The 56,697-nt window shown below is 55.8% G+C and carries 56 protein-coding genes (2 of these 56 running past the window's edge); 17 read left to right on the top strand and 39 right to left on the bottom strand.

The genetic code is table 11. The features are described from left to right. The 9 genes from ABWV47_RS08295 to ABWV47_RS08255 form a co-directional block, all read right to left on the bottom strand. A protein-coding gene (locus ABWV47_RS08295) for an ANTAR domain-containing response regulator (RefSeq protein ID WP_353310638.1) crosses the window boundary here: on the bottom strand, positions 1-87 show its beginning. The gene continues 498 nt to the left of window position 1, outside the view; the window shows 87 of its 585 coding nt (coding positions 1-87); it begins with the start codon at positions 85-87; its stop codon lies off the left edge, out of view. 152 nt (positions 88-239) lie between these two features. Beyond that, entirely contained in the window at positions 240-983 is a 744-nt protein-coding gene (locus ABWV47_RS08290) for an SDR family oxidoreductase (protein WP_353310636.1), read from the bottom strand. Positions 984-1,000: 17 nt separating this feature from the next. Beyond that, complete coding sequence (locus tag ABWV47_RS08285) at positions 1,001-2,449, bottom strand: aldehyde dehydrogenase family protein (RefSeq protein ID WP_353310634.1); 1,449 nt, start codon at positions 2,447-2,449, stop codon at positions 1,001-1,003. Next, entirely contained in the window at positions 2,436-4,040 is a 1,605-nt protein-coding gene (locus ABWV47_RS08280) for an ABC transporter ATP-binding protein (protein WP_353310632.1), read from the bottom strand. Before ABWV47_RS08280 ends, ABWV47_RS08285 begins: the two co-directional genes overlap by 14 nt. After that, positions 4,037-4,858 (bottom strand): ABC transporter permease, encoded by an 822-nt coding sequence (locus ABWV47_RS08275; RefSeq protein ID WP_353310630.1) that lies wholly within the window; start codon positions 4,856-4,858, stop codon positions 4,037-4,039. The genes ABWV47_RS08280 and ABWV47_RS08275 overlap by 4 nt, the downstream gene beginning before the upstream one ends. Continuing rightward, the gene (locus tag ABWV47_RS08270; protein ID WP_353310628.1) at positions 4,855-5,802 is read right to left on the bottom strand and encodes an ABC transporter permease; all 948 of its coding nucleotides are present in this window, start codon (positions 5,800-5,802) and stop codon (positions 4,855-4,857) included. The genes ABWV47_RS08275 and ABWV47_RS08270 overlap by 4 nt, the downstream gene beginning before the upstream one ends. A 6-nt stretch (positions 5,803-5,808) precedes the next feature. Then, the gene (locus ABWV47_RS08265) at positions 5,809-6,216 is read right to left on the bottom strand and encodes a (R)-mandelonitrile lyase (protein ID WP_353310626.1); all 408 of its coding nucleotides are present in this window, start codon (positions 6,214-6,216) and stop codon (positions 5,809-5,811) included. Between the two features lie 58 nt (positions 6,217-6,274). Beyond that, entirely contained in the window at positions 6,275-7,762 is a 1,488-nt protein-coding gene (locus ABWV47_RS08260; RefSeq protein WP_353310624.1) for an ABC transporter substrate-binding protein, read from the bottom strand. Between the two features lie 64 nt (positions 7,763-7,826). After that, positions 7,827-9,122: an acetylornithine deacetylase/succinyl-diaminopimelate desuccinylase family protein gene (locus tag ABWV47_RS08255; protein ID WP_353310622.1), complete on the bottom strand. Its 1,296-nt coding sequence runs from the start codon at positions 9,120-9,122 to the stop codon at positions 7,827-7,829. A 151-nt stretch (positions 9,123-9,273) separates the two neighbouring features. Between ABWV47_RS08255 and ABWV47_RS08250 the strand changes: the two genes are divergently transcribed. Beyond that, the gene (locus tag ABWV47_RS08250; RefSeq protein ID WP_353310620.1) at positions 9,274-9,807 is read left to right on the top strand and encodes a LuxR C-terminal-related transcriptional regulator; all 534 of its coding nucleotides are present in this window, start codon (positions 9,274-9,276) and stop codon (positions 9,805-9,807) included. A 187-nt stretch (positions 9,808-9,994) separates the two neighbouring features. After that, the gene (gene ilvD / locus ABWV47_RS08245; RefSeq protein ID WP_353310618.1) at positions 9,995-11,845 is read left to right on the top strand and encodes a dihydroxy-acid dehydratase; all 1,851 of its coding nucleotides are present in this window, start codon (positions 9,995-9,997) and stop codon (positions 11,843-11,845) included. 149 nt (positions 11,846-11,994) lie between these two features. Here the strand turns inward: ilvD and ABWV47_RS08240 are convergent, their stop codons facing one another. The 11 genes from ABWV47_RS08240 to ureC form a co-directional block, all read right to left on the bottom strand. After that, positions 11,995-13,164 (bottom strand): thiolase family protein, encoded by a 1,170-nt coding sequence (locus tag ABWV47_RS08240; protein WP_353310616.1) that lies wholly within the window; start codon positions 13,162-13,164, stop codon positions 11,995-11,997. After that, positions 13,145-14,647, bottom strand: a complete 1,503-nt coding sequence (locus ABWV47_RS08235) for an AMP-binding protein (protein WP_353310614.1) — start codon at positions 14,645-14,647, stop codon at positions 13,145-13,147. The genes ABWV47_RS08240 and ABWV47_RS08235 overlap by 20 nt, the downstream gene beginning before the upstream one ends. Positions 14,648-14,656: 9 nt before the next feature. Continuing rightward, entirely contained in the window at positions 14,657-15,193 is a 537-nt protein-coding gene (locus ABWV47_RS08230; RefSeq protein WP_353310612.1) for a biotin transporter BioY, read from the bottom strand. Positions 15,194-15,294: 101 nt separating this feature from the next. Continuing rightward, on the bottom strand, positions 15,295-15,891 hold the full coding sequence (locus ABWV47_RS08225; RefSeq protein WP_353310610.1) for an energy-coupling factor transporter transmembrane component T family protein: 597 nt from the start codon (positions 15,889-15,891) through the stop codon (positions 15,295-15,297). Then, positions 15,891-16,565 (bottom strand): energy-coupling factor ABC transporter ATP-binding protein, encoded by a 675-nt coding sequence (locus ABWV47_RS08220; RefSeq protein ID WP_353310608.1) that lies wholly within the window; start codon positions 16,563-16,565, stop codon positions 15,891-15,893. The genes ABWV47_RS08225 and ABWV47_RS08220 overlap by 1 nt, the downstream gene beginning before the upstream one ends. Before the next feature lie 142 nt (positions 16,566-16,707). Continuing rightward, on the bottom strand, positions 16,708-17,337 hold the full coding sequence (gene ureG / locus ABWV47_RS08215) for an urease accessory protein UreG (protein ID WP_353310606.1): 630 nt from the start codon (positions 17,335-17,337) through the stop codon (positions 16,708-16,710). Between the two features lies 1 nt (position 17,338). Further along, positions 17,339-17,749, bottom strand: coding sequence for a DUF3995 domain-containing protein (locus ABWV47_RS08210; protein ID WP_353310604.1), 411 nt, complete (start codon positions 17,747-17,749; stop codon positions 17,339-17,341). Beyond that, complete coding sequence (locus ABWV47_RS08205) at positions 17,746-18,426, bottom strand: urease accessory protein UreF (RefSeq protein ID WP_353310602.1); 681 nt, start codon at positions 18,424-18,426, stop codon at positions 17,746-17,748. Before ABWV47_RS08205 ends, ABWV47_RS08210 begins: the two co-directional genes overlap by 4 nt. Further along, positions 18,380-18,865: an urease accessory protein UreE gene (gene ureE, locus ABWV47_RS08200; protein WP_353310600.1), complete on the bottom strand. Its 486-nt coding sequence runs from the start codon at positions 18,863-18,865 to the stop codon at positions 18,380-18,382. The genes ABWV47_RS08205 and ureE overlap by 47 nt, the downstream gene beginning before the upstream one ends. A 22-nt stretch (positions 18,866-18,887) precedes the next feature. Then, complete coding sequence (locus ABWV47_RS08195) at positions 18,888-19,112, bottom strand: DUF1127 domain-containing protein (protein WP_353310598.1); 225 nt, start codon at positions 19,110-19,112, stop codon at positions 18,888-18,890. A 180-nt stretch (positions 19,113-19,292) separates the two neighbouring features. Further along, positions 19,293-21,032 (bottom strand): urease subunit alpha, encoded by a 1,740-nt coding sequence (gene ureC, locus ABWV47_RS08190; protein ID WP_353310596.1) that lies wholly within the window; start codon positions 21,030-21,032, stop codon positions 19,293-19,295. Positions 21,033-21,184: 152 nt separating this feature from the next. Here ureC and ABWV47_RS08185 point away from each other — a divergent pair, with 152 nt between their 5' ends. Next, the gene (locus ABWV47_RS08185; RefSeq protein ID WP_353310594.1) at positions 21,185-21,718 is read left to right on the top strand and encodes a hypothetical protein; all 534 of its coding nucleotides are present in this window, start codon (positions 21,185-21,187) and stop codon (positions 21,716-21,718) included. A gap of 18 nt (positions 21,719-21,736) precedes the next feature. Here ABWV47_RS08185 and ABWV47_RS08180 read toward each other — a convergent pair whose 3' ends face one another. The 4 genes from ABWV47_RS08180 to ABWV47_RS08165 are packed head-to-tail and all read right to left on the bottom strand — an operon-like array spanning position 21,737 to position 23,431. Then, complete coding sequence (locus ABWV47_RS08180; protein ID WP_353310592.1) at positions 21,737-22,045, bottom strand: urease subunit beta; 309 nt, start codon at positions 22,043-22,045, stop codon at positions 21,737-21,739. Next, positions 22,042-22,209, bottom strand: coding sequence for a hypothetical protein (locus ABWV47_RS08175; RefSeq protein WP_353310590.1), 168 nt, complete (start codon positions 22,207-22,209; stop codon positions 22,042-22,044). Before ABWV47_RS08175 ends, ABWV47_RS08180 begins: the two co-directional genes overlap by 4 nt. Before the next feature lie 12 nt (positions 22,210-22,221). Next, entirely contained in the window at positions 22,222-22,524 is a 303-nt protein-coding gene (locus tag ABWV47_RS08170; RefSeq protein ID WP_353310588.1) for an urease subunit gamma, read from the bottom strand. 4 nt (positions 22,525-22,528) lie between these two features. Then, on the bottom strand, positions 22,529-23,431 hold the full coding sequence (locus tag ABWV47_RS08165) for an urease accessory protein UreD (RefSeq protein WP_353310586.1): 903 nt from the start codon (positions 23,429-23,431) through the stop codon (positions 22,529-22,531). A 256-nt stretch (positions 23,432-23,687) separates the two neighbouring features. On the opposite strand from ABWV47_RS08165, the gene rpe reads away from it, so the two are divergent. Beyond that, positions 23,688-24,377, top strand: coding sequence for a ribulose-phosphate 3-epimerase (rpe, locus tag ABWV47_RS08160; protein WP_353310584.1), 690 nt, complete (start codon positions 23,688-23,690; stop codon positions 24,375-24,377). Positions 24,378-24,387: 10 nt separating this feature from the next. Here the strand turns inward: rpe and ABWV47_RS08155 are convergent, their stop codons facing one another. Then, positions 24,388-24,867 carry an SH3 domain-containing protein gene (locus tag ABWV47_RS08155; protein ID WP_353310582.1) on the bottom strand — a complete coding sequence of 160 codons (480 nt, stop codon included), beginning with the start codon at positions 24,865-24,867 and terminating at the stop codon, positions 24,388-24,390. A 155-nt stretch (positions 24,868-25,022) separates the two neighbouring features. Here ABWV47_RS08155 and ABWV47_RS08150 point away from each other — a divergent pair, with 155 nt between their 5' ends. The 5 genes from ABWV47_RS08150 (at position 25,023) to ABWV47_RS08130 (ending at position 30,728) form a co-directional block, all read left to right on the top strand. After that, entirely contained in the window at positions 25,023-26,009 is a 987-nt protein-coding gene (locus ABWV47_RS08150; RefSeq protein WP_353310580.1) for a 2-hydroxyacid dehydrogenase, read from the top strand. Between the two features lie 5 nt (positions 26,010-26,014). Next, positions 26,015-26,566: an RNA 2',3'-cyclic phosphodiesterase gene (thpR, locus tag ABWV47_RS08145; protein ID WP_353310578.1), complete on the top strand. Its 552-nt coding sequence runs from the start codon at positions 26,015-26,017 to the stop codon at positions 26,564-26,566. A gap of 56 nt (positions 26,567-26,622) precedes the next feature. Next, a complete protein-coding gene (ggt, locus tag ABWV47_RS08140) occupies positions 26,623-28,404 on the top strand; it encodes a gamma-glutamyltransferase (protein ID WP_353310576.1) in 1,782 nt (593 codons plus the stop codon). A gap of 65 nt (positions 28,405-28,469) precedes the next feature. Further along, positions 28,470-29,867, top strand: a complete 1,398-nt coding sequence (locus ABWV47_RS08135) for an FAD-binding oxidoreductase (protein WP_353310574.1) — start codon at positions 28,470-28,472, stop codon at positions 29,865-29,867. A 282-nt stretch (positions 29,868-30,149) separates the two neighbouring features. Beyond that, positions 30,150-30,728, top strand: coding sequence for a GNAT family N-acetyltransferase (locus tag ABWV47_RS08130; protein ID WP_353310572.1), 579 nt, complete (start codon positions 30,150-30,152; stop codon positions 30,726-30,728). A 203-nt stretch (positions 30,729-30,931) separates the two neighbouring features. Here the strand turns inward: ABWV47_RS08130 and panB are convergent, their stop codons facing one another. Continuing rightward, positions 30,932-31,741, bottom strand: a complete 810-nt coding sequence (gene panB, locus ABWV47_RS08125) for a 3-methyl-2-oxobutanoate hydroxymethyltransferase (RefSeq protein WP_353310570.1) — start codon at positions 31,739-31,741, stop codon at positions 30,932-30,934. Next, entirely contained in the window at positions 31,738-32,580 is an 843-nt protein-coding gene (gene panC, locus ABWV47_RS08120) for a pantoate--beta-alanine ligase (protein ID WP_353310568.1), read from the bottom strand. The genes panB and panC overlap by 4 nt, the downstream gene beginning before the upstream one ends. A 181-nt stretch (positions 32,581-32,761) precedes the next feature. On the opposite strand from panC, the gene ABWV47_RS08115 reads away from it, so the two are divergent. Then, positions 32,762-35,269: a GcvT family protein gene (locus ABWV47_RS08115; RefSeq protein ID WP_353310566.1), complete on the top strand. Its 2,508-nt coding sequence runs from the start codon at positions 32,762-32,764 to the stop codon at positions 35,267-35,269. A 52-nt stretch (positions 35,270-35,321) separates the two neighbouring features. Here the strand turns inward: ABWV47_RS08115 and ABWV47_RS08110 are convergent, their stop codons facing one another. From ABWV47_RS08110 to ABWV47_RS08080, 7 genes are all read right to left on the bottom strand, one after another. Then, entirely contained in the window at positions 35,322-35,717 is a 396-nt protein-coding gene (locus ABWV47_RS08110) for an EF-hand domain-containing protein (protein ID WP_353310564.1), read from the bottom strand. Between the two features lie 62 nt (positions 35,718-35,779). Then, the gene (locus tag ABWV47_RS08105) at positions 35,780-36,451 is read right to left on the bottom strand and encodes a DUF938 domain-containing protein (protein WP_353310562.1); all 672 of its coding nucleotides are present in this window, start codon (positions 36,449-36,451) and stop codon (positions 35,780-35,782) included. After that, the gene (locus ABWV47_RS08100) at positions 36,451-37,527 is read right to left on the bottom strand and encodes an NAD(P)/FAD-dependent oxidoreductase (RefSeq protein WP_353310560.1); all 1,077 of its coding nucleotides are present in this window, start codon (positions 37,525-37,527) and stop codon (positions 36,451-36,453) included. Before ABWV47_RS08100 ends, ABWV47_RS08105 begins: the two co-directional genes overlap by 1 nt. After that, entirely contained in the window at positions 37,524-38,462 is a 939-nt protein-coding gene (locus ABWV47_RS08095; RefSeq protein ID WP_353310558.1) for an aldo/keto reductase, read from the bottom strand. Before ABWV47_RS08095 ends, ABWV47_RS08100 begins: the two co-directional genes overlap by 4 nt. A gap of 183 nt (positions 38,463-38,645) precedes the next feature. Next, a complete protein-coding gene (locus ABWV47_RS08090) occupies positions 38,646-39,278 on the bottom strand; it encodes an NAD(P)H-dependent oxidoreductase (protein WP_353310556.1) in 633 nt (210 codons plus the stop codon). A 111-nt stretch (positions 39,279-39,389) separates the two neighbouring features. Then, complete coding sequence (locus tag ABWV47_RS08085) at positions 39,390-40,025, bottom strand: hypothetical protein (RefSeq protein WP_353310554.1); 636 nt, start codon at positions 40,023-40,025, stop codon at positions 39,390-39,392. Between the two features lie 80 nt (positions 40,026-40,105). Next, positions 40,106-40,606, bottom strand: a complete 501-nt coding sequence (locus ABWV47_RS08080; RefSeq protein ID WP_353312058.1) for an Lrp/AsnC family transcriptional regulator — start codon at positions 40,604-40,606, stop codon at positions 40,106-40,108. Between the two features lie 217 nt (positions 40,607-40,823). Here ABWV47_RS08080 and trxB point away from each other — a divergent pair, with 217 nt between their 5' ends. Further along, a complete protein-coding gene (trxB, locus tag ABWV47_RS08075; protein ID WP_353310552.1) occupies positions 40,824-41,765 on the top strand; it encodes a thioredoxin-disulfide reductase in 942 nt (313 codons plus the stop codon). A 172-nt stretch (positions 41,766-41,937) separates the two neighbouring features. Here trxB and ABWV47_RS08070 read toward each other — a convergent pair whose 3' ends face one another. The 3 genes from ABWV47_RS08070 to ABWV47_RS08060 form a co-directional block, all read right to left on the bottom strand. After that, positions 41,938-43,230, bottom strand: a complete 1,293-nt coding sequence (locus ABWV47_RS08070) for an MFS transporter (RefSeq protein ID WP_353310550.1) — start codon at positions 43,228-43,230, stop codon at positions 41,938-41,940. A 366-nt stretch (positions 43,231-43,596) separates the two neighbouring features. Next, on the bottom strand, positions 43,597-45,288 hold the full coding sequence (locus tag ABWV47_RS08065) for an AIPR family protein (RefSeq protein ID WP_353310548.1): 1,692 nt from the start codon (positions 45,286-45,288) through the stop codon (positions 43,597-43,599). A 532-nt stretch (positions 45,289-45,820) separates the two neighbouring features. Then, positions 45,821-46,741, bottom strand: coding sequence for an SMP-30/gluconolactonase/LRE family protein (locus tag ABWV47_RS08060; RefSeq protein ID WP_353310546.1), 921 nt, complete (start codon positions 46,739-46,741; stop codon positions 45,821-45,823). Positions 46,742-46,866: 125 nt separating this feature from the next. Between ABWV47_RS08060 and ABWV47_RS08055 the strand changes: the two genes are divergently transcribed. Then, positions 46,867-47,151, top strand: a complete 285-nt coding sequence (locus tag ABWV47_RS08055) for a winged helix-turn-helix transcriptional regulator (RefSeq protein WP_353310544.1) — start codon at positions 46,867-46,869, stop codon at positions 47,149-47,151. A gap of 435 nt (positions 47,152-47,586) precedes the next feature. Continuing rightward, complete coding sequence (locus ABWV47_RS08050) at positions 47,587-48,303, top strand: hypothetical protein (RefSeq protein ID WP_353310542.1); 717 nt, start codon at positions 47,587-47,589, stop codon at positions 48,301-48,303. Between the two features lie 393 nt (positions 48,304-48,696). Here ABWV47_RS08050 and ABWV47_RS08045 read toward each other — a convergent pair whose 3' ends face one another. Beyond that, the gene (locus ABWV47_RS08045; protein ID WP_353310541.1) at positions 48,697-49,707 is read right to left on the bottom strand and encodes an NAD(P)/FAD-dependent oxidoreductase; all 1,011 of its coding nucleotides are present in this window, start codon (positions 49,705-49,707) and stop codon (positions 48,697-48,699) included. Between the two features lie 98 nt (positions 49,708-49,805). On the opposite strand from ABWV47_RS08045, the gene ABWV47_RS08040 reads away from it, so the two are divergent. The 4 genes from ABWV47_RS08040 to ABWV47_RS08025 all read left to right on the top strand — a co-directional run bounded on the left by ABWV47_RS08040 (position 49,806) and on the right by ABWV47_RS08025 (position 56,254). Then, positions 49,806-50,693, top strand: a complete 888-nt coding sequence (locus ABWV47_RS08040; protein WP_353310539.1) for a LysR family transcriptional regulator — start codon at positions 49,806-49,808, stop codon at positions 50,691-50,693. A 206-nt stretch (positions 50,694-50,899) separates the two neighbouring features. After that, positions 50,900-52,582: an adenylate/guanylate cyclase domain-containing protein gene (locus ABWV47_RS08035; protein ID WP_353310537.1), complete on the top strand. Its 1,683-nt coding sequence runs from the start codon at positions 50,900-50,902 to the stop codon at positions 52,580-52,582. A gap of 116 nt (positions 52,583-52,698) precedes the next feature. Beyond that, positions 52,699-54,774, top strand: coding sequence for a bifunctional sulfate adenylyltransferase/adenylylsulfate kinase (locus ABWV47_RS08030; RefSeq protein ID WP_353310535.1), 2,076 nt, complete (start codon positions 52,699-52,701; stop codon positions 54,772-54,774). A 160-nt stretch (positions 54,775-54,934) separates the two neighbouring features. Then, complete coding sequence (locus ABWV47_RS08025; protein WP_353310533.1) at positions 54,935-56,254, top strand: autotransporter outer membrane beta-barrel domain-containing protein; 1,320 nt, start codon at positions 54,935-54,937, stop codon at positions 56,252-56,254. Between the two features lie 200 nt (positions 56,255-56,454). On the opposite strand, the gene ABWV47_RS08020 is transcribed toward ABWV47_RS08025, so the two are convergent. Continuing rightward, a protein-coding gene (locus ABWV47_RS08020; protein WP_353310531.1) for a fasciclin domain-containing protein crosses the window boundary here: on the bottom strand, positions 56,455-56,697 show its 3' portion. 261 nt of this gene lie beyond the right edge of the window; the window shows 243 of its 504 coding nt (coding positions 262-504); its start codon lies beyond the right edge, outside the window; the stop codon is at positions 56,455-56,457.

Raw genomic sequence — 56,697 nt, 5'->3', positions numbered from 1 at the left:
ATCTCCGGTTGCGGCCAAACTGTCGATAATGGCTTCGGCGCGAGGCTTATCAGGCTCCACGATCAGGATGGTAAGCTTGGCGGTCACGGCTGGATTTAGCTCCGCTGGCAGGGGACGCTCTGTCCTACGCTGCGTTGCAGCGCTGGGCCATAGGGAAGGTAGGGCAACGTTGATACGTCATGCGGATATTTGCTCATTTTTTGCGCCACATTTTGGATATCGCCTGATTTATGTGCGGTCTAAATGCAGCGGCCGCCATCGACCTCCATAAGGGTGCCTGTGATCATGCTGGCCTCGTCTGAGCACAGAAAAGCTGCGGCGTTGCCCATATCTTCGGGTTGAGAGAAGCGGCCCAATGGGATGGTGGCAAGAAATCTTGCACGCATTTGTGGTGTGTCTTCGCCCATGAAAGATTTGAGCAGGGGCGTTTCGCCAGCGACCGGGTTGAGCGCGTTGACGCGGATGCCAAAGGGGGCAAGCTCGACGGCCATAGTTTTGGTGGCTGTGTTCACCCAGCCTTTGGAGGCGTTGTACCAGTTGAGATTGGGGCGCGGAGAAAGACCTGCGGTGGAGGAGATGTTGAGGATTGCACCCTGTCCATGTGATTTCATGTGTGGAATCAAAGACTGTGCGATCAAAAAAATGGACTTGCAGTTTACGGCGAAGACGCGGTCAAAGTCGGTTTCAGAAATGGTTTCAAGTGGTGCAGGCAGATGGGTAATGCCCGCGTTGTTCACAACGATGTCGATGCGGCCCCAAGCTGTGATCGCGCTCTGAATCATGGCCTGAACACTCGCTGCGTCAGCGACATTCACCGTGCTGGCGATGGAATTGGGGTGTTCGGAAGCTTTGGCGATGGCAGAGTCGGCGTTGATGTCGGCCACCATCACATGTGCGCCCTCAGACAGGAATTTGTCGACGATACCTGCGCCAAAGCCCTGAGCGCCACCGGTGACAATGGCCGTTTTGTTTTCAAGACGCATCTGATGCCCTTTCGCGGTTAGCCGTGCAACGCGGCCACGGTTTTGAGTTGTGAAAAATGAAACAGGGCTTCAAAGCCCTTTTCCCGCCCATGGCCGGAGTGGCCGGTGCCCCCAAAGGGCAATTCCACCCCGCCACCTGCACCATAGTTGTTGAGGAACACCTGACCGGCCTTGAGTTGTTTGGCCAGGCGCATCTGGCGGGCGCCGTTTTGTGACCAGACCGAAGCCACAAGACCATATTTGGTGTTGTTGGCTATGGCCAAGGCCTCCTCTTCGCTGTCAAACGGGATCAAGACCTGCACAGGACCAAAAATTTCATCTTGAGCCAACGTATGATCGGGTGGGACCTCTGCGATAAGTGTTGGCGCGACATAGTGGCCAGGGGCATCTGTTGCGATCTGGCCTTGTGCAGCGGTTGGCAAATCGGCGCCCTGCTTTAAGAAATCGGTGACGATTTCTTTTTGTCGGGCTGAGATGAGCGGCCCAAGCGATGCGTCTTCCAGAGCTGGAGCTGCGCGCATTTGAGTGTAAGCGGCTGACATGCGGTCGGTGACTTCGTTGTAGACCGAGCGCTCGACCAATATCCGCGAAGATGCAGAGCAGGTTTGGCCCGCATTTTGAATACCGGCGTTCACAAGGAAAGGAAGGGCCGCATTCAGATCAGCATCGGCAAAGACCAACTGTGGAGATTTGCCGCCCAGCTCCAGTGTCACCGGCACCACGTTTTGCGCGGCCGCGGTTTGCACAAGCCGCCCTGTGTTGACCGATCCAGTAAATGACACGTGTTGTATATCTGGGTGGCCTGCAAGAGCCGCGCCTGCTTCGGCCCCCAAACCCGGTACAACATTGAGCACTCCGTCAGGCAGGCCTGCTTGCATCGCAAGATCGGCAAAAGCCAAAGCGGTCAAGCAGGCCTCTTCTGCAGGTTTGAGAACGCATGCATTTCCCATGGCCAGCGCCGCACCTACAGAGCGGCCAATGATCTGCATCGGGTAGTTCCATGGCACAATGTGGCCGGTCACGCCGTAGGCTTCGCGCAGGGTGTAGACGGTGTAGCCGTCGAGATATGGAATGGTTTCACCATGCACTTTATCCGCTGCGCTACCGTAAAATTCCATGTAGCGCGCGAGAGCTGTCACGTCGTTGCGCGCTTGCGTGAGAGGTTTGCCAACATCAAGAGCTTCGAGTTGGGCAAGGGTTTCAGCGTTTTCTTTGACCAATTGCCCAATGCGCATAAGAAGGCGGCCACGCTCAGCCGCTGTGCTGCGCCCCCAAACGTCTGCACGGGCGGTGTGTGCGGCGGCGACCGCAGCGTCAATGTCGACCGCAGTGCCGCGGGCGATGGCGGCGAGTCCGGTGCCGTCCGAGGGGTTGGTTAGATCCAATGTTTCTTTGTTTTGGGCGGCCACCCAATGGCCTCCGATTAAGCAAAGAGACGGGGCAAATGGTAGCTCAGGCAGGGACATGTGACGCCTCTTGAATTGTGGGCAGCACCGGGGCAGCCTCTATCAAAGATTGGGTGTAAGGATGTTGTGGATTGGCAAAGACCTCCGCCGTCCTACCTTGCTCGACGATCTCTCCGTCCTGCATAACCAGCACCCGGTCAGTAATGGTCCGCACCACAGAGAGGTCATGGGATATGAAAAGGTAAGCGAGGGTATGATGTCGTGACAGATCAGCGATTAGATCAAGGATTTGGGCGCGGATCGACACATCCAATGCAGAGACGGCCTCGTCGAAGATGATGAGTTCTGGACGCGTGATCAGCGCGCGCGCGATGGCGATGCGCTGACGTTGCCCGCCTGAAAACTCGTGAATGTACTTGTCTGCGTCGTCAGATGTGAGGCCCACGTCAGACAGGACATCTGAGATAGCTCTTTCCAGCTGCGCTCCAGTTTGATGTGCTTTGATCAGGTAGAAAGGCTCTGCCAAGATACGTGACACTTTGTGGCGGGGATTGAAGCTACTGTAAGGGTCTTGGAACACCACTTGAGTTTTGAGACGTTGGGCCGCTGGCATGGTGGGGCCAACCGGGTGGCCAAATGCGGTGATTGTGCCTTTCTGCACTGGTTCGAGACCTAGAATGGCGCGGGTCAACGTGGACTTGCCGCAGCCGGATTCACCCACGAGGCCAACATGTTCGCCTTGATGAATCTCAAGAGAGACGTTGTTGACTGCGCGCAGCTGCGCACGCGGTGCGAACATGCGTAGGCGGGGCTGCGGGTAGTCGCGTGTGACGTTTCGCACCGTCAGAATGGGTGTTGGGTCGTTCTGTGCCGGTGGCAGGTCGACCGCGTGGCTTGAGGCTTCAAAGAGTGCCCGTGTGTAGGGATGCTGCATATTGGCAAGCAAGGTTTTGGTGGGGCCCTGCTCCACCACGTTGCCTCGTCGCATGACAACGATGCGATCTGCAATGTCGGCCACAACGGCAAGATCATGGGTGATGATCAGCAGACCCATATCAAATTCCTGCACAAGATCTTTGAGCAGATCGAGAACGCGCGCTTGGGTCGTGACATCAAGCGCGGTTGTGGGTTCATCTGCAATCAATAGGCATGGGCGGCGTGCGATGGCCATGGCGATGACCACCCGTTGCCGTTGGCCTCCGGACAGCTCATGCGGGTAGCGGGTCAAAGGAAACAGGTCTTGTGGCATACCTACGCGGGTGAGCATGGCGGCCGCCTGTTCCATCGCGGTTGCCTTGGGCATGATGTCATGAATTTGGATGGCTTCGGCGACTTGTTGCCCGATGGTTTGAAGTGGATTGAGAGCTGTTGCGGGTTCTTGAAACACCATGCCAAATTCATTGCCGCGCATGGTGCACAGGGTGCTCTCAGGCAGGTCGTTTAGATCTGCGCCGCTCAGTTTGATTTGGCCAGTTGTCGTCGCGGCCTCAGGCTGCAGCTGCATCACAGCAAGCGCGGTCATAGACTTTCCCGATCCACTTTCGCCGGTCAAGGCGACGATCTCACCGGCTGCGATGTCAAACGAGACGTCATGTAGAACCGGGGTGATGCCGATGGACAGAGATAGGTTTTGAATAGAAAGCAATGTCACGTGCGCACCACGCGGATTTTGGGATCTAAGTGATCGCGCAGGCCATCGCCCAACAAGTTAAGGCCAAGCACCGCTGCAATGATCGCGAAGCCGGGGATCAGTGCGAGGTGGGGGGCAAAAGACACCATTGTTTGCGCATCTGCCAGCATGCGACCCCAAGATGGAACTGGTGGTTGTGCGCCAAGTCCGACATAGCTGAGGCCCGCTTCGGCGAGGATACCAAGCGAGAACTGGATCGTTCCTTGCACGATCAGCAGGTTGGCAATGTTGGGCAGGATGTGATCGACAGAGATCCGGTTCGGATGTTTACCAGCAACGCGGGCGGCAAGGATAAAATCGCGTTGCCAAAGTGGCAGCGCACCAGCGCGCGTCAACCGGGCGAAAACCGGGATGTTGAAGATGCCAATGGCGAGGATCGCATTCACCGCACCGGGTCCAAGAATAGCGGTGATAAGGATGGCAATGACCAGCGAAGGAAAGGCGAAAATCAGGTCGTTCCCGCGCATGATTAGATCGTCAGCCCAGCTGTCTTTGCGTGCGGCGGCCCAAAGACCAAGCGGCACTCCGATACCCATACCGATACCGACTGCCACCAAAGCCACTGCAAGGGATGTGCGCGCGCCAACCATGATCATTGAGAATATGTCGCGACCAAAATGGTCCGTGCCAAACCAGTGCTGCGCCGAGGGCGTTTGCAGTTTGTTTGGGATATCCATCGTGGTGATATCGTAGGGCGTCCAAACAAAGCTGATGAGCGCGGCTGCAAGCACGAGACAACAGAGCGCGCCGCCCAGCAAAATGTTGCGCTGAAGGATCATGTGCGTGTCCTCAGCCGGGGATCGACAGCGGCGTAGGCCAAGTCCACAAAGAAGGTGACAAGGATCACCAGAAACACCAGCAGCATGACCACGCTTTCGACAACAATCAGGTCTCGTGCGGAGATGGACTGAAAGATCAGGCGGCCGAGACCAGGCAGATAAAACACCTGTTCAATGATGATGGCGCCGGCAAGAAGGAATGAGAACTGCATGCCGATGATGGTGAGCACAGGGATCAACGCGTTGCGCACGCCGTGGCGCATCAGGGTCTGATGTCGGGTGAGACCTTTGGCACGCGCCGTGCGCATGAAGTCTTCCCCAAGGACATCCAAAAGGGAGGATCGCATGACGCGCGCAAGGATCGCGGATTGTGGTAAAGCCAGCGCGATGGCGGGCAATGTAAGCGACTTCATCGCTGCAAGCGGGCCTTTGTCCCAGCCTGCAAACCCTCCAGCGGAGAACCAGCGCAGGTTTATGGCGAAGATCAGCACCAACATCATCGCAAACCAGAAGTTCGGCAGAGCGATGCCGAGCTGGGTGGCCCCCATAACGGTCATGTCGCCGGTTTTGCCGCGACGAGATGCAGCATAAATGCCTGCGGGAAAGGCGATCAGGGTTGAAAGCGTCAGTGCATAAAGTGCCAGCGGCAGAGAGACCCAGATGCGGTCACCAATCATTTCAGTCACAGGGGTGCGATAGGTATAGGACAGGCCGAAGTCTCCCTGCAGCATCCCGCCGACCCAAGCCAAATAGCGTTGGAGTTTCGGTACATCGAGGCCCAACTCGGCGCGCAGGGCTGAAATGGTGTCAGGCTGCGCATTCAGTCCGAGCATGAAACTTGCCGGATCTCCGGGTACCACTTCGACCACAAAGAAAATCGCCAAAGAGGCGACGATCAGGCTTATGCCAAGGGAGAAGGCACGTTTGAGCGTATAGCGGAGCATCTGGTGTTAGCTTGGGCGTGCGAGGTAGTCGGTGTCTGTTACATGCTCGAGCCATGTTGCGCCTTTGCCGTCTTCGACCTGTTGGATGGCCATATGGCACATGGCGGTGTCTGGCGTTGCGCCATGCCAATGTTCGATGTCGGGCTCGATCCAGATCGTGTCGCCCGGGCGTATCAATTGGGGCGCTTCGCCCCGCAGGGCAATGAGACCAACCCCGGAAAGCACGTGCAAGGTTTGTCCGACCGGATGGGTGTGCCACGCCGTGCGTGCGCCTGGCTCAAAAGTCACTTGGGCTGCGAAGACCATGGACGGGGGGCGGCTTTCGGTGACCGGATCCATGCGCACGTCACCGGTAAAGTATTCGGTTGGCGCTTTGCTGCTTGGTCGCGTTCCAGCGGGGGTGAGCTCTATCATAGTGCAATGTTCCAGAAAATGTGCCGGCGCCGAAGATCGGCCCCGGCGTGTGAGAGGGTTACTCGGACCAACTGACCGCAGTGAGGTCGGTTGCTTGCGTTGGCGCGTTTTTCCACAGACCTTGAACTTCGGCTCTGGCAATCGTCGGGAACGCCAGTTGAAAGAGGTAGCCGTTCACGTAATCCTCAGAAATCATGGTTTGGGCAACTTTGAGCAGAGCTTTGCGTTCTTGGGGCTGCGTCGCCTGATTCAGGGTCTCCATGATCTGTTGGAATTGCGGATTGTCGTATTGAAAATAGTAGTCCGGGCGGGCGTAGATGCCGATGTCAAACGGTTCGGTGTGGCTGACAATGGTCAGACCGAAGTCCTTGCCGCGAAATACCTGTTCGAGCCACTGCGCCCATTCGAGATTGGAGGTCTCGGTCTCAATTCCAACAGCGCGCAGTTGGGCTGCAATGATTTCGCCGCCGCGGCGCGCATAAGAGGGCGGTGGCAGTTTCAGTGTGGTGGTAAAACCATCAGGATATCCCGCTTCAGCTAGGAGTTTTTTGGATAGATCCGGATCGTATTGCGACAGTCCCGTGAGGTCGACGTAGTTTGGGTTATGTGGCGCAAAATGAGTCCCGATGGGCGTGCCAAGGCCAAACATCGCGCCATCAATAATGGCGGATCGATCAATTGCATGGGCGATGGCTTTGCGCACGCGGCGATCATCCAGAGGCGGGAGTTGATTGTTGGTGGAGAGAATAGTTTCTCCCTCTGAGCTGCCTACAAGTACCTGAAACCGCGGGTCCGCCTCAAATTGCGGCAGGGCCTCTGGGGTTGGAAAGCCAGCAAAGGCGTCAACGTCTTCTGCCATCATTGCGGCGAAGGCCGCTGTTGGGTCTGAGATGAACTTAAAGGTCACATCGGTCAAATTGGCGGGAGTGCCCCAATAGCTTTCGTTGCGGGTCAGGGTGATTTGATCGCCCTGCACCCAATTTTCGAATTGGAACGCGCCCGTGCCTATGGGGGTGGTTTTGATGTCCGCGATGCTTTCAGGAGCAACAATGACCGCATCCCCCCACGCCAAGTTAAACAGGAAGTTGCCGTTGGGGCCGTCCAAAGTGACGGTTACGGTCAGGGGATCGATCACAGAGACATCAGAGATGCTGGTGAAAAGAGCCTTTTGGGCGTTGACGCTGTCTTCTGCGCGGGCGCGGTCTAGCGAAAACTTTACATCTTCGGCATCCATGTCGGAGCCATCGTGAAAGGTCACGCCTTCATTCAAGTGGAAGGTGTAGGTCAGGCCATCTTCTGAGATATTCCAGCTTTTGGCCAATCCAGGAATGACTGCTCCATCGCTGGCAAAACGGGTGAGCCCTTCAAACACATTGGCATACAGCACGCTATCTATCGCCCCTGCAGCAGCCGAAGTGGGGTCCAGATGCGGTGGCTCAAGTTGCAAAGCCACGGTAATGTCAGTTTGTGCGGCCTGCAGCATGGTCGCACTAGAAAGAACTGCAACGGCGCTGGCATTGGCAAGTATTGACGTAAAGTAGGACATTCTATCACTCCCTTATGTATTTGCTTTTTATAATTTTTTTTGGGCACATAGCCAGTTGATTTCTTTAGTCTTGAACTTGAGGCAACAATAGCTGCCTCAGGCTGTGCGCCATGACCTTGGCGCTGTCGATCATATCGTCGATCCCGATGTATTCGTCGGGTTTGTGGGCCAACTCCAATATACCGGGTCCATAAGCGATACAGTTCCTGAGCTTGCCGATCCGATCAATATGTTTTTGGTCATAGGTGCCGGGGCTGGCAACATAATCGGGTGATTTTCCAAGAATATCCTGAATGGCGCGATCTACTGTGGTGACGACTGGCGCGGCGCGGTCGGTCATAGATGGAGCCACGTGATTGAGCTCACGCATTTCGTACCGGAAGTTGTCACGTTTGTCAGACAGCTCATTGAGTAGGCCTTCGACTTCCCCGGCCACCTGATCGTGGGATTCTTCAGCCAGGTAGCGGCGGTCAATCACGATTCGACAACTGTCAGGCACACAATGGGCAGGCAGGCCGGTGAAATCCTCCGGCGGTTCGGCTTGTCCGCCATGAATAGAGTTGATGTTCATGGTGGAGGAACGTGCGCCTTCAGGCACCACCGGCATGTCGGTGCGCCGCGCCGCCATCGCCGGGTAGAGGTCGTTTTCGAATTTGTCGATCACTGCCCCCATGTGGCGGACAGCACAATCCCCCAAGAAAGGCATTGAGCCATGTGCAATTTCTCCGAAGGTTTCAATTTCCGCCCACCAGCCGCCGCGATGGCCCAAGCAGATGCGGTCTTTGTTCAGAGGTTCGGGAATGATGACGTGTTGAACGCGCTCCGGCGCGAAAAAGCCGTTCTCAGCCAAATAGGCCACGCCACCATAGCCGCCGGATTCCTCATCTGCCGTACCTGAGATTTCGATTGCTCCGTGAAAGTCGGGGCATTCTGCGATAAAGGCTTCGGCTGCGATGATGGAGGCGGCAAGGCCGCCCTTCATATCGCAGGCCCCACGGCCGTAGATCTTGCCGTCAGAAATCTCGCCGCCAAATGGATCGAAAGTCCAGCCATGACCGACTTCAACCACGTCTGTATGGCTGTTGAAGTGAACACACTCGCCGGCGTGGTGCCCTGATTTGCGCGCAATAATGTTCCAACGCGGATATTTGTCGCTGTCGCCGGGAGCGCCATGAGCCCGGATCAATTGCGTGTCAAACCCGTGCCGGGTGAGGCGTGTATCGAGATAATCACAGATGTCTCGATAACAATCGCCCGGAGGATTGAGCGTGGGGATGCGGATCAGGTCTTGGGTCAGACTGATCAGATCTTCGCGCAGAGATTCTATGCGGGTCATGAGTTGGGCTGTGTCGACGTGCATTGCGTTCTCTCTCAAGCGTGAAGGAGGCAGCGTATGGAGGCCTCCGGTGGGGTACTTTCAGCAAAAGATGCTGCCTATAGAGATTTAAAAATCATGACCTGCGTAGAGATACGGTATCAATACCGTAGGATTACGGTTTCGGGAGATATGCATGGAGTGGCAAAAACTGGCCTTTGACGCAGCGCCTATCGGTATTGTGGTGACCGAACATCGGGTTATCCGCGCCTGCAATCGGGGGTTTGCTGAAATGTTGGGATATGAGCCGACGGCGCTGCTTGGGCAGTCGTTTCGGCAGTTATATGGGTCTGAACAAGAATATGAGCAAGTGCGCGACATTGGGATGGAACCGTTGCGCGCCGACAGCCCCTACAGCGATGAACGCATGATGCGACGGCGAGATGGCGGACAGGTGTGGTGCCGCTTTCGCGCGCAAACAGTTACGCCGGAAGATCCGTTGGCGCGGCTGGTGATGAGTTTCGCGGTGATACATGAGGGGCCGCCCGTTTCGCTGAGCCCGAGAGAACGGCAGGTAATTGGAGGGGTCGGACGTGGTTTGACCAGCAAACAGATTGCGCGGGAATTGGGACTATCGCCGCGCACAGTGGAGGATGTGCGGGCACGTTTGCTCAAACGCTTTGACGTGAAAAACGCCGTTGAGCTGCTGGCCCATCTGACCATCGGATAAGGCTTTCAGTGCGGACGGGTTGCGTGGGGGCGGCGTGAGGTGATGTTTTCGCAATATTTGCAGGGCGTTTCGGGCAATAATGTTCCGGTTTTACTTGCATTCCATCCTCTTGAATGGCACCCGTTCACACCAGACATAAGAGGGGCGCCCTGTGTGGCGCCAAACGCCATCCTTAGGAGAGCACAAAATGCCCGATCTTCGTTCTAAGACCTCCACCTTTGGTCGCCGAATGGCGGCTGCGCGCGCACTGTGGCGTGCGACAGGTATGAAAACAGAGGACTTTGGCAAGCCGATCGTGGCAGTGGTCAACTCGTTCACCGAATTTGTGCCCGGCCACGTGCATCTGAAAGACATGGGCCAGCTTGTGGCGCGCGAGATCGAAAAAGCCGGTGGTGTGGCCAAAGAAATGAACACCATTGCGGTGGATGACGGTATCGCTATGGGCCATGATGGCATGCTGTATTCGCTGCCATCACGTGAAGTTATCGCTGACTCTGTGGAATACATGGCGAACGCGCATTGCGCGGATGCGCTGGTTTGCATTTCCAATTGTGACAAGATCACACCTGGAATGTTGATGGCGGCGATGCGTCTGAACATTCCGGCGATCTTTGTGTCTGGTGGCCCGATGGAAGCTGGTAAGGTGATCTTGGCAGACGGCGAGCACAAGGCTGATCTTGTGACAGCAATCGTAGGCGCGACCGATGAAGATCGCAGCCAAGAAGAAGTCGACAAGCTTGAGCGCTCTGCCTGCCCAACATGTGGCTCCTGTTCAGGTATGTTCACCGCGAACTCGATGAACTGTCTGGCGGAAGCGCTGGGCTTGGCGTTGCCGGGCAACGGATCTTTGCTGGCGACACATTCCAAACGGCGTGGGTTGTTTGAGGAAGCTGGCCACAAGATCGTTGAGCTTTGTGAACGTTGGTACAAAGAGGGTGATGAGACCGCGCTGCCACGTGGCATTGCAAACTTCAAAGCCTTTGAAAACGCGATGGCGCTGGACATTGCCATGGGGGGCTCGACCAACACGGTTCTGCACCTCTTGGCGATTGCCCATGAGGGTGGCGTGAACTTCACCATGGCCGATATGGATCGCCTGAGCCGTGAGATTCCGCACCTGAGTAAAGTGGCGCCCTCGACGCCGAAGTACCACATGGAAGATGTCCACCGCGCGGGCGGCATTGCGCGCATCTTGGGTGAGCTGGAGCGCGAAGGCAAAATCCACCGCGACTGTGCGACTGTGCATGAACGCACCATGGGTGAGTTCATCGACAAATGGGATGTGCGTCGGGAGACCGCGGGCAATGAAGCACGCGATTTGTATATCGCGGCGCCGGGCGGTGTGCGCACCGTTGAGGCCTTCAGTCAGTCGCGGATGTACACGGAGCTGGATCTGGACATTGAGGACGGCTGTGTGCGGGACTTCGAAAACGCCTATTCTGAAGAAGGCGGCCTTTGCGTGTTGTTTGGTAACATTGCAGAGCAAGGCTGTATTCTAAAGACCGCTGGCGTGATCAAGGAGATGTATGAGTTTGAAGGCACCGCCAAGGTGTTTGAGAGCATGGAAGACGCGATGAACGGCATTTTGCAGAATGAGGTGAAACCCTATTCTGTCGTCGTAATCCGCTATGAAGGCCCCAAAGGGGGACCGGGCATGCAAGAGATGCTCTATCCAACCGCCTATCTAAAATCCAAGAAGCTCGACACCACCTGTGCATTGCTGACCGATGGGCGTTTCTCTGGTGGGACCGCTGGTTTGTCGATTGGACATGCCTCGCCTGAGGCGGCTGAGAAGGGCGTGATTGGTCTGGTGGAAGATGGCGATAAGATCCAAATTTCCGTGCCCAACCGCACCATCCATTTGGATGTGAGCGAAGAAGAATTGGACCGTCGCCGTGCTGACCACCCGCAAGCCGACAAAAAAGTTTGGAAAGCTGTTGGGCGTCCTCGAGCGGTGTCCAAAGCGCTAAAAGTCTATGCGGCGCATGTGTCCAACGCATCCTTGGGTGCGGTGCGCACTTTGGATGAAGACGAATAATCGCTTTTCGATTTATAGCTTAAAACGGGGTCGCTTGGCGGCCCCGTTTTGCGTTTGGGGCTTTGTGCGTCTTGCCACACCTGCGATATGCTCATTTCAGTGTGTTTTTCGCCCAAAGCAAGTGTGTGGCGCGTCGTGGTAAAGCGAGCTTAGAGCGTGAGGGGCCGGAAGGCGGCTGTCAGGCCGATGCCACCGCCAATGCCGATCATCGCCATAGCAAGGCTGTTGTCGGAAACTTTTTGGCGGATGAGTTGGCTGAAGAGGCGTGTGACTAGAATGGCACCGGATGCGCCAAAGGGATGGCCCAAGGCGATGGCGCCGCCTTGGGCATTGGGCAGGGTTTCTTCGATTTCGAGCGTATCGAGTGAGGCGAGCACTTGCGCGGCGAAAGCCTCGTTGAATTCCAAGTGTGTTAGTGCGCCGAGCGAGATATGTGGATGTTGGGTGAGCAGTTTGCGGGTTGAGGCGACGGGGCCAATGCCAAGGATATTGGGGTCTACGCCAGCGGCTGCCCCCCCAAGGTAGGCAAGAGCTCTGGTGTGACCGAGGTTGCGGGCCTTGGTTCGTGTGGTGATGACCATCGCAGCAGCGCCGTCATTTAGGGGACAGGCGTTGGCAACGGTGACGGTGCCGTCTTTTGAAAACGCGGGCCGTAAGCGGGCAAGGCGTTCGGCGGTCAGGGTGTCACGTATACATTCATCGGTCATCTCGCCCGAGATGGGAGTGATTTCTGCGGCAAAGCCATCGGCGTCGCGCGTTTTTACTGCGCGTTCATGGGACCGCAGCGCGAAAGTGTCTTGGCGGGTGCGGGAAATTCGAAATTGTGTGGCTACGGTGTCTGCTGCCGCGCCCATTTCCGGGTCACCGATGGCATCAGGTGCAAAGCGCGCGCGCCTGTAGCTGTGTTCTGGTAAACTACCGCTGGCAGGAAGCTGGCGCAGCGGCGCACGAGAGCGGCTTTCGACACCGCCGGCAACGTAGGCTGTTCCTGCGCCGGCTTGAATGAGGTGGCAGGCCATCATTATAGCCTCAAGGCCTGAGCCGCATTGCCGATCGACTGTGACGCCGGGCAGGGACGTCGGGAAACCCGCATGCAAGGCCGCGAGGCGGGCGACATTGCCGCCGGGCCCGGCGGCGTTCCCCAAGATCACATCGTCAAGTTGATCAGCAGGGAGACTGGCGTCTTGTAGGGTAGACTGCAGAACAGGTGCCGCGAGGTCTTCAATTTCTAAGGAGGCGAACATACCTCCGGCGCGGCCGATGGCACTGCGACGGGCGGCGATGATCACGGGTTGGCGATCAGGTGGCAGCAGGGACAAGGCGGGAATCCTTTTTGTGCAACCAAGAGGTCAGGCGACCGCGATCGGGTTTGCCGGAGGTCGTGAGGGGCCAGTCAATGATCCGATAGATATGTCTTGGCAACTTGTAGCGCGGCAGTCGGATCGAGAGTTGGGATTTGAGTTCATCCAAAGGGGTGTCACCTTGGACGATGGCCACGAGCTCTTGGCCGCGAGACTGATGTGCAACCCCGAGCACCACGGCGCCGGTGATGCCTGCAATATTGGTGAGTGCGGTTTCGATTTCTTGCGGATAGACATTGTGGCCAGCTGTAATGACCATGCCACCTTCGCGTCCAAGGAGGCTGAGACTGCCATCGGAGTTGAGTTTGCCGATGTCCCCGACAGTGGCCCAGGGACCCTCGCGACGGAACCCGCTGTTGCGGCCACCCCAGAGGTAGCTGTCAATCGCCAGATCGCCGCGCACGAAGATGGTGCCGGGCGAGCCTTGTGGCACTTCTTCGCCATTTTGGCGCAGTGAAAGTTCCACATGGGGGAACGGCCGGCCCACAGAATACGCGGGCGCAGACGAGCTCTGGCGGCCGTGGGTGTTGAGACTGACAAATCCCAGCTCTGAGGCGCCGTAGTATTCATGGATGCGGGCGCGCGGAAAGATGTCGCGGGCCTTCGTCAGAAGCGCGGGATCGAGTTTGGCACCCGCTGTGGTGATTTCGACGATGCTGCCACATTGCATGCCGTTGCATAACGCGCCAAGCAGGCTTGGCACAGCGACAATGCGGCGGGCGGTGGCGAGGGCCTGCTGGGCAGATGCCAAATCAAATTTGGGCAGCGCGTGGAACGTCGCCCCGAGGTCGAGCGTTTCGGCAAGTGCGTAGAGCGTGATGCCGTGGGACAGCGGGCCCGGGGCGAAGGTGTGGCTTTGCTCTGTGAGCGCAAATGCCAGGCGGCTGGCATCAAGAGAGGCGCGCCAGCTGTGGCGCGCACGCGCGAAGGCTTTTGGTTCTGATGTGGTGCCGGAGGTGAAGCCAACCATGAAGATGGCGCGGGGATCGGTGGCGGGTATGTCTTTTGGGGGGGCGAGAAACGCCTCAAATGCATCGGTGTCCACGCAGATGGCGGGAATACCGAGGTGTTCCGTTGCGGCGATCAGGCCGGTTTGTGTGGAGAGGCAAAACAGGACATCGGGCGGCAGTTTGGACAGCACACGCTGATGCAGGGCGTCAGGCCAGTGTGGGTCAAGCAGGGTGACGGCATGCGGCGTTGCGAGTGCGGCGGTCAGCAGGCTGGGAGCTTGGGGGTGGTTGCCAATGGCCAGAGCAAAGTTGCGGGCACCTTCAGGCAAGGGCAGATCGCCGCGTTTTCGCGGCAGGTTTGACAGTGCGCTATGCAAACGTTGCAGGCGCTCAAAGAGCGCGCCGTAGCTGAGCTGGGTGTCCGAAAGCGCAACCGCCAGCGCTTCCGGGCGCTGGCGCAGGTGATGATCAAATACATGTCGTAGGGGCAAGCGCGTCCTCTAAAGGCTTGGGTAGGCGCGGCGCAGGCCACGGGCAATCACAGTTGCCAGCACCACCTTTATCAGATCACCGGGGATATAGGCCACCATGATGGTCAGGGATTGGGACAGGCCAAGCTTGCCAATGAAAGCCATCCACGGGATGCCTGCGGTATACATCAAAGCGATACCACCAAGTGCCACGTAGAAGCCCATCTCTAGCGCAGTTGCATCTCTGTCTTTTTCGATCAGGTAGCCAATCAGTGCTGCGCAGAGCGGCCATGCCAGAAGGAAGCCACCAGAGGTGCCGATCAGCGCGCCAAAGCCGCCACGACCGCCGGACAACAAGGGAAGGCCAATGGCCACGAGAGCGATGAACAACAAGAGCGCATAGCCGCCGCGCTTGGCACCCAGTACGCCACCAGCCAGCATCACACCAAGTGATTGAGCCGAAATTGGCGGCAAAGCAGCCCCTGCGAAGTGCACAGGAGGCATCAGGCCGAGAGCCGCGGTGAGGGCGGCAAAGAGTGCGATATAGACGATGTCTTTGGTGGTCATAGAGGTGTGTCCCGTGCGCGTGGTCTTGGTGTTTGATTTACCGCGTGGCGTAGAAATCAATTGGCCTGCACGCAAGGATGGTGCGCGCCTGGTGACAAAACTTAGGAACGATATCCCCGGGAATCGATGGCATCTGAAATTTCGTCCGCCATCTTAATCGCGCGGATCGCCATGGGCATGGCCACGGCAATAACCGAGCGCTCAAGGCCGCGCACCTTTTGGGCTTCGCGCACCTCGGTGGTGATTTGAGCCAGAACCGGAATGAAGCGCAGTGCGAGGGAGATTGCGAGGCTGACCTTTTCTGGGTTCACGCCCAGTGGCTTGAAGACATGCAGCGCGCGCGTCATGGTGTCGATCATGTCGCTTGAGCGGGTTGTGAGAGTCACAAGGCTGGCCAGCCAGATTAGAGCGGCAAGGCGCAAGACCACGTAGGCCGCAAGTTCAATCCCAGAGAAGTACCATTGGATGGCAAAAAACAAAATGAAAACCCAAAGTAGGGGGCGAACTTGAGTGATCGCCTGTTTCGGCGATAGCTGGGCGATGGGGTAGAGCAATAGAATGCCAGTGGTCGCAATGATGGTAATCAACAGGCTTTGATTGAGAAACAACAGCGTTGCGGCAACCATCAGTCCCAGCATTTTAGGAGCTGGGCGCGTGCGGTGCAGTACGGAGCGGCCAGGAGAGTATAGGTCCAACATCAGGCCATGAGCTCTTGGTAAGCAGGGATGACTTTGGCAGGTTTGCCGTCGGCAAAAACGCGTCCGCCATCAATAACAATTGCGCGGTCGTAGTCGGCGATCAGATCGAGATCATGCGTGACCATAATGACCTGTTGAGTGAGCGCGGCGACGGCACGGGTGATGCGCCGTTTGTTGCGCAGATCAAGCAATGTTGTGGGTTCATCCATCACCAGTATTTGCGGCTCCATAACCAAGACGCCTGAGATCGCGAGCAACTGCTTTTGCCCGCCTGACAGAAGGTGTGCCGGATGTTCACGTAGGTCGCTCATGTGGTAGCGTGCAAGGATTTCATCGCTTTTGGCGATGATGTTCTCCTTAGAGTAACCGAGATTCTTCATACCAAACGCCAGATCTTCTTCGACCACGGGCATGACAATTTGGTTGTCGGGGTTTTGGAAGACGAAGCCCACTTTCCGGCGGACATCGCGCGCTTTCTTGAGGGTGTTGAGGCCGTCAACCAGCACTTCGCCGGAGGTGGGCTGCGCAAGACCGTTGAGCAGTCTTGCAAAGGTAGATTTCCCGGAGCCATTGGCGCCTAAGATTGCAATGCGGCGCTCAGAGAGATGCAGAGAGATGTCACTCAACACGGTGCGTGTGCCAAAGGACAGGCTAACATTTTTGAGCTCGATCATGGGATATCCCGCCGTTTGCTGGTCGCGCGCTCTTAGCGCAAAGGGGACATGGATTGAAGCATTGCAGCCTCCGGCGGGTATATTTTAGAGCCCAGAGGGCGCTAGACGCCCTGAAGTTAGAAAATTGTTCCGATTTGAGCGTTCACTCTGCCATTAGGGCTGGCACGCCACCAATCTCACCAATCAGCGGTAGCAGCGCATCCAGTCCTTGGCCTTGCCGCAGAGAGGTGAACAGGAAAGGTCGGGTGCCGCGCATTTTGGTGGCGTCACGCTTCATCACGTCAAGCGAAGCCCCCACATAGGGAGCAAGGTCGATTTTGTTGATCACCAAAATGTCGGAGCGGGTGATGGCAGGACCGCCTTTGCGGGGGATCTCTTCGCCGGCGGCCGTGTCGATTACATAGATTGTCAGGTCAGCCAATTCTGGGCTGAAGGTGGCGGAAAGATTGTCGCCGCCACTCTCAATCAGGATGATGTCGAGGTCGGGGATTTCTTTGTTCAGCTCGTCAATGGCGGCGAGGTTGATGGATGCATCCTCACGGATGGCAGTGTGCGGGCAACCGCCGGTTTCCACACCTTTGATACGGTTCAAGGGTAGCACCTGTTGGCGCATAAGCTCTTCGGCGTCTTCACGCGTATAGATGTCATTGGTCACCACAGCGATGGAGAGTTTGTCGCGCAGCAGGCGGCACAAATTGGCGGTGAGCGTGGTTTTTCCAGCGCCCACGGGGCCGCCGATGCCAATGCGAAGAGGGCCATTAGGAGAAGTCATGTCAGGCTCCGGTGAGGGTCGTTATGAAAAAGCCGGCGCCAAGCAGCAGGCAGAGCGGCCCATAGCAAGATCTGTCCAGCGTGGCAAAGGGCTGTTGTGGCACAATACGCCGCCACGCTGGCAGGTACGTGGCCGCGCCGCGCAGTGTGAAAACAACGGTGCATAGCAGCATAAAGGGCGTGTGCAGCGGAAACGCCGGTCGGTGCGGCAAGACGGCGGCGAAGGTCAAAGCCATGGCCACGACCGCACAAGGTATAGCGGGGGGCATGCGGGTGACGTCTTTGGCACCAACAACCGCGCGAGCGAGGGCGGTTTCATCGCGCAGGGGCAGCCAAATTCCCAGCGCCCAGAGCAGGTGCAACAGGGCAGGGATTGCCAGCAAGGCTGAGAGGAGTGCCGCAAGCCAAGTCATGAGCGAAATAGCCGAGAGTATTGCGTTTCGTGACGCATGGATGCGATGTCAGATGCAAAGGTTGAGGAGGCAATGGCGCCCAGCGGTTGGGTCAGAGCGTGATCCACAATCTGTTGGCACATCGGTGCAGTAGCGGTGAGCACGGCCTGCGCCTCGGTTTGGCCAAGCGGCACGAGGCGTGTGGCGGCAGATGTGAGGTTGGCAGCGAAGGCATGTAGAAACAGCCGGGCGGTGTCGGCGAGAGGTAGGTTTTGCAGGCGCGCGGCACGGCCGACAGCCACAGCGTAGGTGAGGTTTGGCAGCTCTATATCGTGTATTGCGGCTGCAGTGCGCACAAAAGCTTTGCCCTGTTGCTCGGTTTCCAGAAGACGCTCCGCAGACGGGGCAAGGGCTTGAGCAAGGGCGTCGATCTCCTCGAGCGTATCGTTATTTTCCGCTGCATAGGCATGTGCGAGCAAGATCACGTCGTTCTGCCCGGCACCGTGGTGCATCGTGTCCGAGAGCCATTCCGAAAAGCTTGCTGTATCCTCCACGGCGCCTGACTCCACAAGCGCCTCGAGCCCGTGGCTGTAGGTGAAGGACCCGACTGGATACGCCGGGGACAGCCATTGCGCCAATATCAGGATGGGATCAGTGGTCATGCGTGTGGTCGTGGGCATGCGGATGGCTGTGGTCATGACCATGTGTGCGGCCGTGGCCATAGGCGCCGCCCTCGGGCGTGAAAGGCTCAGTGACCTCGGTGACCGTTGCGCCCAGTAACTGAAGCATCTCTTTGATCACGTGATCATGTTGCAGCAGAAGGCGATGGTCCTCAATCTGGCACGGCGTATGGCGATTGCCGATGTGCCACGCGATGCGGGTGAGGTTTTCAGCAGTGACTTGTAGAAGCGGCTCTGGTGCGGCGATCACAGTGATTTCGCCGCCATTTTGCATGATCAGCACGCCATTGTGGTCCAATGATGTGGTTTTGGGCAGATCAACGAGAATGCGTGTGCCGTCTTCGAGCCGCAGAGTTTTGCGACGCAAGAAGCGGTCTTCGTAGGTCAGTGCCACGCGCCCCGCTTCCGGGGCGTGACCGTGGGCATGATAGCGGTGAGCTGTGGGCAGCGCGTTCATGTGCGGCCGCCGAGAGCGTTGATCAGAGATGCATCATATCGCGGAATACGTGGCGCACGATGTCTTCGCGCTTCAGACCGCGGCCTGCAAGTTGTTCGTCCGACAGTGAATTCAGGAATTCTACTTCTCTTACGCGGTTGTTGGATTCCATCAAGTGGACAAAAGAGTTGCCGATAGCGATAAAAGGCGCGGCCAAGATTTTTCCCAGAGTGAACGTTGTAGAAGTGTGTGTTGCAGATAGTGCCATTTTGAACCTCAGTTTTCTGTAAACTTATGGTCCTCCCTTGGCATGTAATATGGGTCAATTTTGCTGACATGTGCAGAGTGTCTTTCGTCATATCAGTGTTGCGTGTGCCGCAAAGCAGCGACGTTTCTCAGTGTGTTCGTTGTCGGTTTGGTAACCTTTTTGTGGCGCAAAATGCCGAGATCAGAACATAAAGTATCGCTGTGCCATTGGCAGCACTTCAGCAGGCTGACATGTCAGGAGCTCTCCGTCCGCGCGCACCTCATAGGTTTCGGGGTTCACTTCGATATCCGGCGTGGCGTCGTTGAGTTTCAGATCTGATTTGCCAATCTGTCGGGTATTTTGGACCGCCACTGTCTGCTTGGCCAGCCCGAGTGAAGCGCCGATACCTTCGGCCTGCGCGGCTTCTGACACGAACACCACCGCCGCGTTTTCCACCGCACGACCATACGCGCCAAACATCGGACGCGAGTAGACAGGTTGGGGAGTAGGGATCGACGCGTTGGGGTCACCCATTTGTGCGCAAACAATTGATCCACCAATCAGCACCATTTCCGGCTTCACACCAAAGAAAGCGGGATTCCAAAGCACCAGATCAGCACGTTTACCTTCTTCAATCGAACCAATCTGGTGGCTAAGACCATGGGCGATGGCCGGGTTGATCGTGTACTTTGCGATGTAGCGGCGCACACGGTAGTTGTCGTTTTCGCCAGTTTCTTCGGCCAAGCGCCCGCGTTGTTTCTTCATCTTGTCAGCAGTTTGCCACGTGCGGATCAGCACTTCGCCAACGCGGCCCATGGCTTGGCTGTCCGATGCGATAATGGAGAACGCGCCCATGTCGTGCAGGATGTCTTCAGCCGCAATCGTCTCTCGGCGGATGCGGCTTTCAGCAAACGCAACATCTTCGGGGATGGATTTGTCGAGGTGGTGACACACCATCAGCATGTCAAGGTGTTCGTCCACCGTGTTGACGGTGAAGGGGCGAGTGGGGTTGGTGGATGAGGGCAGCACGTGCTCCTCACCACAGATTTTGATGATATCCGGCGCGTGTCCACCGCCAGCACCTTCGGTGTGGAACGCATGGATGGTGCGGCCCTTCATGGCGGCCACCGTGTTTTCGACAAAGCCCGACTCGTTGAGCGTGTCGGTGTGGATCATCACCTGTACGTCCATCGCATCCGCAACAGACAAGCAGCAATCAATGGCGGCAGGCGTGGTGCCCCAATCTTCATGCAGCTTTAGCGCACAGGCACCAGCTTTGACCTGTTCTTCCAGAGCTGCGGGCAGGGAGGCGTTGCCTTTGCCTGCAAAGGCGAGGTTCATGGGAAAGGCATCAGCGGATTGCAGCATGCGGCCGATGTGCCAAGTTCCGGGTGTGCAGGTGGTGGCCAGCGTACCGTGTGCTGGGCCAGTGCCACCGCCAAGCATGGTGGTCAGGCCTGAGTGCAGCGCATCTTCGATCTGTTGCGGGCAGATGTAGTGGATGTGAGAGTCAAAACCTCCTGCGGTGAGGATCTTACCCTCACCTGCGATGGCTTCAGTGCCGGGACCGACAATGATGTCGACGCCCGGCTGCGTGTCAGGGTTGCCTGCTTTGCCGATTTTGGCAATGCGCCCGTTTTTCAGGCCTACATCCGCTTTGTATATGCCAGTATGATCCACAATCAGCGCATTGGTGATAACCGTGTCTACCGCGCCTTCTGCACGGGTGGTTTGTGCCTGCCCCATGCCGTCGCGGATCACCTTGCCCCCGCCAAACTTGACTTCTTCTCCATAGGCCAGCGCGTTGCCGTTGCCAGCCTTTTCAGCGGTCAGGTCGCGTTCGACCTCTATGACAAGATCGGTGTCAGCAAGGCGCAGTTTGTCGCCGACAGTGGGGCCGAACATTGCTGCATAGTCGGAGCGGGAAATTTTCGCTGGCATGGTACGTGGTCTCTTTGAGTTTCGCGAAACGGCGGAGCCAGTTTCAGGTTTTCTTTGTTTTTTCTGATGTGCTTGGCATCGCCGGTGGGGTTGATGGTTTGCGCTTTGGTTTTGGCGGCGTGGCCGCTGCGGTTTGAACCGACGCTGCCGTCTTGGTTGCCTTCGATTTGACTGCGGGTGTTGCTTTGGGGGCCGCGGGAGCAGTATTCGAGGCTGCTGATTTGATCTCGGATCGTTTGCTTCGTGCCGATGGTGCGGCGTCTTTTGCGACCGTTGCTGTTTTGGCCGCAGGTTTTGTTTTTTTATTGGGTTTGGCGGCGCTCGGCGTCGTGGACTTGAAAACGGGTTCAGATGCGGCTGGTTTGGTTGAAGAATTCGAGGCGGGTGCTGCTGCCTTGGTCTTCGCAGCTGATGTTGCTACGGCTTTGGTTGCAGGTTTTGCGGCTGATGTGCGAGCTGCAGGTCGTGTAGCAGCACGTTTGGTAGCCGCTTTGGGTTTTTCTGTGGGAGAAGATTCTACTGGTGCCGGTTTTGGCTGTGCTGCTGCGATTGGTACCATCATCGAGCTTATCAAAGCGCGGGTCATGGCGTGTGACGTGCGCATGTTGCGCTCCACCATGCGAGACATGAAAAAGAACCCATTTAGTGAGGCAGTGATGGAACTTGTGGCAATCGTCGTCATCTAATTCTCCTTAGGGTTTAGGTCATGAGAGGGGCCCCATGACTTTCTGATTAAATCCATAAATGCGCCGATCACCGGATACGGGGATCAAGTTGACCTCGCGCTTTTGACCGGGTTCGAAACGCACCGCTGTTCCAGCGGCTATGTCCAAGCGTTGGCCATGGGCCGCATCACGGTCAAAATCCAGTGCCGGGTTGGTTTCAGCGAAATGATAGTGGCTCCCGACTTGAATCGGCCGATCGCCGGTATTGGCAACCATCAACGTGGTCACTTCGGCACCCTCATTGAGGGTCAGCTCGCCCGGAGCGGGGATTAATTCACCTGGGATCATTTGAGGTTCCAAACCAGAAGGCCAAGCGCGCCAACGACAACTGTACCCACAAAAAGCGGCAGCCAGATTGGATCGCCCGCGTGTGGATGTAGGTGCGCGCCAGAATGCGCAAGTGCAGGAGCCGCTGTGGCTGTGGCGATTGCAGTGATGGCAAAACGTTGCATGGATGAACTCCTCTATCGAATTGGATTGTGCACGGTTACAAGTTTGGTGCCATCCGGGAAGGTGGCCTCTACCTGTACTTCATGGATCATTTCGGGGATGCCCTCCATGCATTGTTCGCGCGTGATGATGCGTGCGCCTGCTTGCATGAGGTCAGCCACGGATTGCCCGTCGCGTGCGCCTTCGACCACGGCATCGGTGATCAATGCAATGGCTTCAGGATGATTGAGCTTTACGCCACGGGCCAGTCGCTTGCGGGCCACTTCGGCGGCCATAGCGATAAGCAGTTTGTCCTTTTCGCGGGGAGTCAGTTGCATGTCTTCAGAGCATCCATGTTCGGGGGAGGTCAGCGCCGTGCAAAAGCTTCAGCGCAGGAATAAGAGATTGGCGCAGCGCGTGGCCATCTGCTGCAAGAATTCGTGCAAACAGCAGGCCATCGCGGATCAGGCTGGCGCCGCCAGTCGAAGGCAACAATGCGCGCAGCCCATCAAGGTGGTGCTCTGCATCCGGTGCGGCTAGAAGAACGGTTGCCATGGCTCTTCCACCTCCTGCGATTGTCGGGCGGTTTAGGTGGGCTTGCACATTGCTGGAAAGCTTCACACGGTCCGCAAAAAGCAGGCTATTGTTACGACGCAATGTAATGCGGTCAAAAATATCGGCTGACTGAACAGACTCGCCCATGGCCGTGCGCCCGAAGATGAGTGGTTCGACCATCAGGAAGCGAGATGTTCCGGTCATGTCGACTGTCAGGTTGCGGTCCAGCGAGGCACCATCAAACACAATGGTCTCTTGAGGCAGCCAATCGAGTGTTGCCCCTTCCTCAAGTGTCAGAGCGCTTTCCAAACGTCCCGGTTCGGGATCAATGCTGCGATAGGCGCGCTCTGCTGCTTGGGTGGTGATCGTCAAGTGACTGTTTTGAGCTGCGGTGGCATTGACTTCAAACCGGTCGCCACCCGTTATGCCACCCGCAGTGTTCAACAGAACCGCTTGAAGTGCTGCACTGCGTCCGCGCGCGAAATTGGCGTGTGGAAACAAAACCCGGCTGGAGCCGGATAGACGCAGATCGTCCAAAACTGTGATCTCGCCCCGCAGTTTACTGCCGAACTTTGAGGTGCCGATGGCACGCGGTTGCTTGGCCGATTTGGGCGGTTGGCACGATATGTGGGCAAGCGCTGTGATGGCACTCTCCAAACGATTTGCGAAGGTTTTCCAAATGGGTTGCATCGAAGGCGCTCATCGGGAAGGCGAGATGCTCTAAATTTGGGCGTATGAGGTGTTTTGGGTGAAATTTTGATCGATGAATGAATTTTCGCTAAAAAAATAAGCACAACTGAAAGTTCAGTGGGCTGATGCTTGTTTGATTGTGTTTTGGGGGGCTGGGGGGCATTTTGCCCAAACTTTCGAATCGTCATGCGTTGACGTTTTGCGGCTTGCCAACCGCTTCAAATCAGACACCGGCGTAGCCGGCTAGGAGCCAAACATGAGCTTTGATCGCAGTATTAAGATTGCCCCCTCCATTTTGTCCGCAGATTTTGCCAATTTCGGTCAGGAAATCCGCGCGATTGAAGATCAAGGCGCAGATTGGGTGCACGTGGATGTGATGGACGGGCACTTTGTGCCCAACCTGACATTCGGTCCACCCGCCGTGAAGGCATTTAGGCCGCATGTGAAGACCTTTATGGATGTGCATTTGATGATTGCGCCTGTTGACCCCTACATTGAGGCCTATGCCGAGGCCGGCGCGGACATGATCACGGCGCATGTGGAGGCTGGACCGCATATTCACCGGACCTTGCAGTCGATCAAGGCTCAAGGTGTCAAAGCGGGCGTCAGCCTGAATCCTGGCACACCGCTGGAAAGCATTGAGCATGTCATGGACTTGCTGGATATGGTTTTGATTATGACGGTGAACCCCGGTTTTGGCGGGCAGAAATTTATCCATTCTGGCGTGGAAAAAACGCGTCGATGCCGTGAAATGATTGGGGATCGAGACATCCACATTCAAATTGATGGTGGCGTCACGCCAAAAACCGCACCGTTGGTGGCGGCTGCGGGTGCGGATGTTCTGGTGGCGGGGTCGGCCGTGTTCAAAGGTGGTTCCGTCCAGATGCCTGACGTTTATGGCCGCAACATGAAAGCCATCCGCGCTGCAGCAGAAGCCGCGCTGTAAGGCATTGGTGTCAGTCGCGGATCTCTTCGGCTGACACGCCCCAAAGGTTGGTTTTTTGCACCCAACCTTTGTACCCTCCTGCATTCAACCTGCACCAGTCCGGGTTGCATTCCTCGAGTTTGGCAATAACGCCGAGCTCTAGATGGGCGGAGACGGACGTCGCCTCGCCAGGACGCATCGCCAAAGGCAACATGTCCGTTTGTATGATCACAGTTCTGACGCCTGACAACAAAGAGTAGTGCACCCACCCCCCGGCACCATCTATGTCGCGTACCCGTCTCCAATGCCCGTATTCGGCTGTGATCTGTAAGGGCATGGATTTCCGGGTGAAGACCCAATCGATGCGGTGTGTGCGGGAGGGACCGCGGCGCACATTGGCCTTGCTGGCTTTCAAAGACACATAACGGGGCAAAGGCAAGTTGGTGACGGGGCCGCGTTTGACCTCGATCACGGGTTCTGCCGCTACGGAATAGGTGAGGGTCAACAGCATTGCTGCAACCAAGCTCACAAGAGAATTTCGACCCAAGGTGAACATTTTGCCTGATGTTTTCTGCTCTGAAGGTGCTCGCGGGTTCTTGTGCCCCGTCGACCTGTGAGGCAGTGTGGCAGCAACGCGCTGATTTGAAAAGCACTGGGAGGCCCCGCATGCCAAAGCAACGTCTGAGTGTTGTCGTTACGCGACGCTTACCTGAAGCGGTTGAGACACGACTGTCAGAATTGTTTGATGTGCAGCTGCGCGATGACGACAGCCCGATGACACGCGAACAGTTGGCTGAGGCCATGAAAGAGGCAGATGTTTTGGTGCCTACGCTGAGCGACAAGATTGATGCCAACATGATTGCGCAAGCCGGAGAGCGGTTAAAGCTAATCGCCAACTATGGTGCTGGCGTGGACCACATTGATGTGGCTTCTGCACGCCAGCGCGGCGTATTGGTGTCCAACACGCCTGGCGTGTCTGCTGATGACACTGCCGACATGGCGTTGGCGCTGATATTGGGCGTGACCCGGCGGGTGAGTGAAGGCGTGCAACGCATGCAGTTAGGTGAATGGGACGGTTGGGCGCCGACCGCTATGCTGGGTGGGCGCGTAAGTGGCAAGCGGCTTGGCATTCTGGGGATGGGGCGCATCGGTACAGCGGTCGCACGGCGCGCGCGGGCCTGCGGTATGCAAATACATTACCACAATCGCCGCCGTCTGCGTCCTGAGATTGAAGAGCAGTTTGAGGCGACCTATTGGGAAAGTCTCGATCAAATGCTGGCGCGGATGGATGTTCTTTCCGTGAACTGCCCGCACACGCCGTCGACCTTCCATTTGTTAAATGCACGTCGTTTGAAACTGATGAAACCTTCTGCTGTGATAATTAACACCTCTCGCGGGGAAGTGATTGACGAAAACGCGGTTGTGCGCGCGTTAAAGAATGGTGATTTGGCCGGAGCTGGTCTTGATGTGTTTGAGCATGGTCACGAGGTGCACCCCGACCTGATCGGCGTGCCAAACGTGGTGTTGATGCCGCATATGGGGTCGGCGACCGTAGAGGGACGTATCGAGATGGGTGAGAAGGTGCTCATCAACATCAAAACCTTTGATGATGGCCACCGTCCGCCGGATTTGGTTGTGCCAGCAATGCTGTAGCCCCGATGCGGGCGTTCGTTGGCATCCCACTTATTGGATCTGAAGCTGATCAATTGTTGGACGTTCAGGACCGGTTGTCCGTGGGCCGTGCCGTGCCAGCTGCAAATTTGCACGTCACTTTGGCGTTTTTAGATGATCAGCCCGTAGAGCAGCTAGAGATGCTGCATGAAGAGCTGGAGCTGATCCGTCTTCCAAGTTTTGAAATGATCTTGAAAGGTATCGATATTTTTGGTTCTGCCAAAAGTCGATCTTTGGGTCTTCTGGTGTCCCCAGATCCTGTCTTGATGGACTTGCAGGCGCGTGTCGTAAGAGGTGCTCTGCGGGTTGGGATCAAGACTGAGAAGCGCCGGTTTCGTCCACATGTGACTCTGTGCCGTTTTCGCGATGCGCAACATGCGCCAGATAAAATCCAAGGTGCGATTTCGCGTGGCGCTCATTTTGAGATGTGGCCCATTGCGGTGTCCGAATTTGCACTGTTTCGATCGGCGTTGACTTCGGAAGGTGCGGTATATGATGTCCTGAGCGACTATCCTTTGCTGGACATGCTCGCGCACTGACCTAAGTTGAAAACACCAAAAGGTTGAGTCTCTGGTATTGATTTCAGGAGTGAGCAATGAAGTTTTTTGTTACTTATGCATCTGCAGCCTGTTTGGCAGCGGTTGGCGCAATGGCGCAGGAGGCCGCGGACAGCGTGGCACCCGAAGTGCAGACACGGTTGGGTGGACAAGTTTCCGACACTTTGAGATCTGCACATGAGGCCAAAACGGCTGGTAACCCCACCCAAGCAGAACAGTGGATGGTCGCAGCGGCCAATCCTTTGGCAGTGGAGGCCGGGGCAGATGTATTGCGCGCAGGTGGTACGGCGGCAGATGCCATGGTGGCTGTGCAGACAGTGCTTGGATTGGTGGAGCCACAAAGCTCAGGCCTTGGTGGTGGTGCTTTTCTTGTTTGGTATGATGCTGCGCGTCAAGCGGTGACCACGCTGGATGGCCGAGAAACAGCACCATTGGCTGCGACGCCGAAACTTTTCCAAAGTGACGATGGCGAACCGTTGAAATTCTTTGATGCAGTGGTTGGTGGGCGCTCTGTTGGTGTTCCGGGTACGCCGATGTTGCTTGAGGAAGCACATCGGCGTTGGGGGCGAAGCCAGTGGCCGGGATTGATGGACACCGCGATTGCGTTGGCGGAAGACGGGTTTGCGGTGTCGCCGCGTATGGCGGAGGCTGTTGCGCGGGATGCGGAGCGTTTGTCCAGCCATCCGGTAACAGCAGCCTACTTCTTGCCAGATGGCGCGCCGCTGGCGGAAGGCACAATTTTGTCGAACGTGGAGTACGCAGAAAGTTTGCGGCTTTTTGCTGAGCAGGGTGCCGCTCCGTTTTACACTGGCGAGATCGCCACGGATATCGTGGCGACAGTTCGTTCAGCGGATAATCCTGGTGTGCTGAGTGCAGTGGATTTGGCGCTCTATCAAGTGAAAGAGCGCCCGGCCATGTGCGCGCAATATCGAGATCATGACATCTGTGGTATGGGGCCGCCGTCGTCGGGCGGTTTGACCGTGGGACAGATATTGGGGCTCGTTGCACCTTATGACATCGCGGAAATGGGAGCTGACAGCGTCGAGGCTTGGCGGCTCATCGGGGATGCGTCGCGCCTCGCGTTTGCGGATCGTGGACGCTATATGGCGGACAGTGATTTTGTGCCGGTTCCGGCTGAGGGGTTGTTGGCCGCAGACTATCTGTCTGAGCGGGCAAGGTTGCTAGAAGGTGAATCCGCGCTTGAACAAGTTGCACCGGGAACACCGGAGTTTGATCATGCGCTGAACTGGGCGGATGGGGAGAGTTTCGCGCAGCCTTCGACGTCTCACATCTCGATAGTTGACAGCTATGGCAATGCATTGTCGATGACGACGACTATCGAAAATGGGTTTGGCAGTCGCGTGATGGCGCGGGGCTTTTTGCTCAACAATGAGCTCACGGATTTTTCGTTCCGTTCGCATAAGGAGGGGGTGCCTGTGGCCAATCGGGTTGAGCCTGGCAAACGGCCACGTTCCTCGATGGCGCCGACAATTGTATTGAAGGATGGCGCGCCAGTTTTGGTGGTTGGCAGCCCGGGCGGGAGCCGGATCATTGGATACGTTGCTAAGACCATCATTGCGCATTTGGATTGGGGCATGGATGTGCAGACCGCAATTGACCTGCCGCATTTGGTGAACCGATTTGGCACTTATGATGTGGAAAGTGAGACCGAAGCCGTTGCATTTGAGGAGCCCTTGACCGCGTTAGGCTACAAAGTGAACGTACGGGATTTGAACTCCGGACTCCATGCAATTGCCGTGGGTGCAAAGTTGCAAGGTGGGGCTGACAATCGCCGGGAAGGGCTCGCCTTTGGCGAATAGCAACTATTGACCTAAAGATAGACGCCGCGTAACCCACATCAACACGCCACTTGAGGAGGAAACGCATGGCCGAAGCAGTGGATTTGCCGCGCAATGAGGATGGGATTGCAGCGGCACTTGGGGTCTTGAAACAGCAATTTGGCGAAGCCTTTCACACAGGTCAGTCAATGCGTGAACAGCATGGCCACACCACGACGTGGTTACCTACCCAAGCCCCCGATGCGGTGGTGTTTGCGACATCAACACAGGATGTGTCTGAGATTGTAAACGTGTGTGCCACACACGATGTGCCGGTGATTGCCTATGGTACAGGTACGTCCTTAGAGGGCCACGTGAATGCGCCTGCAGGCGGCGTTTGTATCGACATGACTGGCATGAACACAATCTTGGCGGTACATGATCAAGATCTCGATTGCGTGGTTCAGCCGGGCGTAACGCGGGAACAGTTGAATCTGCATTTACGGGATAAGGGTCTGTTTTTCCCGATTGATCCTGGCGCCAACGCGTCTCTTGGCGGGATGGCTTCGACACGTGCCAGCGGAACCAATGCCGTTCGATATGGCACGATGAAGGACAATGTGCTTGCTTTGGAGGTTGTATTGCCTTCCGGCGAGGTAATCCGCACCGCCAGTCGCGCCAAGAAGTCCAGCGCGGGATATGATTTGACCCGATTGATGATTGGTGCAGAAGGCACGTTGGGGATCATCACTGAGATCACGCTCAAGTTGCAGGGGATTCCCGAAGCGATGTCGTCAGCACGGTGTTCGTTTGAAACAGTTGATGCCGCATGCGAGGCGGTGATGGCGACCATTCAGTACGGTATTCCCGTGGCTCGAATAGAGTTGTTGGACGCAGTGAGTGTGAAAGCAGCAAACGCCTATTCTAAGCTGTCGCTGCCAGAAACCCCGTTATTGTTGTTGGAGTTCCACGGATCTGAAACCGGCGTCGCAGAGCAGGCGGAGTTGTTTGGGCATATTGCCGAGGAGGTCGGTGGGAGCGGGTTTGAATGGACCGCGCGCGCGGAAGATCGTGCCAAGCTTTGGCAGGCGCGTCACGACATGTACTGGGCATCTCTGCAGCTGCGGCCAGGGACGAAAGGTGTGTCGACCGATGTCTGCGTGCCTATTTCGAGACTGGCCGAATGTGTTTGTGCTGCGACCCAGAAAGCTGCGGAACTGAATTTGCTGGCACCGATTGTTGGGCATGTCGGAGATGGAAATTTCCACGCGATGCCATTGGTGGATATGGACGATGCCGGTGAAGTCGAGCGGGCGAGCAGATTTGTCAGCTGGTTGAACGATCTGGCGATCTCAATGGGCGGAACTTGTACTGGTGAACATGGCATTGGGCAGGGCAAGAAACCATATCTGCGAAAAGAGTTGGGCGGGGCAGTGGATGTCATGGCGGCTGTGAAAGTAGCAATTGACCCGCAAGGAATTATGAACCCGGGCAAGATTATGTGAGGGGAGCGGTCTCGCGGTGGCGAATGGCAGCTATGAGTCCAGAGTCACCGATGCTGCACCGGGCACGAGCGGCGGCCGTGCGGAGATAGTGACATTTGCAAAGTCTTGGAAACTGCCAGCCGGGCGGCGGTCCCATACTGAACGAGCAACGGATGGAGCAGACCTTCGCCGCAGGAGCAGCCAGCAAGCATCGTTGAACGGACGGGATGCGGACAACCCTGTCGTTGTTTTCCAGTCTTTGAATGCCTTTACGTGGCCGGTTAGGAGCCATATGTCCGCAGAATGAAATTCGATATCGCGCCCGATTTGTTTTTGAAATTCCTCCAGCGGTCAGACTCTGAGGACTTGTTTCAGGTTGTTGATGCCAACCGTGATTTTTTGCGGAGTTGGTTGCCTTGGCTCGACAGAAACTGTTCGCCAGATGATTCTCGGAAGTTTATCGAAAGCATCCATCGCCAGGAAAATGCCGATTTGGGTTTTGCATGTGGGGTTTACTGGAAAGACAATCTTGTTGGGATGTGCGGTTTTCACGAGATTAACAAGCAAGAACAATCAGTTGTTATTGGGTATTGGCTGTCAGAAGATTGTCAGGGGAACGGCATAATTTCTCAATGCACATCCTTTTTCATCAGCTACGCCTTTGACAAGCTGAGCCTTGAAAAAGTTTGGATACCGGTCGCCGAAGGAAATATCCGCAGTCGTAAGGTTTGCGAGAGACTTGGCCTGGTGCCAGAAGGCATATCTCAAAGGGCTGAATGGCTCTATGACAGATGGGTAAACCACGTTTGCTATGCTATGGATGCGCAACGGTGGCGTGAGAGAAGCCAAAACGCCAACGGTCGATCGTCTGGGATGAGGTAGCTTCTTCCTTCAACGCGCTGTGCAGCCTCCGTGACTCCGGTCTCCTTTCTACATTCGCCGCAAATGACCCGAATGACAACTTTGGGCTGTGAGCAGTCATTATACGGATTTTGCACCAGCGTCAGCTATGGCCGCAAAGCAGCTCTTGGTCGACAATTTCTAAAGGGAACCTACCGAGCCCTCCAATAGTGTTGCACCTGCCCTTACCGATACACTTCATCCTCACCGGGGAAGTTGCGGGATTTGACGTCTTCGGCGTATTCGCTGACCGCGCGCTCGATGGCGGGGCCAAGATCGCCGTAGACTTTCACAAATTTGGGCGTCCACTCGTTCAGGCCCAGCATGTCCTCAAGCACGAGGATCTGTCCGTCGCATTCTGCGGATGCACCGATACCGATTGTTGGGATTGCAACTTGCTTGGTGATTTTGGCGGCAAGTGGTTCGACCATGCCCTCCAGCACAATGGCGAAGGCACCGGCTTCTGACACAGCTGCGGCGTCTTCTTCGTGGATTGCCCAGGTGTTTTCATCGCGACCTTGGGTTTTGAATCCGCCCATCACATGACTTGACTGGGGTGTCAGGCCTATGTGGGCCATAACGGGAATGCCGCGCTCTGTTAGAAAGCGGATGGTTTCGGCCATGCGCTTACCACCTTCGAGTTTCACGGCGCCGCATCCGGTCTCTTTCATAATTTTTGCGGCATTGCGGAAGGCCACGGAGGGGCTTTCCTCATAGGTGCCAAAGGGCATATCCACTACGATGAGTGCTTTTTGGGTGCCGCGCACAACAGCCTTGCCGTGCATGATCATCAGATCAAGTGGCACCCCGACAGTGCTTTCCATGCCGTGCATCACCATGCCAAGGCTGTCACCAACCAAAATAAAATCAGCGTATTTGTCCACGATTGCGGCTGTGTGTGCATGATAACTTGTAAGGGACACAATTGGGTCACCATGCTTGCGTGAGGCGATTTGCGGGACTGTGGTCCGCCGAATGGGTGTCTGTTTGCTCATGGTGCTATAACCCTTTGGTCAATCAGAAGAATGTCGCCAAAGGCGACGGAGATCATGATGGCGGTGGGCCCTGACACTGGGCCCTCTAAAGTCTCGAGAGTTTCGGCCGCTACAATGTCCAAGCCTCTGAGCGCGGCTCGAGGTTCGGACGCGATCGTCTTGGAAATGATTTGATGTATCTCACCCACAGTGACATCGGGAAAGGCTGCTTCGGCGATGTTCAAAGATCGCGACAGGATCGAGGCTGCGGCTCGGTCATCTGAGGACAGGCGTACGTTTCGTGAGGACATGGCGAGCCCGTCATGTTCGCGCACTGTCGGCGCCCCTATGACGTGGACCGGAATGTGCAAATCAGCCACCATGCGTTTGATCACCTGAAGCTGCTGATAATCTTTTTCGCCAAACACCGCGATGTCGGGCTGCACGATGTTAAACAGCCGGGCAACCACCGTGCTTACGCCGCGAAAATGACCGGGGCGTATTTGGCCGTGAAGCATATTGGCAAGGCGGGTGGTTTCCACGATTGTTTCGTCACCGGATGGATACATGGTGTCGGTATCCGGGATGAAAACCACTGACACACCGGCGGCGCGCAGCATTGCTAAGTCGCGGTCTTCGTCGCGCGGGTAGGCCTCCAAGTCGGCGGCTTCGCCAAATTGCGTTGGATTGACAAAGATGGAAACGATCACGGCGTCAGAGTGGCTTTGTGCAAGGGCAATAAGGCTCATATGGCCATGGTGCAAAAAGCCCATTGTAGGCACCATGCCCACGCGTTTGCCTTGATGTCGCATGTCAGCGACCGCCTTTCGGCACTCTGAAACTGAGCGGCAGATCAGCATTCTGGTCTGTCTCCTCCTACGGTGCGGAGCGGTGTAGCGGGGCCGCCGCGTCGCAGCAAGGCTTTTTGAGGCTACGTGGCGTCGCATTCGCGCAATCAAGCGTCGGCTGGGCCGTGCGATTTATGCGCAATACGATACAGTTTGGCGCAACATCATTCTTCTGCGGGGAGTCGCCTGTCTCATGAAAACAAATGTCAAAGCGTTGGTCATTGGCGGCGGTGCCGTCGGGACGTCGATTGCGTACCATCTTGCCAAGGCCGGTTGGGACGATGTGATGCTGATCGAACGCGATGAGCTGACCTCTGGATCCACATGGCACGCAGCCGGTCTGCTGCCGCTGTTTAACATGTCTTATGCGACAACACACATTCACCAATACTCCGTCGATTTCTACAAATCTCTGGAAGAAGAGACCGGTCTGAACGCGGGTTTCGCGGTGGTCGGCAATTTGCGCATGGCACAGACACAAGAACGCATGGATGAGTATATGCTCTATGCCTCAACCGCGGAAACCTGCGGCGTGGCGTATGAATGGCTATCCCCGGATCAGATCAAAGAGCGCTGGCCCCTGATTGAGACCGGCGATCTGAAAGGTGCGATTTATCACACTGAAGATGGCTACATTAACCCGGCAGATGTGACACAGGCCATGGCGAAAGGCGCGCGTCAGCGGGGCGTGGACATTGTGCGCAAGTTACAGGCGGATGCGTTTCACTGGACGGGCACCCATTGGGAAGTGACCTGTACTAAGATGGTGGAAAAAGGCGGCAACCTGATTGCATCTGATGAGCAGGTAGTGATCACCGCAGAGCATGTTGTCACCGCGTCGGGCAACCATGCACAGCGCACCGCAAAGATGCTGGGTATCAAGATGCCAGCGATCCCGGTTGAGCACACATTTATCGTGATGGACCGCGATCCAGAGCTGGTTAAGTGGCGCGAGGCAGGCAACCCAGAGCACCCAGTGGTGCGCGATGCAGATAATGAATCCTATGCGCGCGAAGAGCGTGGTGGTTGGATTTTGGGCATCTATGAACACGGCGCACCAGCGCGGTTTGAACATGGTGTGCCAGACAGCTTTCGCGCCGATTTGTTCCCGCTGGATCTGGATCGGATCGCGGATCAATACATGGCGATGGCAGACCGTGTGCCATCCTGTGCGGATTCAGGTCTGAAAGACGATTTTAACGGCCCAATTTGCTACACGCCTGACGGCAACCCGCTGGTTGGTCCGGCACCGGGCTTGCGCAACATGTGGTTGGCTGAGGGTTTCTCATTTGGCATCACGGCTGCGGGTGGCACGGGATATTATCTTGCGCAGATGATGGTGGACGGCGAAGCCGAGATCGATATGGCGTCGCTTGATCCCAAAAGGTATTCCTCCAATTGGATGACCACTGAGTTTGGCGCGCGTAAGAACGAAGAGTGCTACGAACACGTCTATATTCTCCACCACCCGGACGAAGAACGTGCAGCCTGCCGCCCCTTGCGGACGGCACCTGCCTATGATCGCCAAAAGGCGTTGGGCGCGCAGTTTGGCTGGGTCAATGGCTGGGAGCGCCCAAACTACTATGGGCCGGTAGATGCGTCAGAAAACTTTGACAAAGAGAGCCGCAGCTTCCGCCGCGGCGGTTGGTGGCAATATGCCGTGGAAGAGGCCAAAGCGATCCGCAACGGCGTTGGCCTGGTTGACGCAACAGCGTTCACCAAACATGTGGTCAAAGGCCCCGGCGCGACGCAGTTCCTCGATTGGTTCACCTGTAACAAGCTGCCCAAGGTGGGGCGTATCAACCTGACCTATGCGCTCACGTCGGCGGGTACCACGCGCACCGAATACACCATCGTGCGCAATGGCGAGAACAATTATTATCTCGTATCTGCAGGGGCTTGGACAGAATACGACGCTGACTATCTGCGTAAAGCGGCGGAAGACAAAATGGAGGAGTTCGGTTATATCGAAATCCAAGACGTCACCACACAGTGGGGTGTCTTTGCGATTGCCGGACCAAAATCTCGCGACGTGCTGAAGAAAGTTATCAGCGACGCCGATCCGGAAACCGCGCTCTCAAACAAGCGGTTCCCGTGGTTGTCGGCGCGCCAGATCGAACTGGGTATGTGTCCGGTGAATGCGATCCGTGTGGCTTATACCGGCGAGCTTGGCTGGGAGCTGCACCACCCGATTGAAATGCAGAACTACCTTTGGGATTTGCTGACCAAAGCGGGCGTTGAGTTTGACATGAAGCTGGTGGGCGCACGGGCGCAGAACTGGCTGCGTCAGGAGAAATCCTACCGTGCCTTTGGCACTGAGCTGGGCCGGGATGCGACCCCAGCAGAGGCCGATCTGCCGCGCTTTATCGACCTGTCCAAAGAGTTCCACGGCAAGGCTGCTATGGAGGCCAAAGGTATTCGGTCTAAGTGCTGCACGCTGTTGATTGATGGGCCGAAAGATGCCGACCCTTGGGGCCGCGAAGTGCTTTATACCCCTGAGGGCGAGCGTGTTGGGCGTTTGACTTCCGGCGGCTATTCTGTGGCGTTTGAGCAGTCCATTGGTATGGGGTACGTGCGCCCAGATCTGGCGGTTGAAGGCACCAAGCTAAAGGTCAAGATGCTGGACACGCTTTGGGACGCAACGGTGACGTGCGATAGCCCATATGATCCGAAGAACGCAACGATACGGCAGGACGGCTAGGCCTTAAGATATCCAACAAAAAAGCCCCGCGAAATTGCGGGGCTTTTTTTGTTTAGTATTCGCCTTTGGTGATCACACCGTCACCGTCTGTATCTATGCGATCAAACCATGTGCGCAGTGCCGTTTCCAGTTCCGCGCGGGTCACTTGGCCATCGAGATTGAGGTCGGTGTTTTCGCGCGCCAAGCCGCTTACCGCGCGCAAAGATAGGGACGTCGGATTTTTTTCGGCGGCCTCAGAACGGGCCGCGTCAAAAGCTGTGTATTCAGCGCTATCCAGTACGCCGTTCTGATCGGTGTCAAACGTTTCAAACGTGCGTTTGCGCATGTCTTCAACTTCGGACCAGGTGATGGTGCCGTCCGCATCCAGATCCCAGTCCTGAGTGGCAAAGGCGGGCGCTGCAAGCGTGGAGAGGGTCAACAAGGCTGGTAAAATTAAAGCATTCCGCATTTTGCGTCCATTCAATCAAAGATATTTTTCTTACTTTAGAGGGCTCAGATACAGATGTCAGCCTAAGCCTTCGAGGCGTTGGATATCCGCCATGACAGCAAAAGATTGTTGGCGGGCATTTGCTTTGGCGTTGCCGCCATGAGTCCATTCGCTTCGCCCCAAGACAGCACGGTCTGGTCAGATTTATAGCCGATCTTTGGATCCTGACCGCGCAAGGAGGCGTCAAAAGACCTGTCCCCTTCGCTCACCAAGATGTCGCCGCGTTTGAATGGGCCGTAAATCAGCAACAGACCTCCGGGAGCGAGGGCTCTTGCGGCCTGTGCAACAAGCGTGTGAGCTTCTTCAGCGCTGATTAGGTGGAGTAAGTTACTGAGAAAAATTGCGTTTTTTGCAGGCAAGTCATTGCCCCAATCAGCGACTGTCGCATCCAAATGATGGGGGGGAAGAATGTTCGTGAAACCGCTTTCGGATACATAGGCTTGTATACTCGCAAGGCGGTTGGGATCGGCTTCTGTCGGTTGCCATGTCAAATTTGGGAAGGCTTCGGCGAAGGCCACCACATGTTGGCCTGTACCGCTGGCGATCTCAAGAACCGTGCCCTCAGAAGGAAGCAGTTCGACAAGGGCGTCCACCAAAGGTTGCGTGTTGCGTGCTGCAGATGGGGCGAAGAGCTTGCCACCGTCTTGCGGTATGGCGACAGAAGCGCTTGCAGGAAGATTGAGGCGGCGCGACATTAAGAAAACCTTCTGGGATCAAGCGATTTCAATGTGTTATCGCCTAAATCTGATTGGCGCCCCATGACGATATCAGCAATCAGCTGAGACGCTGCGGGGGCGGTTTGGAAGCCATAGCCACCCTGAGCAGCAACCCAAATGAAGTTGGGGTCGTGCGCATCTGGTCCAAGTGCGAGATTGCGGTCCGGCGCAAAGCTGCGCAAACCGGCCCAGCTGGCTTCCAAACGCGTGACCTCCTCTGTGACGAACTCTTGATAGCGCGCAATGCCTTCGGCCAGAACCATGTCGTCAGGCCAAGCGTCAAAGGGCGGCATGGGGTCTTCCTCTGCTGGCGAAATGATCAAGCTGCCCGCGTCGGGTTTGGCGTACCATTTTTCATGGATATCCAACAGCATAGGCCATCTGGATACATCATGCCCTCCGGGGGCCGGGACGCGCGCCATGGAGCGGCGAAGGGGGGTGATGCCCAAGGGCGAAATGCCCGCAAGCGCGGCTACCTGGTCGGCCCATGCGCCCGCCGCGTTGAAGATAAGTTTGCAGGTGTAGCTGTTGTCTTTGGTGGTGACACGCCATCCGGACTCTATGCGTGTGATGCCGGTAACCAGTTGACCTGTATGTATTTCACCATTGTGCGCGCGGCAGGTTTTGGCACACCATTGCAGCAGACGGTCGGTGTCGATGTCGCGACCTGCTTCGTGAATGGCAGCATGCCCCAACATGTCGCGGCGTAGAACCGGGACGCGATTTAAGGCCTCGTCGAGATCGATGGTGGCGGCCTCATACTTTTCGCAACAGGCCTGAAAGCTCTCGGTATCCCCGCGTTTTGAAAGGAACATCACGCCGCGAGGCGACAGAAAACCGCCGTCTTCGGTTTCAAAGAACACTGCGCTGGCGCGGCTGAGATCGACCGTGCTTGCGGAGCCGTAGTTTTGCTCAAACATTGCTGCGGACCGACCCGAGGCATGGTAGCCGAGCGCAGATTCTTTTTCTAAAACAACAGCTTTGCCAAAAGGCGCGAGGCGCGCGGCGGCGGACACCCCAGCAATCCCTCCCCCAATGATCAAAAAGTCGATCACGATTCTTCCAATCGATCGGTCGCCGGGGCGGGTGTGGGCGTGAGCGCAGTCAGCCGTTCATAGAGCGCGTTCTCCATCGTGAAGCTGGTGGCCGCCAGCGAGGGCGCAAGCTGTGTTGCGTTTTTCGCAGATAAAATGGGGCTTGGATTGGCGGCGTGTTTTGCGGCCCATGCGACGGCCAAAGTCGCCGGGTGCGTGTCAAATTCACGTGCTATCTCAACTATTTGCGCTGCCGTTTCATGCATCCACTGGACGTTGTATCGGGCGGCGTAGCGGTGATCTTCGGTGAGGCGGCCCACGCCGGAGGCGCCGCTGTATTTGCCGGTCAGAAGTCCACCGCCGAGGGGGGAGTAGGTGGCCGGAAGGATGCCAAGATCGGCGCACATCGGTAGGATTTCGACCTCAGCCTGACGTTTCACAAGACTGTACATGGGCTGAAACACGTCGATGGATATTCCTGCATTGGCGCCGGTCCAAGCGGCTTTCACGACTTGCCATGCGGCGAAATTTGAAAGACCTATGTATCTGATATTTCCGGAACTTTTCTGTTCGACAAAGAAATCCATAGTCTCTTGCAAAGATGTGTTTGGATCGAACCGGTGCAGATAAAGGATATCGACAACATCGAGTTTTAACCGCTTGCGAGAGAGGTCAAACTGGCTGCGCAAATTCTCAGTCCCTGCGCCACCAGTGTAGCCCGCCTTGGTGGCTATGACCAAGCTATCGCGGTGGTTCTCAATCAGATTTCCCAGAATTTCCTCTGATTTTCCAGAGGTATAGACGTGTGCGGTGTCGAAATGGTTGATGCCTGCGGCGCGGCAGGCTTCATACATTTCTGCACTGTCACGTTCTGAGGCGCGTTCGCCAAATTGCATGGTGCCAAATGCATAGCGGCTGATCGGGGTGCCATCTGGGCTGGTGAGTGTCTGTGTCATGGTCGCGACGTTGCCATGCAAGCAAGGCTTAGGAAAGGCAGATTCGCGCATGGGTGTTAACAATTTAAACGCGCATTTTGCGACGTCGGTATTGCGTCAGTATTGCGGCTGTATCGCGGAGGTGGCGGCGTGGAGTCGATTCCACCACGCCGCAGCCGTTAACCAGTGGATGATGGCCTGCGTTCAGCATTCAACAGGAGTGATCTCAGGCTGGACGGACGCCGCATGTTCGGCGGGAGGCGGGACAGTTCGTCCACAGTGAAAACTTTGCTCCAATAGCGCTTCACGACGGGTGGCAGAGCCCGTTGCGCCATAAAGCATTTCCATCCGCCGCGGGGAAAACCCGAAGTATCCAAAAGTCCCCTGCATCCAACTGGTTTCGAGCGCAGCCAAATAGCCCTCATCGCGGATTTCATCAGAGCGCGCACCGGCTGGGATCAACAAGACACCGCTGCGGTTTTTCTGGAGCGAGACGTTGGCATCGTCGAGCTGGTCGTAGGCCCATCCCCATGACCAAACTCGATCCATCCAGCCTTTCATCATCGAAGGCATGCCCCACCAAAACAGGGGGAAAGCTAGGCAGATTGCATCGGCGCGCGCAATGCGGCGCTGTTCTTGGATCACGTCAGGTGGGGCGGTGGTGGTCCCGTTGCTTTCGATGTCAGCCATCGACCAGAGAGGGTTGAAGCCTTCGGCGTGCAGATCGGCAAGCTCAGTTGTGTGACCTGCGGCTTCTGCCCCGGCCATGAACTGAACGGCAGCGGCCTGTGTGAAAGAGGTTGGGTTGGGGTGATCAATTATGGTGAGAACGTGCATGTTTTGACATCTGCCTATGTTGCGTGATCTGCAGAGTCTAGATGTTCAAGTGTACTTTAGATCAAGTATATATGTATGTTTGAAAACAGTGTATTGGACTTTTTGCAAAGACTAGGATGCAATGCCTTTGTACGCGCGCCTCAGAAGTTTTTGGCATCGTGGTGATAGATGCGCTTTGGCAAGGTCAATTGACTGACCACGTCGGTGCAAGAAAAACGCTAACGCGTGGGCACGGGTGGGTTGGCGTAGATATCCGGCCCAGCCAATGTCGTCTGCGGATTGTAACTGAATGGCCCCAAAGCCTGCGATGATACAGCCAAGATCGGTGGCCAGTTCGTGCGCTGTTTCACCACCGGGGAAATCTGCCACCATGTCGTGCAATTGGGCGTGCATGACTTCGTGTGTCAATGTGTTGATCAAGGACAGCGGGCGTTGCAGCAGCTCTGGATCATAGGTGATGAGCGCGTCTTCGCCATCCGTCTGAAAGGTGCCCGCCACGTCGCCGGTGGATTGATAGCTGTGACGGTACTCGGCGGGAACGACCGCGTGTGGTGCAAGTGTCAGAGACATGTCGTTGCCCAGATGGCGCTGTATGTCAGCGAGCACCTGCTGCGCGGTGTCTTCGGGCGCGCCTTTTTTGGCGGTGAAAAACGCAGCGGTTGGTAAGATCAGGTTTTTTGAGGTCGGGAAACGGGCTTCGTACCAGTCAAAGCTGTCTTCTATCCAATCCGCAAGATCGACGGACACAAGAGGTCGGGACCAAAACAAACGTGCGCCTCCAAAAGAGCATCACTCACTCATCAGAACCATGGGTAAGTGACGGGTGGTTACGCGTCTCGGCTGAGGCGTTCTTCGAGCACTTCGAATGGCACGCCGGGGGTGTCTTTGGCGCCTCGGATGACAAGCGAAGTTTTGACGCTGGCCACATTGTCCGCACTGGTCAGATCCTCGGTTAGGAAGGTCTGAAACGTGGAGAGATCTGGTGCGACACATTTGAGGATGAAATCCACTTCGCCATTGAGCATGTGGCATTCGCGCACAAGTGGCCATTCACGGCACCGGTCCTCAAAGGCGGAGAGGTCAACTTCGGCCTGGCTGACGAGGCCCACCATGGCAAAGACTTGCACTTCAAACCCCAACTCACGGCTGTCGACATCGGCGTGGTAGCCACGGATGTAGCCGGCCTCTTCCAATGTGCGCACGCGGCGCAGGCAAGGCGGGGCGGAGATGCCGACTCGCTTGGCGAGTTCAACGTTGGTCATGCGGCCGTCAGCCTGAAGTTCTGCGAGAATTTTGCGATCAATTGGATCAAGCCGGTGTCCGGGCATGTATTTCATCTCATGGGTCAAATTTGCGGTTGTTATATCACCAAAGGCTAGCTGCGCAATTATATTTCGTGTTAGCGCAATATCCTTTTACAGTTTTCTGCCGATTGCAAAATTTTTGGTCACCTTGTTTCGCTTTTGTGTGATGACCTTTCCCTAACCGGCGGGGATGGCTATATCGGCTAGCGACTTAGATATTGCAACGCGGAAAGGTGCCGTCATGGCCGATACGAAACACACCAAGGTTCTGATCATTGGCTCGGGGCCTGCGGGCTATACAGCGGGCGTTTATGCGAGCCGTGCGATGCTGGAGCCGGTGTTGGTGCAGGGCATTGAGCCGGGTGGGCAGCTGACCACAACCACTGAGGTGGAGAACTGGCCGTCCTTTGTTGAGGTTCAGGGGCCTGAACTGATGCAGAAGATGGAAGAGCACGCTAAGGCGATGGGCTGTGAGATCATTGGCGATATCATCGTTGATCTGGATCTGAGCGAGCGTCCGTTTAAGGCCAAAGGTGACAGCGGCACGCTCTATACGGCGGACGCGGTCATCCTCGCGACCGGCGCGCGCGCCAAATGGTTGGGGCTGGAGAGCGAAGAGGCGTTTAAAGGCTTTGGTGTGTCTGCATGTGCGACCTGTGATGGGTTCTTTTACCGCGGCCAAGAGATTGTGGTTGTGGGTGGTGGGAACACCGCCGTTGAAGAGGCGCTGTTTTTGACAAACTTCGCCTCCAAGGTGACCTTGATTCACCGTCGCGATGAGCTGCGCGCGGAAAAAATCCTGCAGGATCGTTTGTTCAAAAACGAGAAGATTGAGACGCTGTGGTTCCACCAGCTCGAAGAGGTGGTTGGGGACGACATGCCCAAAGGTGTGACCGGTGTGAAGGTGAAGCATGTTGAAACGGGCGAAATCACCGAGATCCCAGCGAAAGGCGTGTTCATTGCGATCGGCCACGCACCGGCAAGCGAGTTGGTGAAGGATCAGTTGGAGCTGCACAACGGCGGCTACGTGAAGGTGGAGGCTGGCACGGCCAAGACCTCGATCCCCGGCGTCTTTGCCGCGGGTGATCTGACCGACCACGTGTATCGTCAGGCGGTCACATCAGCGGGCATGGGCTGTATGGCGGCGCTGGACGCTGAGAAGTTCATCGCAGAAAACGAATAAGCTGGTTTAGACTGCCAGAGATTGGCGGGGTCGTGGCGAAAGCTGCGGCCCCGTTTTTGGGTTGCACCGGTGTTTTTGATCCGCACCGGACACTGATGCCAGTCTGGGAAGTGGCCACTGCGAGCCCAATGTGTCAAATGCCGCGTGATGGACGACATGTCGCTGATCACCCTCAGCGCCTTAATCTCTTGGCCAGCAAACCGGTGAACACCGCCGCAATTATGAGGACACAAGCGCCACCTATCCAAGCGAGAGGCAGCGAGTGACGTTCCGCCAGACCCCCAACGACGATCAGACCAATGGCGCCCCCGAGCTGCTGCACAAGAGAGCGCAGGGAGAGCAGTGTGGAACGCTGATGGTTCTCGACACATGCGTGAAGAATGCTGCTGGCTGGTGTTTCCGTCGCGCCAAGAACAACAGAAAACACAAGGAACACTCCAACAAACCCGACAATATCGCCCTGAAGCGCCAGTGCGATTTGGAGGGCGGCGAGACAGGCAATCGCCACGCATAGGGAGACAGCGTTTCGGCGGTTGAACATGCGATTGATGCGCGGTGACAGCGCCGCACCAAACGCGATTGCGAAAAAATACGCTGCTGTCAGAACCCCAATTGTGGTGTTGGCGTAGTCTGCTTTCAGCATACTCTTAACGTGGGTAGGCCAGAGCACTTCGACAGGATTGGTGGCCATGAGAACCAGCGCCAAGGCAAGCAGAAGCATCGACAGGGTCGGGTGTTTCAAGGCGAGAAGGCCGGCGTCCTTTATCACCGCAGGGACGCTCGTAAAGCCTTGCCTGAGCGCTTTGGGGTTCAACGGGCGTGGCTCTTCCCTGATGGCAAAAAGTGTAAAACACAACAAAACCGTCATCATGATCAGGCTTGCGACATAGGAAATGTCATACACACCAAACCCATGATCGACTGCGATATCACCGAAGGCGTCAGGCAACAGGCCCCCGCAAATGGCGCCGAAAGCCAGCCCCATGGCGTTTGCCCACTGGGCTTTGGCGAGCGCAGGTTGAATATCGACGTTTGGGGCCATGACCTTAAAGGTTTCAACGAACCATGCGTCGAGTGTTCCTGAGCGCAATGCGCGCCCAAAACCAATAAACGCAAACGAGAGCGCCAAAACATAAAAATCGCGGGACGACAGAAAGATAAGCAGCGAGATCAGGCTGGCCACAACCGCTGACAGGAAGACGGGTTTACGCCCAATGGTATCTGCCAGACCGCCGAACGGCAGTTCCATCGCCATGGTCGTGACGGCATAAACGCCAAACAAGAGCGAGATCTGAAAGAGATCCATATCACGGTCGATCAAAGCCAGTGCCACAACGGCGACCGTCAAACCCATCGCAAAGCGGTCCAGAAACTGCTGCACCTGAAAAACGCGAATGTGCCGTTGAGCGACACGGGGAAGTTGATGGAAGGAAAACGCGATATCAGCAGGCATGGTCACGATCATGGCAGTTGAGGCCGCGAACACAAGAGCAACTCTATGCAAGCAAGGATTGTTTTTCAAGGTCAGTCTAACCACTCATTGGCGAACCGCCGCCATGCTAGGCGCAACAGGCCTTGGGGACGGATGCCGCGAATATTGGGTGTGAGCCGATTTCACCGGGCGCTGCACCGGGCACGCGCGGCGGCCGTGCGCAGGAAGGGGGCTTGGCAAAGGTGGCGAACGGCCATTGCCGACTTTGGCAATGCCACCTCGATGCTGCAGGAGCACACCGCATTACGGCCATTCGCGGCGTCAACAACATCGGAAGTTGGCGGTGCTGTAAAGTTGCAGCACAACGGTAAGTAGCTAAAAAATTGGAATAAAATCTATCTATTCAAGAATGGCTTCAAAAAGTTCGGAGACTGGCTGAACACGCTTTCTCTTAACATCTTTGCTGTATGCAGAAACCAAGCGCTTACTCATATTGCGGCACCATACAGGGCTTTTGAGATCGCGTTTGTGATCAAATTCATTTTTCTCCATAAGTTCGGATACCTCTGCATTGAGGTCATCAACAGTTGTCTCAGCAACATTTTGGAATAGTACCATAAAATCAGGAATTTTCTTCTCAACAAACAGTTTTTCTGGATTCTGAAAAATTGCCTTGGTAACTGGGTCGTCCTTGAAGATCTGGGCCACTGCATGTGCAACAAAAAAGCGCGTGAGATTGTAATGTCCAAACACAGGGTCATCAAAGCCGTCCATCGCGCTGCTCACACTTTCAAGCATTCGCTGACAAAAGATCAATTTTGCCCCATTGACGTCCGAGCGACCAAAAATCTTGGCGTGTGAGTCATCCATGACTTTGCCCTTTTGGTGGCAAGCCCATGGTTCCCCCAAATCTACTGCTAACACAGCCAATCCAGCGTCTTCGTTTTTCAGTACCGTCTTCCCCCCGTTTAGTTCTCCTTGCTTCACTTCCAAAACAGTATTCTCGAAATCAAGAACAGTGACTTCCTTTTTGAGTCGAGTTTGAATTGCATGGTTTGACTTCTGGTCACGCGGTTTGATTGCATTCTGGTTATTGCTGTTGTGCGTGATCTTCTCAGAGAGTTCGGTGTCTGCTCCTAGAGCCACAACTTTTGTTAGAACCTTAAGATCGGCTGTGATGCTGGCCTTCGAATTTAACAGCGAAGTTAAGCTTTGTGCGCCATTGACTACTACATAATCTGTAATTTTGAGCTGGCCATCGGAACTCTCATCAATGGAGTTGCATAGAACAGTTATTCCATTGTGATATAAAGGAAAATTCTTGTGTTCCTGTCCATTTTTAATGCTGGCCACGAGGCTCTTGTTGACTTTGGTGTTCCCTAGCGCCAACCTTACATTTTGACTGAAAAGGGTTTGGTCCGAAATTCCGCTCATATGGGTCAACTGCAAAGCGTTGGCTAAGAAAATTCTCGCGGAGACGTTTCCCGCTGTCTGATAACTAATTACCTCCGAGTCGGATGTATCGAAGACAAAGTCTCCATTAATGCCGCTAACGGCATCAAGATCGACATATTCATCTGCTATTCTCTGCTGATCGTAGACTACGAGTTCCGGCGCAGTCTTTAAAAAGTCTTTTCCATCTTGGTTTAGGGAAATATTGCAGCAAAAAACTCCCTCGACTGTGTACCCTGCACCGACCTTCTCCTTAACTCGTTCTCGTACGAGCGCCTCCTTAAATTCAGTATTTGCTTGACCGTCCAGCAATACCTGTATGGTTTCTGGCGTCTCGAACTGCTTCAAGGTCCCACAGAACTCTTTCAGATCAGTATCACCAAGCGTTGAATCCGCTTTCTGCCGCACTTTAGATTGAAAAACATGAACGGTTTCTAGAACGTCGTTCACCAAGATTCCGTCAACGCCTTTGTCTTGTTTTTTGTCTACACAAGCATCGTCGGCATCCTGAATATCAAGGCGATAAAGGTGTTCCAGCACCCACCTTAAGAACTGAGTAGACTCGGTAGCCGCTCTCTTCTGATAGGGTTTCAGAATATTCTGGGCCAAATTCTGAAATTCTAGTTCCGCTGCATCCATGATGTTATCCTTAACGGGGCAGATTCCCACACAGTATCTTTCAACTGGTGTTCGGGCACAACTGATCTCGGGACTTTCACTCCAAAAATTGAGAAGCCTTTGATCTCCAACGCCTGCACAACCGCACCTCAATTGATTGAGCCCAATGTCTGCTAATACTCTTTGTGGCTGAAATATGGACCCTGCAGCGAAGGTCCGGTTTCCGCCCGCTCAGCCGGTCGATTGTGTCCGCTATGGCCTGAGCGCAGTCATTGCACCGTTTAGGTCAACGGCAGCTTCGTTCGCGCAGCCGACCTTCAACACGAAAAGTCATCGACTTGATCCGCCAAGCTTGTCGGGTGACCGCTGAGAGTCCGAAGGTACCGATGCTGCGGGAGGCACAAACGTCAGCTTTGACGTGATTGCCCATTCACGCAAAAAGCCCAAACATCGGCCACTTGGGTTCCAAACGTGTTGATGTCCCTAAACCTCGAACCTTGCGCAAGGTGGAAAGCGCGCCCGGCCCGGGCCTTGCGTGTGACTGCGCGGTTCCTCACACGAGTGGCGCGCCGGTTGTTGGCAAAAGCACCGAGTAGACACTGGTCGAAGCGGTGACAAAGAGCCGGTTTCGCTTTGGGCCACCGAAACACAGATTTGAGACTTCTTCAGGAATGAAAATTTTTCCCAATAGCGTGCCATCAGGATGATAGCAGTGCACCCCATCTTTCGCACTTGTCCAGATGCGGCCTTGGGTGTCGAAACGAAATCCGTCAAACACGCCTGCTTCGCATTCTGCAAAAACCTCACCACCCGAAAGCGTGCCGTCAGCACCAACCGAGAAGGCGCGGATATGCCGCTCACCACTGGAATAGCGCGTGCCACCGCTGTCCGCGATGTACAGTGTTTGCTCGTCCAAGGAGAATGCCAGCCCATTGGGACAAGCAAAGTCATTTGTCACCTGTGTGATGTCGCCTGATATCGCATCCAAACGATAGACATGTTCGCCATCCAATTCAGGTTCAGCCTGAAACCCTTCGTAGTCAGACTCGATTCCATAGGCCGGATCGCTGAACCAGATTGAGTGGTCAGATCTCACAACAACGTCATTGGGACTGTTGAACCTCTTGCCTTCGAAGTGGCTGGCAAGCGTGGTTACCGAGCCATCATGTTCGATCCGGGTTACACTGCGGGTGCCGTGCTCACAGGCCACAACGCGGCCCTGTCGATCCAAGGTTGACCCATTTGTATAACACCCCAGCCCACTGCGGATATCGGCGACGTTCCCCGTCAGTTCATCCCAGCGGAGACGGCGGTCGTTGGGGATGTCGCTCCAAATCAGGCATCTGAACGCCGCAGAATAAACGGGGCCTTCGGTCCATCTCCCCCCTGTCCAAATGCGGTCGATGGGCTCATCAAGCTTGATGCTGCGCGTGAACCGATCGTCTCGAATTTCATAATTGTCTGTTTTGGTCATTGGCGCCCCCTACAGCCATTCCATATATTTAGTAGCATACTAATGCGCCACAGAAAGCATAGCGAGTGACGAGAATTCCAGTCTCTGGGCATCCTGTCTGAGGATCAAAAAGCGGCGCGCCGATCATGGCCTTGTTCGACCTTTGGGGGCGGCACTGGGCGATGGGTCTACTCTGGACGCTAAGCGAAATCGGACCTTGCACGTTTCGCAAGCTGCAAGAGGAATGCGAAATGATCTCTCCAGCGGCTCTGAACGCCCGGCGGAAAGAGTTGCAAACGGCGGGCTTTGTTCATCGCATCGAGGGCGGATATGCGGCCACCGTTCTTGGGCTGCGTTTGTACGATCAGCTGCGCCCTTTTGGAACCTTTCGCAAAGATTGGGAAAGCCATTTTAGAGGGCCAAGCCACTAACAGCAGACGTGCAGAGTTGGGGACCGAAGAGCAACGTTGTTTGCAGAGCAGACCATGGGGACGCATGCCGCGAATGGCGGGTTTGAGCCCAAGGCGCTTAATGCTGCAGTGAGCACCAAGGTCTGCTTTTCATGGGTTTAAAGATCAGTCGCATTTTGCAGTTTGAGTCGGGCTATTTGCTGGGTTAACTCTGAGAGTATTTCAGTGACCCGAGAGGCTTAAGGTAGAATCATGTCGTTTGATGTTCAAAAAGCACTCAGCGTTCCAGACATCCACAATATCGTCGAGAGACGTGACAAAGTATTGGCGCGTTTCGGACCGATTTTCCGCGCTCCCGAGAACTTAACCTAGCAGGATTACCTCGATTTCCTAAGCTTTCGCCATAACCATCATTGGACTGGCTTGGAACGCCTTGGCCGTCCTGCCGCAAACGACATGAACAAGCTTCGAGAAGCGATTGCAGTTCTTGTTGACGAGACAGAGCCGTTACCTCGAAGGTTCGACACAGCTTTGTCGATGCTGCGCGGAGTGGGTGTGGGAACCCTCTCGCCCATGTTGCTTCTTGCATATCCTGAACGCTACGGCGTTTGGAATGGCACCAGTGAGCCTGAGCTGCGCGGACTCGGCTATTGGCCCACCTTCCCGCGTGGAGCGACCGAGGGTGAGAAATATAAGATTATCAATTCAGTGCTACTCAAACTGTCCAACCATCTGAATGTTGACCTTTGGACACTGGATGCGCTCTGGTGGCAGAGCAAATTGGAGCGCCAGAGTAACGGCCAAATCAAGGACGCGAAATTCAAGGCGGTATGGGCGATGGCTAATCAGGCCGAGAATACCGCGAAGCAATCTAACGGTCAGATAATTGAGCAAACTGTGAAAAACAAAGACCTCAGGTTATCGAAGGAATCTTTGATCGAGCACCTGAACGACCTACTGGACGAAAATGATGATCGTTGCGCGATTACTGGTCTTTTGTTGGATTTCGAAGGTTCTGACGAACAGTTACGCCCTTCTTTGGACCGGATTGATAGCAACGCTCATTACGAGTTAGGAAATTTGCAGGTGGTGGCTCGCTTTATTAACTTTTGGAAACGGGACACCGAAGATGCCGAGTTTCGTCGACTACTTGCTCTGGTGCGTGGTGAATAATCGTATCTATTCCACCTAAAGATCTATCTTTTCTGCCTCCGGGAAGAGTTCTCCTTTAGCCGCAAGAAAGCAGCTATAAGTTCACCGTTTTTTAGCGGCAGCAAAGTCCACGGAACAGTCCTTTTGGTTGGATGCTGCAAACGGCGGGTTGGTGGCCATTTTGACTGACGGTGCGTGGTTTTCAGAAGTCCGCTCTGACCTGAGGAATGACTTCGTTAAGGTGCCCGCTGCCAACCAACAATCACCATCTCTCACAAGGGAGTCTGGACATGAGGCTGGCGGTGACAAGCGGGTGTGGCTCCGGTCCCTTTGAGCCGTGTCGCGGCCAATACCGGCGTCAGCCGCGCATAAGCTTCTTTAGCAAATGTGCAAGCTCCGCTGTTTCTGTCTGCGTCAGACGCTGCTCGATCGACCGGTTGAGTACATCCGCATAAATAGGCCACATCGCGTGTCGCTTTGCGCGCCCCTCTGCCGTGATCTTGATTTTTTGCCCGCGACCACATTTGGACAGGGGGGAGATGGACCGAAGGCCCCGCTTATTCTGCGGCGTTCAGATGCCTGATTTGGAGCGATATCTCCAGCGGCAAACAAATTTGGGCGACCCGGGGCGCGCAACATAGCATCAACTTCTATCCTGCCGTCCGCTTCGATCTGATGCGCAGACGCGATATCCCGTGACAATTTCGACGCTGCAAGTCCCGTGGCAAAAACCACTGTGGACGTCTCAATTCTCTTGCCATTCGTCAGTTTGATCCCCGATGGATCAACGGTGTCCACGCCGACTTTCAACTGGGTTTCGATATTCAGGTCTCTCAACGCATTTTTGACATGCGGTGTAACGTTCGGACCAAGAATTTGCCCGGGTTCCTCAGAGCGATCTACCAGGATCAGACGCGCCGCATCCCCGAGCCTTTTACGCAAACCGGTGACCAGTTCGATGCCGGTAAAACTCGCGCCGACCACAACGACGCAGGCGGGCTGAACAGTTTCAAAATCCAACGTGTTCAAGTGCGCTTCCAGCCGTTCTGCGTCCTGATAGGTGTCGATGGAAAAGCCGACCTCAGAGGCCCCGTCGATATCCGGCATCACCATACGACTTCCTGCGCAAAGGATGATTTTGTCAAACTCCAACGCTCCCTCGCTGGTATGGACAGCCATGCCAGAGATGCTGTCGACCCGAGCGTGAACAAAACCAACTTTGATTTCGTCCAATAAGGGGCGCAGAGGCACCTGCATATCTTCGGAAATCGCCTCATATAGGCGAGGGCGAATGCACAGACTCTCCGAAGCTGAAACCAGAGTGATGTCGATGTCATCTGCGTTTTGCTGCTCGCGGGTGGCAGCGGCGCTCATCGCGGCCCAGGTCCCAGCGAAGCCGCCGCCGACAATTCCTATTCTCTTCATAATATGCGTCCTCTTGTTGCTAGAGGCATGGTATCTGTTGCAAAGTTGGGATCGAATGATCAATTTTGAACATCCCGGTCGCATAAATGGGATTGCATATGCAGTGGAATGACTATCGCCTTGTGCTTGCGGTCGCGCGGGCTCGAAAATTGCCGGAGGCGGCCGAGGCTTTGGGGCTAACAGTGTCGACCATGTTTCGCCGAATCGAGCGCATTGAGGAGCTTATGGAAAGGCCTGTGTTCCATCGGGAGCGGGGTATCTATACGCCAAATGAAGTTGGTGATGAGCTGTGTCGTGCGGCCGAGCAAATGGAACAAGCGGTATTTGCGGCGGAGCGCAAAGTACTTGGTAGCAGTTCGCTTGTCTCTGGAACCTTGATAGTCACATCCAGTGAAGTTCTCGGAGCGTTTTTTCTCAGTCGTCACTTGACCGACCTTGCATCGTATCATCCCGGGCTGGACGTCCAGCTCCATTCCGGCAACGAAGTGCTGAGCCTTGCGCACAGGGAAGCGGATGTTGCTCTACGCTCAACACGGCCAATGGATAGTAGTCTTTTTGGCCGAAAGCTGAGTGATATTCACTGGGCCGTGTATGGCGACGCCAAAAGCAGCGCCCGTCTTTCCGCATCATCTGACTTTCGCCACGAGCGTTTCGTTGGCTTTAGCAGCAGCCCATTTGCGGACCACATGAGCGCCATTCAGCGGACGGTGTTTCCAGACGGCATTGTTTCATTATCCAGCAACAGCTTGGTCTTGACCGCGAGCAGCGCACAAAGAGGTGCAGGTCTCGCAGTTCTGCCAATGGTATTGGGAGAGCAATGGCCGGGGCTGTTTCGGTTGTCGGAACCGATTGAGCAGATCGCGGGCGAGCTTTGGATCGTTTGCCATCAAGACATGCAGAATAATCCGCGCGTGAGGTTGGCATTTGATGCGCTGATTTCTGGGATAGAACGAGATCGTTCGTTGTTTGTGGGTGACAGTGTTTAGTGAACCGGAGCGCTCAGCCCTGTCTTCGCCGCTGGTGGCCTGTTTGAGGTGTGATCTGTTGCTGAATTGAAGCAAGCGCGTTCATGCATCACGGAGCCGCGCGTGCTGTGATCGCGTTTGTGCGCAGGCGCACAGGCTGAGCGCCTTGACCGGCAGCGCTGTGTTCTACAGTTTGGGCTGTAGCGAGCAGGAAAAGGCAGATAGCGGTGCAAGTATTGTGGCGAGGGAATTGGCGCACCAAGGCGCGTGTGGTGTCCGGGCTGGTGCTGTTTACTTATGTGTTTTTTCACCTGATCAATGTGAGTTTGGGTTTGATTTCCATCGAATTGATGGAGGGCGCTCAGGATGTGTTGGGGGCGGTCGTCAAGACCGTATTCGGACAGCTGCTGCTTTATGGCTCCGCACTGACGCATATGGGATTGGCGCTGTATCGACTTGCGATGCGACGCACGTTGCGCATGCCTTTTCACGAGGTTTTGCAGGTTGTGCTGGGTCTGTTGATCCCCTTTTTGTTGATGGTGCATCTTGTGCATACAGGTGTGGCGTCGTCGCGCTTTGATGTGGAGCCAGAGATGGGCTACATCGCCGGACTGATTTGGGACACCTCCAGTGGTTGGCAGCAGGCCGCATTGTTGTTGGTGGTCTGGGGACACGGCTGCATCGGGATGCATATGTGGCTGCGGGTGTTGCCAAGCTGGTCGCGTTTGTTGCCTGTTATGATGTCTATTGCGACTTTGCTACCCGTAGTGGCTTTGGCCGGATTTATGACGCAGGGGCGTGTGCAGAAAGCGCGTTTGTTTGACCCGGAGACTGGCGCTGCGCTGCGGGCAAGCTATGGCTTTCCCAGCAGTGATACCTTTGCGCAATTGGCTGACATCACCTCAGCGGGATTGTGGACCTTTGGTGGGCTGCTTGGCCTGGCAGCGTTGGTGTATTTGGGGCGCAAATATTTGGGTGCGCGGCGGGCCGTGCGCATTCAATATATTGATGGGCCTGAGATTTGGGGTCAGCCGGGTATGACCTTGCTGGAGATGTCGCGCACGGCGGGTGTGCCGCATATGGCGCTGTGTGGCGGGCGCGGAAGGTGCACCACATGCCGAGTGATTGTCGAGGATGGTGCCGAACTGTTGCATCCCCCAGCCCCAAGTGAGGCCGCCTCTTTGGCGGCTGTAAACGCACCGCCGAATGCGCGTTTGGCCTGCCAGCTGCGGCCAAAAGATCCAGCCACAGTGTTGAGGGTGTTTCGCAGTGATGGGCAGCAGGCGCGCGCGCACCAGAGCCTAGGGCAGGAACGGCGCATGGCGATCCTGTTTCTAGACATGCGCAGCTTTACAGCGCGCACCACGGGGCAGTTGCCCTATGACGTGGTGTTTCTGTTGAACCGGTTTTTTGATGCGATTGTTCCGTCGATCACCGGGGTTGGTGGCACCGTGGACAAGTATTTGGGTGACGGGTTGCTTGCGGTGTTTGAGTTGGACGGGGAAGCGGCCTCAGCACGTGCGGCGTTGGATGCCGCAGCAGGTATCAGCTCGGCTTTGCAGGTGTTCAATCAAGCACTCAAGGTGGAAAAGGCAGAGCCGGTGGCCATCGGGATCGGAGTGCATTTGGGCGAGTTGGTATTGGGGGAGATTGGCGCCGCCAACCTGGCGCCACGCACGATCATAGGTGATACGGTGAACGCCGCGAGTCGTTTGGAGGGTGAGACCAAGGCGTTGGGCGTGGAGGCTTTGGTGTCTGCGTCGGTCTTGGAGGCGGCAGGGTACGATCCGACACAGCTTGACCTTAAGGTGTTGAACTTGCGGGGGGTTGCAAAGCCGGTACACGCTTTGGCGCTCAAGCGTGCAAGTGCATTGCCAACGGTTTTGGAGCAGGCCACGGCACCGGTCTAGCTGCGTTGCAGCAATGCAACGGCAGCAAACTTGCTATGCAAACCGCGATTAGGGCTTTGCGATTTTGGTGTTTCGACCTATGTGTTCATTCGTGAACACACTTTGAGTCGATTGTTATGTCGTTTCAGACCGCCAAACCCACCTCTGATGAGGAAGACGTGCTCTTCCGACTGCTGCGCCAGCTCGATTTGGCGCCGGAGGCTTCTCAACGCGCCACTGCGGCCGCGGTGGGCATCTCTTTGGGGCGTCTGAATGCGCAACTGCGCACTGCGGCAGAAGCCGGGTTGATCACCATTAGTGATCGCGCAGGCCCGGACAAGCGACAGAGGTTTGCCTATTCGCTGACCGCGCGCGGCGCAGCGGAGAAAGTGCGGCTCACAGATCAATTCCTCGCCCGCAAACTCGCAGACTACGACGCGCTGCATGCGGAACTGACAGGCTCGGCAAGCGGCCTGGTCCCTATCAAACACAGGACACATCCTATGCAAAATAACCTGGCACCTATTCCTGAGCTGTATGTCTCTTATGAGAGCGCTCAGAAAATGAAAGTGGAAGCGGCTGACTTGGTCAGCTGGGACCTGACACCGCGTCAGATCTGCGATCTGGAACTCTTGATGAACGGTGGGTTCAACCCGCTGAAAGGTTTTCTGACTGAAGCCGACTACAATGGCGTGGTCGAAAACATGCGTATGGCAGACGGCGCGTTGTGGCCAATGCCCATCAACTTGGATGTGTCTGAGGATTTTGCAGCCTCGCTGGAAGAGGGCCAAGACATCGCACTGCGCGATCAGGAAGGCGTGATCCTCGCGACGATGACAGTGACCGACAACTGGGTGCCAAACAAAGCGCTGGAAGCGGAAAAAGTGTTTGGTGCGGATGATGATGCGCACCCCGCCGTGAACTATCTGCACAACCAAGCAGGTAAGGTTTATCTGGGCGGCCCGGTGACCGGCATTCAACAACCTGTGCACTATGACTTCCGTGCCCGTCGCGACACACCAAACGAGCTGCGCGCGTATTTCCGCAAAATGGGCTGGCGCAAAGTGGTTGCGTTCCAAACCCGCAACCCGCTGCACCGTGCACACCAAGAGCTGACGTTCCGCGCCGCCAAAGAAGCGCAGGCCAACCTTTTGATCCACCCCGTTGTGGGCATGACCAAGCCGGGCGACGTTGACCACTTCACCCGCGTGCGTTGCTATGAGGCGGTTCTGGACAAGTATCCCCAGTCCACCACCTCCATGTCTTTGCTGAATCTGGCAATGCGTATGGCAGGCCCACGTGAAGCCGTTTGGCATGGCCTGATCCGCGCCAACCACGGGTGCACCCACTTCATCGTTGGTCGTGACCACGCCGGCCCCGGCAAAAACTCCGCTGGTGAAGACTTTTACGGCCCATATGACGCGCAAGACCTGTTCCGCGCCAATGAAGAAGAAATCGGCATCACAATGGTCGACTTCAAACACATGGTGTGGGTGCAGGAGCGCGCGCAGTATGAGCCAATGGATGAAATTCAGGACAAAGACGACGTCACCATCCTGAACATTTCCGGCACAGAGCTGCGTCGTCGTCTGGCAGAAGGTCTGGAAATCCCTGAGTGGTTCTCCTTCCCCGAAGTGGTGAAAGAGCTGCGCAAGACCCGCCCACCACGTGCCAATCAAGGTTTCACTGTGTTCTTCACGGGCTTCTCCGGCTCCGGCAAATCCACCATTGCAAATGCTTTGATGGTCAAGCTGATGGAAATGGGTGGCCGCCCCGTGACGCTGCTGGATGGCGACATTGTGCGGAAAAACCTGTCCTCAGAGCTGGGGTTCTCCAAAGAGCACCGCGATCTGAACATTCGTCGTATCGGCTATGTGGCGTCTGAAATCACCAAAAACGGTGGTATCGCGATCTGTGCACCGATTGCCCCATATGCAACCACCCGCCGCGCGGTTCGTGAAGACATCGAAGCTTTTGGTGCCTTTGTTGAAGTGCACGTTGCGACATCGATTGAAGAGTGTGAACGCCGCGACCGCAAAGGGCTTTATAAGCTGGCGCGTGAAGGCAAGATCAAAGAGTTCACAGGTATTTCTGACCCATATGATGTGCCAGCAAACCCTGAGCTGCGTGTTGAAACCGAAGGCACTGATGTGGACAACTGCGCCCATCAGGTGATCCTGAAGCTGGAAAGCCTTGGCCTCATCTCTGGCTAAGGACTCTTCAGAGGCACCAACGGTATGCGGCCCACCATTTTGGTGGGCCGTTTTTGTTTCTTAAGGCCATGTCACATCATTACAGAAAATAAAGATTGCGCGACTACTGTGTTCACAAGTTTTCATTGGATTGTGCCGCATGGTCTTGAAATATTCAAAAATGTATTTGGGAAGAGCGTGCTGTGTTTGGCTCGCGACCCTGGCTTTGGGGGCGTCTCTGGCGCATGCGGGGCACGACTTTGACGAGGCTCACTTCCTGAATTGCTACACTGGGGCTGATCCGGAGAGGTACGAATTTGGGCGCTACTCTCTACCCGGAATAGGGACAGGGCCGAGGTTGGAGGGAACCGCCACTTTTGAGGCGTACCTGAAGGCGGGTGATCAAGTGAGTTTTCGATTTGTCGGGGCTCATGAGACCGAATTTACCTTTCTCCTCCTCCACCGGCAATCGATTGACCGGGTGGTACAGCCAACAGAGTTTTTCTCACATACGGCCAGGGAAACCGCGCCAGCCGATTTGATTTTCGACAGCATCCGGACTGACAACGAAGTCAGTATTATTGATGTCTACTGCGTGAGCGCCGCTGATGTCAGCGCTTGGAAGGCGCAGTTTGGTCAGGCTGTTAATGGGGCTGCAAGCGCGCAATTGAGCAGTGTGTCAAAGGCGCTGCAGGCCAATAGCGCCGGTCGGTTTGGCGGTGGCGGGTTTGACGCTGTAAGCCGCAACGACATTTTCCTTTCAACCGACTCGTTGAACCAAGGTGCCGGCGCCGTATGGAATGCATGGCTCTCAGCGGAGCGGCGCTTTCTGGAGGGGGGGATCGACGGGACCCATGACAATGTGGCGCTGGGCGTGGATCGCTTGATTGCGGATGGCAATGGATTGCTCGGTGTTGTCGTGCATGCAGGACGGTTGAATGTGGACAACAGTGCGGGCACCAACATCAAGGACCGGTCCTATAGTGTGGGGCCTTTCTTTGCCGCGCGATTGACCCAGAACCTAACATTGGAAGGGCATCTGACCTATTCAGAACCGCAATATGAGATTGGTGCCGATGGGTTTCAGTCGACGCGCTGGAGTGGTGGCATCTCGTTGCATGGGGACGTTGAGATGGGTCGGTTTGATCTGTCGCCATTTGCCCAGTTCAGCAGTTTTCATGAAAGCCAACCGGACCACTTTGCCAATGGGGTTTCCGTATCCGCCCGCTCGATTTCTGCGCGTACAGCCAGTCTGGGCACGCGCGTGACACTGCGCCCGGCGACGTTGGATGGGTATGCACCCTATGCAAGTTTGGCTTTGGAGCATTCGATTGTGGAGGATGATGTCAATGACGCCAGTCGTTTTACGAAGCCTCGGTTTGGCTTTGGCGTGTCTCGGGAGGCGGGTATCGGCACATTGCGGGTTGATGTGGATGCAGGGCACGTGCTGGAAAATACGCGCGACTACGGTGTTCGGTTTGGCTATCACATGGCGTTTTAGTCGACCGACACGAAGCGATTTGGTAAGCGTGAGCTTATCACATTTCGACAATAGGTCCGGGCAATCGGCGCTGGATCTGGAAACCGGGAAGTTTCTGTAGGACCCCAAAGACTATTGGATGAAGTTGAGCTGTTTGCGGAGTTTTTGACACCCGCATGCGGGCGCATATCGCTGCGCCCGCATGACTTTTGAGAGCCGGGTTAGCTGCCGGGGATCAGCACTTTGTCGATCACATGGATCACTCCATTGGTCGCGCCGATGTCCGCAGACACAACTTTGGCGTCGTTTACCTTCACGCCATTTCGGGCGTTCACGTTCAGACGGTCGCCCTCAACCGTGAGCACTTGGGCTTTCTTGCCCGCGATGTCGCCGGACATCACTTTGGCAGGCACCACGTGGTAGGTGAGGATCGCAACCAGCTGATCCTTGTTCTCCGGCAACAG

This window comes from Shimia sp. NS0008-38b, assembly GCF_040370365.1.
GTDB lineage: Bacteria > Pseudomonadota > Alphaproteobacteria > Rhodobacterales > Rhodobacteraceae > Shimia.
This window is presented reverse-complemented; position numbering and strand designations above follow the sequence as displayed.

Excerpts from the sequence above, each read along its gene's own strand:
- ABWV47_RS08290 (WP_353310636.1), bottom strand. The coding sequence starts at position 983 with ATGCGTCTTGAAAACAAAACGGCCATTGTCACCGGTGGCGCTCAGGGC.
- ABWV47_RS08285 (WP_353310634.1), bottom strand. The coding sequence starts at position 2,449 with ATGTCCCTGCCTGAGCTACCATTTGCCCCGTCTCTTTGCTTAATCGGA.
- ABWV47_RS08275 (WP_353310630.1), bottom strand. The coding sequence starts at position 4,858 with ATGATCCTTCAGCGCAACATTTTGCTGGGCGGCGCGCTCTGTTGTCTC.
- ABWV47_RS08270 (WP_353310628.1), bottom strand. The coding sequence starts at position 5,802 with ATGCTCCGCTATACGCTCAAACGTGCCTTCTCCCTTGGCATAAGCCTG.
- ABWV47_RS08265 (WP_353310626.1), bottom strand. The coding sequence starts at position 6,216 with ATGATAGAGCTCACCCCCGCTGGAACGCGACCAAGCAGCAAAGCGCCA.
- ABWV47_RS08260 (WP_353310624.1), bottom strand. The coding sequence starts at position 7,762 with ATGTCCTACTTTACGTCAATACTTGCCAATGCCAGCGCCGTTGCAGTT.
- ABWV47_RS08255 (WP_353310622.1), bottom strand. The coding sequence starts at position 9,122 with ATGCACGTCGACACAGCCCAACTCATGACCCGCATAGAATCTCTGCGC.
- ABWV47_RS08250 (WP_353310620.1), top strand. The coding sequence starts at position 9,274 with ATGGAGTGGCAAAAACTGGCCTTTGACGCAGCGCCTATCGGTATTGTG.
- ilvD (WP_353310618.1), top strand. The coding sequence starts at position 9,995 with ATGCCCGATCTTCGTTCTAAGACCTCCACCTTTGGTCGCCGAATGGCG.
- ABWV47_RS08230 (WP_353310612.1), bottom strand. The coding sequence starts at position 15,193 with ATGACCACCAAAGACATCGTCTATATCGCACTCTTTGCCGCCCTCACC.
- ABWV47_RS08225 (WP_353310610.1), bottom strand. The coding sequence starts at position 15,891 with ATGTTGGACCTATACTCTCCTGGCCGCTCCGTACTGCACCGCACGCGC.
- ABWV47_RS08220 (WP_353310608.1), bottom strand. The coding sequence starts at position 16,565 with ATGATCGAGCTCAAAAATGTTAGCCTGTCCTTTGGCACACGCACCGTG.
- ureG (WP_353310606.1), bottom strand. The coding sequence starts at position 17,337 with ATGACTTCTCCTAATGGCCCTCTTCGCATTGGCATCGGCGGCCCCGTG.
- ABWV47_RS08210 (WP_353310604.1), bottom strand. The coding sequence starts at position 17,749 with ATGACTTGGCTTGCGGCACTCCTCTCAGCCTTGCTGGCAATCCCTGCC.
- ABWV47_RS08205 (WP_353310602.1), bottom strand. The coding sequence starts at position 18,426 with ATGACCACAGCCATCCGCATGCCCACGACCACACGCATGACCACTGAT.
- ureE (WP_353310600.1), bottom strand. The coding sequence starts at position 18,865 with ATGAACGCGCTGCCCACAGCTCACCGCTATCATGCCCACGGTCACGCC.
- ABWV47_RS08195 (WP_353310598.1), bottom strand. The coding sequence starts at position 19,112 with ATGGCACTATCTGCAACACACACTTCTACAACGTTCACTCTGGGAAAA.
- ureC (WP_353310596.1), bottom strand. The coding sequence starts at position 21,032 with ATGCCAGCGAAAATTTCCCGCTCCGACTATGCAGCAATGTTCGGCCCC.
- ABWV47_RS08180 (WP_353310592.1), bottom strand. The coding sequence starts at position 22,045 with ATGATCCCAGGTGAATTAATCCCCGCTCCGGGCGAGCTGACCCTCAAT.
- ABWV47_RS08175 (WP_353310590.1), bottom strand. The coding sequence starts at position 22,209 with ATGCAACGTTTTGCCATCACTGCAATCGCCACAGCCACAGCGGCTCCT.
- ABWV47_RS08170 (WP_353310588.1), bottom strand. The coding sequence starts at position 22,524 with ATGCAACTGACTCCCCGCGAAAAGGACAAACTGCTTATCGCTATGGCC.
- ABWV47_RS08165 (WP_353310586.1), bottom strand. The coding sequence starts at position 23,431 with ATGCAACCCATTTGGAAAACCTTCGCAAATCGTTTGGAGAGTGCCATC.
- rpe (WP_353310584.1), top strand. The coding sequence starts at position 23,688 with ATGAGCTTTGATCGCAGTATTAAGATTGCCCCCTCCATTTTGTCCGCA.
- ABWV47_RS08155 (WP_353310582.1), bottom strand. The coding sequence starts at position 24,867 with ATGCTGTTGACCCTCACCTATTCCGTAGCGGCAGAACCCGTGATCGAG.
- ABWV47_RS08150 (WP_353310580.1), top strand. The coding sequence starts at position 25,023 with ATGCCAAAGCAACGTCTGAGTGTTGTCGTTACGCGACGCTTACCTGAA.
- thpR (WP_353310578.1), top strand. The coding sequence starts at position 26,015 with ATGCGGGCGTTCGTTGGCATCCCACTTATTGGATCTGAAGCTGATCAA.
- ggt (WP_353310576.1), top strand. The coding sequence starts at position 26,623 with ATGAAGTTTTTTGTTACTTATGCATCTGCAGCCTGTTTGGCAGCGGTT.
- ABWV47_RS08135 (WP_353310574.1), top strand. The coding sequence starts at position 28,470 with ATGGCCGAAGCAGTGGATTTGCCGCGCAATGAGGATGGGATTGCAGCG.
- ABWV47_RS08130 (WP_353310572.1), top strand. The coding sequence starts at position 30,150 with ATGAAATTCGATATCGCGCCCGATTTGTTTTTGAAATTCCTCCAGCGG.
- panB (WP_353310570.1), bottom strand. The coding sequence starts at position 31,741 with ATGAGCAAACAGACACCCATTCGGCGGACCACAGTCCCGCAAATCGCC.
- panC (WP_353310568.1), bottom strand. The coding sequence starts at position 32,580 with ATGCTGATCTGCCGCTCAGTTTCAGAGTGCCGAAAGGCGGTCGCTGAC.
- ABWV47_RS08115 (WP_353310566.1), top strand. The coding sequence starts at position 32,762 with ATGAAAACAAATGTCAAAGCGTTGGTCATTGGCGGCGGTGCCGTCGGG.
- ABWV47_RS08110 (WP_353310564.1), bottom strand. The coding sequence starts at position 35,717 with ATGCGGAATGCTTTAATTTTACCAGCCTTGTTGACCCTCTCCACGCTT.
- ABWV47_RS08105 (WP_353310562.1), bottom strand. The coding sequence starts at position 36,451 with ATGTCGCGCCGCCTCAATCTTCCTGCAAGCGCTTCTGTCGCCATACCG.
- ABWV47_RS08095 (WP_353310558.1), bottom strand. The coding sequence starts at position 38,462 with ATGACACAGACACTCACCAGCCCAGATGGCACCCCGATCAGCCGCTAT.
- ABWV47_RS08090 (WP_353310556.1), bottom strand. The coding sequence starts at position 39,278 with ATGCACGTTCTCACCATAATTGATCACCCCAACCCAACCTCTTTCACA.
- ABWV47_RS08080 (WP_353312058.1), bottom strand. The coding sequence starts at position 40,606 with ATGCCCGGACACCGGCTTGATCCAATTGATCGCAAAATTCTCGCAGAA.
- trxB (WP_353310552.1), top strand. The coding sequence starts at position 40,824 with ATGGCCGATACGAAACACACCAAGGTTCTGATCATTGGCTCGGGGCCT.
- ABWV47_RS08070 (WP_353310550.1), bottom strand. The coding sequence starts at position 43,230 with ATGATCGTGACCATGCCTGCTGATATCGCGTTTTCCTTCCATCAACTT.
- ABWV47_RS08065 (WP_353310548.1), bottom strand. The coding sequence starts at position 45,288 with ATGGATGCAGCGGAACTAGAATTTCAGAATTTGGCCCAGAATATTCTG.
- ABWV47_RS08060 (WP_353310546.1), bottom strand. The coding sequence starts at position 46,741 with ATGACCAAAACAGACAATTATGAAATTCGAGACGATCGGTTCACGCGC.
- ABWV47_RS08055 (WP_353310544.1), top strand. The coding sequence starts at position 46,867 with ATGGCCTTGTTCGACCTTTGGGGGCGGCACTGGGCGATGGGTCTACTC.
- ABWV47_RS08050 (WP_353310542.1), top strand. The coding sequence starts at position 47,587 with ATGAACAAGCTTCGAGAAGCGATTGCAGTTCTTGTTGACGAGACAGAG.
- ABWV47_RS08045 (WP_353310541.1), bottom strand. The coding sequence starts at position 49,707 with ATGAAGAGAATAGGAATTGTCGGCGGCGGCTTCGCTGGGACCTGGGCC.
- ABWV47_RS08040 (WP_353310539.1), top strand. The coding sequence starts at position 49,806 with ATGCAGTGGAATGACTATCGCCTTGTGCTTGCGGTCGCGCGGGCTCGA.
- ABWV47_RS08030 (WP_353310535.1), top strand. The coding sequence starts at position 52,699 with ATGTCGTTTCAGACCGCCAAACCCACCTCTGATGAGGAAGACGTGCTC.
- ABWV47_RS08025 (WP_353310533.1), top strand. The coding sequence starts at position 54,935 with ATGTATTTGGGAAGAGCGTGCTGTGTTTGGCTCGCGACCCTGGCTTTG.